The organism is Frigoribacterium sp. UYMn621 (genome assembly GCF_040549525.1).
In the GTDB taxonomy this organism is placed as follows: Bacteria; Actinomycetota; Actinomycetes; order Actinomycetales; family Microbacteriaceae; genus Lacisediminihabitans.
Map to the genome: position 1 here is coordinate 1 of NZ_JBEPTM010000005.1, position 56,946 is coordinate 56,946.

The window sequence follows — 56,946 nt, forward strand, 5'->3', positions numbered from 1 at the left end:
TAGTCGTTACTCACTGACCATCCCACGGTGGCTCTTCACGTCGACCATCCAACGCTCGAAACCCCGAAAACCACACCACTCCCGGGGACGCAACCCCCAGTCTCAGGTCTGTGTTCTGGGTGAGCGGTGGATCGACCTGCTTATCGGGGATCGGCTCGCGATCGAGATCGACGGCGCCGCAAAGTACACGCAGGACATGAGTCCCGGTGAAGTGGCCCGCCGAGTGGACGCAGATCGCGTGCGCGACGCGTTCCTCGAAGCCCTCGGATATCACGTCATCCGGCTCAGCTATCGGATGATCGTCTTCGACTGGCCCGCGACCCTCGCGATGATCCAGGCTGTCATCGAGCGCGGGGACCACTTGTCCCGTCGCTGATCGCTCCGTCTTCGTGAGGGCGCTGGCGAGGCGCGCCCGCATCTCTCAGCGAGGGGCAGCAGCATCCGTGTCAGAAATCCATGCCATCCGGGAGAGGGGCGGCGCGTTGCGCGCGACACACCGCATCGATTCCGAATGGCATGGATTTCGCGCAGGGGGAGGCACGGTCGGGTCGGCGGATGCGACGTGACGGATTCTGCGCGGCCGCCGACGATCACAGGCCCGCCGTGTACCGACGGGCCTGTGATCGTGCTTCGCGACGGACTACGAGACTCCGCGCAACACCGGGTGATGGAAGGTGTCGTTGAAGACCCGCTCCGAGGCGCCGACCCGGTCGAGGTAGGGAGTGACGCCCCCCATCTGGAACGGATAGCCCGCGCCGAGGATCAGGCAGAGATCGATGTCTTCCGCAGCCTCGACGACGTGGCTCTCGAGCATGCGGTGTACCTCGTCCGCCAGACCGTCCTCGAGGCGGGTGCGAAGTTCCTCGGCCGTCGTCGGCGTCGTGCCCCCGGCAACGATGGCGCGAGCCTTCTTGTCGATTCCGGTGACCTTCCCCTTGGAATCGCGTTCGAAGATGTGACCGAGTTCGGCGAGTTTGTGCAGGTTCTCGCTCTCGAAGAACCGCTCGGGGAAGGCCGCGTGGTGGGTGTCGAGCACGTGTGCCCCCACCTTGAGGCCGACGAGCTCGAGCAGCTCGAACGGGGTCATCGGAAGGCCGAACGGTTTGGTCGACTCCTCGACGACCTCGAACGGAGTCCCGGTGTCGACCGCGTGCATCGCCTCGCCGAGCACCTTCGCGAGAATGCGGTTGACCACGAAGCCGGGAGTGTCCGTCGTGATCACCGCGTTCTTGAAGAGCTTTGCGGCGGTCACCATCGCAGTTGACAGCGTCGCATCATCTGTCTGCGGGGTCTTGACGACCTCCACGAGCGGCATCACGGCCACGGGGTTGAAGAAGTGGAAGCCCACGAGGCGTTCCGGATGCTTCAGGTCGGCACCGATCTGCTCGACAGAGAGCGAGGAGGTGTTGGTCGCGAGCACGGCTGTCTCGGAGATGTACTGCTCCACATCGGCGAAGACGGCCTGCTTGACTCCGAGCTCCTCGAAAACGGCCTCGATCACCCAGTCGCAGGCGGCGAAGTCGGCCTTGTCGGTGGTACCGGTGACGAGCGCCTTGAGGCGGTTCGCCTCATCCGGTGAGATGCGCTTCTTGCCCAGGAGGGCGTCGATCTCGTCATGGATGTAGGCCACACCCTTGTCGACCCGTGCCTGGTCGAGGTCGGTGATCACCACGGGCACCTTGAGGCGGCGCACGAAGAGCAGCGCGAACTGGCTGGCCATGAGGCCAGCGCCGATCACGCCGACCTGGGTCACCGGCTTCGCCAGAGCCTTGTCCGGAGCTCCCGCCGGACGCTTGGTGCGCTTCTGCACCAGGTTGAATGCGTAGATGCTCGCCTTGAACTGGTCGCCGGAGATGAGTTCGGCGAGAGCCTCATCCTCTGCGGCGAAACCGGTGGCCCGGTCGGTGTTCTTCGCCGCCTTGAGCAGCTCGAGAGCCTTGTACGGAGACTTCGCGACCCGGCCGATGCGGCTCTCGAGCATCTTGGTGGCTACCCCGATGGCGATGTCCCATTTCACGGCGCGTTCGATCTTGCCGGGGGTATTCGCGCGCTTCACGGTGGTGGTTCCGGAGATCACGCCGTCGGCCCACGCTATGGAGTTCTCGAGGAACGACACAGAGTCGAAGATGGCATCCGCGATCCCGAGGTCGAAGACCTCCTGTCCCTTGAGCATGCGGTTGTTCTTCAGGGGGTTCTCGATGACCACCTTGAGCGCGTTCTCGATGCCGATGAGGTTCGGAAGCAGCCAGGCCCCGCCCCAGCCGGGGATGATGCCGAGGAAGACCTCGGGAAGGGCAACACCGGGAGTGTTGCGGTCGACGGTGCGATAGTCCGCGTTGAGTCCGATTTCGAGGCCACCACCGAGCGCGAGCCCGTTGATGAATACGAAGCTCGGCACAGCGATACCGTTCAGCTTGCCGAGGGCGTAGTGGCCCAGCTCGGCCATCTGCTTTCCGACCGCCCGGCTCGTGATCGCGCCCACCTTCGAGAGGTCGGCGCCGGCGGCGAGGAAGAAGGGCTTTCCGGTGACGGCGACACCGGCGATCTCCCCGCGGGAGGCTCGCTCTCTCAGCGTGTCGAGAGTCGACGCGAACTCGATCAGCGTGACGGGGCCCAGCGTGGTGGGACGGGTGTGGTCACGCCCGTTGTCCAGGGTGACGAGGGCGAGAGTGCGGCCGCCCGAGATCGGGATGTCCCGAACGTAAGAGTGGGTGACCACCTCATCGTCGGATGCCGCGATCAGTTCAGCGAAACGGCTCTGCGTTGCGACGTCGGTCATTTCTTCTTCTTCTTTCCGTCGAAGTACGGGTTCTCCCAGATGACGGATCCGCCCTGGCCGAGGCCGACGCACATCGCGGTCAGGCCGTAGCGCACGTCCGGGCGTTCCTTGAACTGTGCGGCGAGCTGGATCATCAGGCGCACGCCGGAGGAGGCGAGCGGATGGCCCATGGCGATCGCGCCACCCCACTGGTTGACCCGGGGGTCGTCATCGGCGATGCCGAAGTGATCGAGAAAGGACAGCACCTGCACGGCGAATGCCTCGTTCAGCTCGAAGAGGCCGATGTCGGTGATCGACAGTCCCGCCTTCTTCAGGGCCTTCTCGGTGGATGGCACCGGTCCGATGCCCATGATCTCCGGCTCGACGCCGGCGAAGGCGAAGCTCACGAGCTTCATCTTCGCGGTGAGTCCGAGTTCCCGAGCGGCGGACTCGCTCGCCAGAAGGCTGATGGTGGCACCGTCGTTGAGACCGGACGCATTGCCGGCCGTGACCCGTCCGTGCGGGCGGAACGGAGTCTTCAGTCCGGCGAGTCCCTCGAGGGTCGTCTCCGGACGCAGCGCCTCGTCGCGGGTGGCGAGACCCCAGCCGGACTCGGAGCGCACCGACACGGGGATCAGGTCGGGCTGCAGCTTGCCGTTGTCGTAGGCCGCGGCCGCCTTCTGCTGGCTCGCCAGGGCGAAGCGGTCGGAGCGCTCCTTGGTGAGCTGGGGAAAACGGTCGTGGATGCGCTCGGCGGTGGAACCCATGTTGAGGGCCTCTCCGCTCACGAGCTTCTCCGAGAGGAAGCGTGGGTTGGGATCCGCCCCGAAACCCATCGGATGACGGCCCATGTGCTCGACGCCGCCCGCGAGGGCGAGGTCGTAGGCCCCGAACGCGATGCCTCCGGCCAGCGTGGTGACCGAGGTCATCGCCCCGGCGCACATGCGGTCGATGGCGAAACCGGGGACCGACTTCGGCAGGCCCGCCAGGAGCGCGGCCGTGCGGCCGAGGGTCAGGCCCTGGTCGCCCTGCTGCGTGGTCGCGGCGATGGCGACCTCGTCGATCCGGTCGTGGGGAACATCGGGGTTGCGCTCGAGCAGGCCGACCATGGCCTTGACGACCAGGTCGTCCGCTCGGGTGTTCCAGTACATTCCCTTTTCGCCCGCGCGTCCGAACGGGGTGCGAACCCCATCGACGAACACGACTTCATGTCTCTCGGCCACAGTGCCTCTTTTCGCTCATAGGTAACGGGAAAAAGCCTAAACCGGCGAAAATCGCGTCGAGAATCGTTTGACTGTTCCTACGAAGCGGTCTCGACGCCCGGTTCGATCGTTTGGCTGGCATCGACAAAGGCATCGAGGATCACCTGTGCGATAGCGTCAACCTGCCAGGCGCGCGCGCCCAAGCCGGCCAGGGCCGAAGTGACGCTCTCGAGCTCGAGTGGCTCGGGGGGAGTCCAGGCGAGACGGCGGAGCAGCTCCGGAGTCAGCAGATTCTCGACGGGGATGTCGACCTCGGCCGAGACCACGGCGATCGCGGCGCGAGCCGACTTCAAGCGTTTGTCGGCTACGGGGTTCCGATCGCTCCACACTCGTGGCGGCGGTATCGTCTCGCTCGCGACCCGGAGCGCGGGCAGATCTTCGGTGGCGCGTCCCGCCTCGATCGCGGCCCACCAGCGCGGAAGCTCCGAGCGGCTCGCGCGACCGTTGAATTCGCGCAGGGATGCGAGACCGTGGCGGGACTCCGGCATCGCCTTCGCTGCGGCGATGAGCGACGCATCCGGGACGAGTCGTCCCGGGGCGGTGTCGATCTCGCGGGCGAAGGCGTCGCGGGCCTCCCAGAGTTCGCGAGCGACGGCGAGATTTCGGGCGCCGCGCACGCTGTGCAGTCCAGAGAGGCGTCGCCAGGCGTCTCCGGTGACGACCTTGGCCTCGCGGGCGAGCACTGCGGCGAATTCTTGCTCGGCGATGTGGGACTTGCCGGCGGTCTCGAGGAGGGCGGCCATCGCGTCCCTGAGGTCGGGGAGCAACTCGACATCGAGCGCCGCATAGACGAGCCAGGACTGGGGCAGTGGTCGGGTCGACCAGTCCGCCGCCGAGTGTTCTTTGGCCAGGTGGATGCCGAGGAGGTCTTCGACGACGGTGCCGAGTCCGACCCGGGGGAGGCCGGCGAGGCGCGCGCCGAGCTCTGTGTCGAAGATGCGGGAAGGATCGAGCCCCACCTCGCGCAGGCACGCGAGGTCCTGGCTCGCGGCGTGCAGGATCCATTCCTCGTCACGGATGGCCGCGTCGAGTTCCGCGAAGGACCCGATGGCCGGCGGATCGAAGAGGAAAACGCCGGAACCGCGGCGGAAGATCTGGATGAGGTACGCGCGCTGGGAATAGCGGAAGCCCGAAGCGCGCTCGGCATCGATGGCGATCGGACCGTGGCCAGCCACAATGGCCGCGACAGCCTCGAGATATTCCTCACGGGACTCGATGACGTGCACTTCGACGTGGGGCGCCTGTTCCGGTTCGACCCGGGCTTCGGTGTCGGATTCGACGGGAGGCGCGACCTCTGGCACGCTCACCGGCGCATCGGCGCGGGCCTGGTACTCCGTACCGTCGAGAAACACCGGTTCTCTTCCGGTGTCGCTCACGTCCGATCTCTGCGGGCCGCTAGCACACTCACTCCTTCGACAGCCGGCGGCAGTCCCGCCAGCATGCACAGCAATTCACCCCAGCCTTCCACATGTGAGCCGATGTCGTGGGCATCGAGGGGAGTCCAGGACGCGCGAAGCTCGATTTGCGCCCCGTCCCCCTGCGCGGCGAGTTCGCCGAAGCCGGTGGAAATGATGCGGGTGGCCGTGCCCGATTCCGCCGTGTATTGGGCGCCGCGCGCTTCGAGCGCATCGACGAGCCAGGACCACGTGACATCCGCAAGGAAGGGGTCGAGGCCGATATCGCTCTCGAGCGGAGCCTGCGCGTAACAGACGACCCGGAACACACCGCCCCACGCTTCCGGGGCCGAGGGGTCGTAGAGGAGGATGAATCGGCCGGTGCCGAGATCGGAGTCCGAGTTGTGCCTGGCCGGGGTGACATCCGCGGCGAGCGCGACGCTGTACGGTGCGAGATCCCCACCGGGAGAGGGAATCTCGGTGAGCACGAGCTCCGAACGGAGCGAAGCCCGGCGGACTGCATCGAGCGCGGCGCGGAACGCGGCCGGCTCCGGTTGACCTGCGGCGGTTTCGGGCACGAGTGAAGACTAAAGTTCCCCTGTGGCAGATTCCCGAAGGCACGCCGTCAAAGCATTTCCGTGGATTGCTGTCGCCGCCGCTTCACTTGGTGCCATTGCGTCAATCGCGACCCTCACCGTGGCCGGCGTGACACTGGTGGTCGCGCGCACGGTCGTCACGCCTCCGAAGCGCCGACCGGAGGACACCCGCATCCTCTCGGTGGATGGTGCCGGAGACCTCATCACGCTGTCGTCGACCGCGGATTCCCGCCTTCCGGGCGAGTACAGCCTGTTCTTCGCCGACGGGGGAGGCCACGCGCGGGTCGGGGACATCGTCGCGGAGACACCGGAGACCGTCATCCGCCGACTGCTCGCGGTGGATCGGGGGGATCTGGCTCACGCACGTCGTGGCCGGTTCAGCGGGTGGTTCTACATCGGCCCCGCCGACCTCGGCTTCCCGTTCCAGAATGTGGACATCCCCACGGAGCTCGGGCCCGCTCCCGCCTGGCTCGTGCCGGCCGAGGGACCGAGCACGCGCTGGGTGATCGAGGTTCACGGCCGGGCGGTGCGTCGCGAGGAGACCCTGAGGGCGGTCCCCGTGTTCCGGGCAGCCGGGTACACCTCGCTTCTGGTCTCCTACCGCAACGACGAGGATGCCCCGCCGAGCCCGGATGGGCGTTATGGCCTCGGCGACACGGAGTGGCACGACGTGGAGGCTGCCCTCCGGTACGCCATCGATCACGGCGCAACGGATGTCGTGCTCATGGGCTGGTCGATGGGAGGGGCGACGGTACTGCAGACCCTCACCCGTTCCGAGCTCGCGGGGGTCGTGCGGGGCATCGTGCTGGACTCGCCGGTGATCGACTGGGTCACCGCGCTGCGCTTCCAGGGCGAGCTGCTCGGACTGCCGAACCCGATTCGCACGGGAGTGATCATGCTGCTTGGCATGAAGGGGGCGGGGCGGCTCACCGGTCAGCACGTGCCCATCGACCTGCCCCGGCTCGATTTCGTCCGTCGCTCCGCCGACCTGCACGTGCCCATCCTGCTCATGCACAGCGACGACGACGGATTCATCCCCTCGACAGCCTCGCTCGCCCTTGCGGCGGCCCGCCCGGACATCGTCAGTTACGAGCGATTCACCGTCGCCGGTCACACGAAGCTGTGGAACTTCGATCGCGCACGCTGGAACGACGCGATCGCCCACTGGCTGCGCACGGCGCCGTTGTAGAGCGAGTCCTCAGTCCAGCACCCGCCAGCGCGCGTAGAGGGTGCTGGTGTCATCCACGAGCAGCTGCGTGAGCTCCAGCCGATGGGCGGCGATGGGGGCGGTACCGAGCAGGGGGAGCGACACCCCACCGATGGCGGGGCTTGTAGACAGGCAGAGCTCGTCGACGAGACCGGCCTCGAGCATCTGCGCCGCGAGCGAAGGCCCACCCTCGCAGACGATCCGGTGCAGTCCGCGCGCACGGAGGGCAGACACGATGTCGACGGCGGACATGCGCCCCGCGGCATCCGGAACGACGACGATTTCCGCCGCGGGAAGTGCGGCCCTGGCGGTCTCGGCGACTTCGGCCGGACACAGCACGAGGGGAGTGAACCGGTCGGGGGCGACGGCGAGTCGATGCCCACCGAAATCCCCCGTGCTCGTGACGATGGCGAGGGGCGCCGTGCGGGGCAGTTGGTAGCCCTCGGCTCGAACGCTTGCGGCCCCCACCAGCACCACATCGCTGTCGCGCCGGATGACACCGAGGATCTTGCGATCCGCCCGATTGGTCAGCGTCTCCGAGGTGTCGTCTCCGCCGGCGGCGCTCCCGCCGACGCTCGCGACGAGGTTGATGCGCAGGGTGTCGGCTCCCGCGATCGCATAGAGTTCGCCGAGCCTGGCCCGCGCATCCGGCGATTCGATTTCTATCTCAGGGCCGGCCTCCGGGAACAGCCGCCTCACGATCACGCGGCGAGCCTCTCGCGCACCTGGCGCTTGGTGCGGGCGAGCATCGCTGTCATCCCGCGGATACGCAACAGGCTGACGGCCTCGGTGAGTCCGATGGTGTGGGGAAAGTCGTCGGGCACATCGAGCACCTGCTGGGCGGTGAGTCCCGAGAGACCCTGGGCGAGGATGGATGCGAAGCCCCGGGTCGTCGGAGCCTCTTTCGGCGCGGTCGCGTGCAGGTGCACGATCCCGTCGTCCGAGACCTCGACGAAGATGAACACGGGCGACTGGCATTCTACGACCCGCTCCAGCAGGTCGGGGTGGTCGGCGTAGCGCGGCGGCAGCTCCGGCAGTTCATTGGCGAATTCGAGCAACAGGATGAGCCGATCGGCCTGGTCGAGCTCGAGGAAGTCCTCGCGGATCTGGGCGAGGGACTCGGGGAGTGCGCTGGTGGTCATAAGACTCCAGTATTCCATCCGCCGGAGCGGAGCCCGCCGTCAGCGGATCGGCACGGCTCCGGGCTCTGAGCCCCTGACGATCGGTACCCGAACCGCCGATCCCCATTCCGTCCACGATCCGTCGTAGTTGCGCACTCCCTCGAAGCCGAGGAGGTGGGTGAGCACGAACCAGGTGTGGGCGGAGCGTTCGCCGATGCGGCAGTATGCGATCACATCGTCGCCTTCGGACAGACCGGCGCCGGTGCGATAGATCGCGTCGAGCTCTGGCAGGGCGCGGAATGTACCGTCTTCCGCGACGGCCTTGCCCCACGGCACATTCTGGGCGCTCGGGATGTGGCCGGCGCGAAGAGCGCCCTCCTCGGGGTAGGCGGGGGCGGTGGTGCGCTCGCCGCTGAATTCCTCGGGGGAACGCACGTCGATGAGCGGCTTGCCGAAGTGCGCGAGGACATCGTCCCTATAGGCGCGGATCACCGAGTCATCCCGTTCCACGACCGGATAGTCGACCGCGGCCGGTGTCGAGGTCTCTGTGACGTACTCTCCGCCCTCCGCCTCCCATTTGGCCCGGCCGCCGTCGAGCAGCCGCACGTCTTCATGGCCGAACAGGGAGAACACCCAGAGGGCGTAGGCCGCCCACCAGTTGTTCTTGTCGCCATAGATGACGACGGTGCTGTCACGTGCGATGCCCTTCGAACCGACGAGAGCGGCAAACCGTGCCCCGTCGATGTAGTCGCGTTCGACCGGGTCGTTGAGGTCGGTATGCCAGTCGATCTTCACCGAGCCGGGAATGTGACCGGTCTCGTACAACAGCACGTCCTCATCCGATTCGACGACGACGAGGCCCGGCGTGCCGAGGTTGGCGCGAAGCCAGTCGGTGCTGACGAGCCGACCGGGATGAGCGAACTCCGTGAACGTGGGTGATGGGTCGACCGCGACGGTCATCTGGTACCTCCGGTTTGCGCCCTCTGGGGCGGCGATTTGCCTGTGGACAGGGAGCTAGGCTCGTAACTGACCGTTATCGAATCTACGCACTCGACCTGAACGACATGTCGTTTCCGTAAGACTTCGACACATCTCCTCCGCAAGCGTAAGGGCCTTTCGACACGTGACCGCCGAACAGGTGATATCCCGAGGCAGCCTCGTGGACCGCGACTCCTCGATCACTGCCGCGGAGATGGTTCAGCATCTGGTTCCTCCACGCCAGTTCGAGACGGCGACGCTCGATTCCTACCGGCCCGACCGCGATTATCCCTCGCAGGGGGGTGCGGTGGCGGCGATCAGGAACTTCGCGCACGGATTCTCATCCAAGGGTGGCAGCGGTCTCTTCTCCCGGCGCAAGGCTCCGGTCGAATTGCCCGGGGTGTACCTCGACGGCGGATTCGGGGTCGGCAAGACCCACCTTCTCGCGGCACTCTGGCACCTCGCGCCCGGTCGCAAGTACTTCGGCACCTTCATCGAGTACACCGCCCTGGTGGGAGCCCTCGGCTACGCCGGCGCGGTCGCGCAGCTGAAGGGCGCGACCCTCGTCTGCATCGACGAGTTCGAACTCGACGACCCGGGGGATACCCGGTTGATGTCGCGGCTGCTCTCTGAGCTCGTCGCCTCCGGATCCCGCATCGCCGCGACCTCGAACACCCCTCCGAACGCGCTCGGCGAGGGCCGGTTCGCCGCCCAGGATTTCCTTCGTGAGATCGATGCGCTGGCCGCGCGTTTCACCACCCTCCGCATAGACGGGCTCGACTATCGTCGCCGTGACATGGAGGGCCATGCCACCACGACCGCCGACTCCGACTTCGGGGCCGCGCTCCACGCACTGTCCGGGGTGGTGACAGTCGACGGTTTCGACACCGTGATCCGGCTGCTCTCCACGGTGCATCCGTCCCGGTACGTGCGCATGGTCGACGGGGTGGACGCGATCGCGCTGACCGACGTGCATCCGCTCTCCAACCAGACGGATGCCCTGCGCCTGGTCGCCTTCGTCGACCGTCTCTACGACGCCCAGGTTCGCATTCTCGCGACGGGCACCCCGATCGACCAGGTCTTCGACGAGGACATGCTCGCCGGTGGGTACCGCAAGAAGTATCTCCGGGCAGCATCGCGCCTCATCGCCTTGACCGCCGGGCAGGTCTGAGCCGGCGGTTTTCCCCGTCCGCTGTCGAAGAGCCGGTCAGGCCGCGTCGACCGAGCGGTAGTGGCGCGCGCGGATCGCGGTGAGGATGACGCCGAGGACGGCCGCGAAGACGGAAGCGATGAGCACCGCGAGGGTGCCCTCCACCACGACATCCGGCTGCTTCGCATAGGCGAGCTCGTTCATGAGCAGCGACACCGTGAAGCCGATGCCACCGAGGCCGGCCACCGCGGTGATGTCGCCGAAGGGCACACGGTGACGCGCGGAGGCGAGCCGGTTGGCCACGAGGGCCCCGGCGGTGATGCCGACGAGCTTGCCGATCGGCAGAGCGACGAGGATGGCCCAGAACACCGGGCTGAGTTCGCCGATGCCCACCGTGGGAAGCACGACGAGCGAGGCGACGAAGGCGAACACCGGAAGGATGATCCCGTTGCTCCACGGCTCGAGCGCGTGCCGGGTGCGCGCGGCGCTCGTGCCAGCCATGACGAGTCCGAGAGCGACTCCGGCGATGGTGGCGTGGATGCCCGAGAGGTACACCAGCACCCAGGCGGTGATTCCGAGCACGATGAGTATGGCGACGATCGGTGCCGATCGCACTCGCCTGCTCAGCCACCCGAAGACCAGGATCACCGGCACGGCGGCGATCAGCGGCAGCGGCAAGAGGTCGTCAGTGAAGAAGAACGCGATGATCAGGATCGCGATCAGGTCGTCGATCACGGCGAGAGCCAGCAGCAGGGCGCGGATGCGGGAGGGGAGCGCTCGACCGACAAGGGCGAGTGCTCCGAGCGCGAACGCGATGTCCGTTGCCGTGGGGATCGGCCAGCCCTTGGAGAGTTCGCGGTCCGGAACCATGACGAGGAAGATCGCCGCCGGCACGATGACGCCTCCGACCGCGGCGATGGTGGGGACCAGGGCCTTCCCCGCGCTGTCGAGCTCCCCATGGGCGAGTTCGTGCTTGAGTTCGATGGCCGCGAGGAAGAAGAAGACGGCGAGAAGACCGTCCGTGACCCAGTGACCGACGGAGAGATCCAGGCCGAGCCAGGGCACGGGCAGATGCTGGTCGCGCAGGCCCTGCAAGCCGGGACCGAGCGCGGAATTGGCGAGGATGACACCGAGAATCGCGGCACCGAGCAGCAGAAAGGCGGCGTAGCGTTCGCTCCGGAGAAATGTCATCGTGCCTCCGATCGGATTCTCAGAAGTCTACGAGAGCGGGTCGCACGGGTGCCTGTCACCGTTCCATCCCGGCGCAAAGACTTCGGAAACACGATGTTTACATTGACGCTCGGTGCGTAACAACGGAGAAACACGGGGACACGCTCGTGGAAATATCGGCCCACCAAACTTGCCCCATCCCCGGGGCGGATCCCGAATCGCAGCCTGATTCCAGGCACCGAGCGAAATGCCACGCGGGAGTCCTTCGGTTATAGAGAGAGGCAACCCCACCCATGGTCGCATTGTCGGTCCTTACAAATGCCACGACTGACGGCATAACATCCAACCTGAACTCGCTCTGGCTTCTCGTAGCAGCGGCTCTCGTGCTCATCATGACCCCCGGGGTCGCCTTCTTCTACGGGGGAATGGTGCGTGCGAAGAGCGTCATCAGCATGATGATGATGAGCTTCGGCGCCATGGGCCTCATCGGCGTGCTGTGGGTGCTCTACGGCTACGGCCTCTCCTTCGGGCCGCCGCTCATCAGCGGCTGGCTCGGTAACCCCTCTGGCCTCTTCGGCCTCGGCAAGCTGGTGGGCATCGGCAAAGACGGCGCGATGACGGGAGACCTTCCGGGGCTCGCCTTCGCCGGCTTCCAGGCCACCTTCGCCATCATCACCGTCGCCCTCATCTCCGGAGCGATCGCCGACCGCGCGAAGTTCGGCCCATGGATGGTCTTCGCGGGTGTCTGGGCCACGCTGGTCTACTTCCCCGTCGCCTACTGGGTGTTCAATCTCACCGACGGCTGGGCCCCGCACGTGCTCGGCGTGAACGACTTCGCCGGTGGTACCGCGGTGCACATCAACGCCGGTGCTGCCGGCCTCGCTCTCGCACTCGTGCTCGGCAAGCGGGTCGGCTTCCAGAAGGGCATGTCCAAGCCTCACAACGTGCCGCTGACCCTGCTCGGTGCCGCCCTGCTGTGGTTCGGCTGGTTCGGATTCAACGCCGGCTCCGAGGCCGCCGTCGACGGTGTCGCCGCGATCGCCTGGATCAACACCCTCGCCGCTCCCGCGGCCGCAATCCTCGGCTGGCTGATCGTCGAACGCGTCAAGGACGGTAAGCCCACCTCGATCGGTGCCGCCTCCGGTGCGGTGGCCGGACTCGTCGCGATCACCCCGGCCTGCAACATCCTGACCCCCGGATGGGCGATCGTGCTCGGTATCCTCGCCGGTGCCGTCTGTGCCCTCGCGATCGACCTGAAGTTCAAGCTCGGCTTCGACGACTCTCTCGATGTCGTGGGCATCCACCTCGTCGGCGGGCTGCTCGGCACGCTCTACATCGGAATCTTCGGCAGCGGCATCGGGCTCATCGACACCGGCAGCTTCAAGCAGCTCGGCGTTCAGGCTCTCGCCGGCTTCGGAATCGGGATCTACTCCTTCGGGCTCGCCTGGGTCATTGGCACGGTCATCCAGAAGACCATGGGCTTCCGCATCACCAACGAAGATGAGGTCGCCGGCGTCGACACCATCGTCCACGGTGAAGAGGGCTACGCCCTCGAGACGGTCTAACCCGCTCGCAGTAACAGGGCGTCGTCCTTCGGGACGGCGCCCTGTTCTGTGTGCCCGTGGTTCTGTGTGCCCGCGGTTCTGGGCGCCCCTGGTCTTGGCTGGCCCTAGTCTTGGCTGCGACGACGCCACCGGGGCGCCCGATGAGAAAGGCGCCGAATGGATGCTGTGAGCCTGGGCTTCAGCGCGCTGGCCATCGTGTCGATCCTCGCCGTGACCGCACTTCTCGCCGTCTTCGAGAACCGCTTCGCTTCGGTGGATTGGGCCCGCACCGTGCTCATCGCCGGGGTCGGAGGCGCAATCGTCGCCGTGGCCTGCTTCCTGCAGCTGCTGGTGCTCCCGCTCCTCCTGATCGGGCCACTCGCCGCACTGGGCGCGCTCTTCGCCACGCTGTCGACCTCGCTGCTACGGTCGCGCTCCACGCCCCGCCGGCTTGCTCTGGCCGCTCTCTCCACCGCGCTCGTCTTCCTGCCCCTGGCGTGGACGGTGTTCGCCACGAGCTTCGACCCCTTCGGAACCCAGCTGGGAGTGATCGACCTGGGGGGAGGAGTGCCGACCCTGGTCGGTGGCGGCGCCGTCGCTCTCGGCACGGCGCTGGTTCGCGGGCGTGCACGGGTCGATGCTGCACCGGAAGGGGTCGCTACGCCCGCCCGGATGAGCGGATGGAGCGTGCTCATCCCCGCGGTCCTGGTCTGGATCGCCGGGGTGGGCTGGGTGGTCGGGCTCGAGCTCGCGGCCGACGACATGGTGCCGGTGATTGCGGTGAGCGCGCTCGTGATGCCCGCGCTGGCTGCCGTTTCGGCATCCCTCGTCGAGCGGCTGCGATCCGGCCGCACGACGTCTTCGGGGATCGTCGTCGGCCTCCTGGCCGGGGTGGCTGCAGCGGTTCCCGCCTGTGCGTTCGTCACGGCACCACTGGCCGCCGTGATCGGGGTGATCGTCGGAGCCGCCATCGGGCTCCTGCCGCAGCGAGTGCGCGCGTGGCCCGCCACGGCACTCGCCCTCGGTGCCGCGATCAGCGCGGTGCTGCTCGGCGCGTTCGGCACCCATATCGGCTACATCTACACGGGCCAGCCCGAGCTCGCCTTCGGGCAGCTGACGATCGTGCTGTTAGCAGTGACGGGTGGGGGAGCGGTGGGCGCCGTGCTGGGCTGGCTCTCCCGCCGGTGGCCGTCCCCGAACCTCGCCGACTCCTCGCCGGAGGTGTAGGGCTCCCTAGTCGAGAATCGACCGGGCGACGACCGCCCGGGCGGCGGTGCCTTCGGGGATCGGCAGGATCGGGAACACGTGGATCATCCCCGGCACCTCGTGGTAATCGACGGCGAGTCCGGCGGCAGCCGCGAGGGACAGGAATCTCGTGGCATCCGCATTGAGGATGTCCCGGGTGCCGCTGAACATCGTGAGAGAGCCGAGCCCGCTGAGCTCGCCATAGATCGGGCTGACCAGGGGATCCGTCTCGGAAAGTGGCCCGCGATAGACGCCTCCGGCGAAATGCGAACCGGGCACCGCGAGCCACGGGTCATGGGGCGCGATGACGGCGAGCTGTGGATCGGTGCCGGTGATGTCGAGCCAGGGCGAGATCAGCACCGTGCTGTGCGGGGCCTCGATGCCTCGATCGCGCAGTTGCATCGCCACCGCGAGGGCCATTCCGCCCCCGGCCGAGTCGCCGAGAATGCTCGTGTTTCGCGCGCCGACCTCGTCGATGAGGGAGCTCGCGAGAGCCGTGGCCTTCGGCACGATGGTGTCGGCGGTCTCCGCGGGTGCCAGGGGATAGATGGGCACCAGGAATCGGGTGTCGGTCTCCACGGCGAGCCTTGCCACGAACAGCCAGTGCTGAAGGGCGATCTCGAACACGTAGCATCCGCCGTGGAGGTACAGCGCGCGGCGCGGAGGCGTCTTTCCCTTCGGGCTGATCTCGTAGACCGTCCAGCCGTCGATGCTGAGCTCACGGATGTCGACGGTCTTCGCGAGTCGAGCCGGGGGGCGCGAATTCGGCGCACGCCCGGCGGACTGACGGGCCAGTTTGCGCTTCATGGCATCGGCGGAGGAGAACACCCGCTTCGATCCCCGGAGAGTCATGACGGCGGGCATGAGGCGACTGGCAAGACTCGACATGGGGCAAGCATAAGCTGGCACTCGTGGAGTCGATCTCTCAGACAGCGCCGAGTCTTCCGGGGCGCCCGGTGCTCCAGCAGTTCTGGGCCGACCTCACGTTCCTGCACTGGAGAGTGGATGCCGCAGTCGTTGCGCCGCTCCTGCCGCCCGGCATCGTTCCCGACATTTTCGACGGCAGCTCCTGGGTCGGGCTCATTCCGTTTCGGATGGTCGGCTCGGCATTCTTCGGGGGGCCGGCCGTCCCGTACTTCGGTACCTTCACCGAGGTCAACGTGCGCCTCTACGGGGTGGACGAGTTCGGTCGCCGCGGCGTCGTCTTCGCCTCCCTCGAAGCGTCTCGGCTTGCCGCCGTCGTCGCCGCACGTGCGGTCTTCGGACTCCCGTATTTCTGGGCATCCGCTGACTTTGGAAGCGAGGGGCAGGAGTACCGCTACGCGAGCAAGCGGATCGGCGGCGGCGGTCCGAGCACGAGGATCGTGAGCCGGGCATCCGGAGTCCGAGTGGTGGATGACCCGCTCGCCGACTTTCTGACCGCGCGCTGGCGACTGTTCGTCGGGCGGGGTGGAAAGACCGCGGTACAGGCGAATCGGCACGGTGCGTGGCCGCTCGTCAGGGCGGAGCTCGTCGAACTCGACGACGCCCTGCTTGCCGCAGCGGGACTGCCGGGGATCGCGGACCGGGCGCCGGATTCCGTGCTGTTCTCGCCGGGCGTGCTCACCCAGTTCAGCGGAGCACGTCCGATCACTGCACCCGAGCGCGGCAGGTTCTGGCTGCCAGGCGCTGTTGCACGGCCAGGAAATATTGTGGGCGATACCGGACTCGAACCGATGACCTCTTCGGTGTGAACGAAGCGCGCTACCAACTGCGCCAATCGCCCTGACTCGCCAATCCTGCCATATCCGGAGACCGTTCACGACGCCACGCCGTTGCGTCACACGGTTTGGCGAGACACCGGGCATCGGCTAGAGTCATGGACGCACGCAGAAATGCGAGCAGTGCGGATGTGGCGCAGTGGTAGCGCATCACCTTGCCAAGGTGAGGGTCGCGAGTTCGAATCTCGTCATCCGCTCGAGTGGAGTAGTTTTCACTGTATGTGACTCGAAAAAGTCATGCACGGTGGCGTGGCCGAGAGGCGAGGCAGCGGCCTGCAAAGCCGTCCACACGGGTTCAAATCCCGTCGCCACCTCGAAGGGCAAGAAAAACTTCACACATGTTTGAGCGATTGGCGCAGCGGTAGCGCGCTTCCCTGACACGGAAGAGGTCGCTGGTTCGATCCCAGTATCGCTCACAGAAAAACCCCCGGAATCATTGAGATCCCGGGGGTTTTGTTTTAGCCCTACGCGGCATGGGCACACTTTTCACAGTCCTCAGTTTTTCCCACTGCGGAAGTGAGTCAAACGCTGAAACTACTTATTTCCTTTGTTCCAATTTGCGCCGGCGCTGTGCGGCGGGGCGTCAGCTCGGTCTGCCGACGAAAGGCCGAATAAACGGAACAAATCGACAAGGACACGATTCGCGTTGCCGAGCTCGATTACGTAAGCGTGGAACACGGGCTTGGCGATTCAACTCGGTGGAGGCAAATCCTGAATTCACCTTGAACCGCTGGGTCTCAGGCCCTGTCCAATGGGCCGAGGTCACGTTTCATCACTCGCTCATTGCGAGCTACGCACAACACGACGATGACGACCAAGGGGAGTACTGCGAGGCCCCAGAGGGAGAATCCACTCTTTGCGAAGGCCAGCACGCTCCCGCCAACAGCGGTGATCACGTAGACCACCGCATCAATGTGATGGCCCTTAATGCCGCGTGCGCGATATTGAAAACCCGACGGCGAAAGGGTGGTGAACCTGAGATGTTGCTCCATGCCCAGAAGGAGTTCGATCTCGTGCAAACGCCGGAGCTTCAGCAAATACAGTTGGCGGTAGTGACTAGCAAAAAAGAGCCAGCACGACATCAGCGCTGCGACAAGAAGGGATGATGTGCCCATAACCCATTCCGACACTGATGTCTGGATGAGAAACCCCCAATAAACGAATACGCCCGCGATGAGGAACGAGCCTGCCTGCCAGCGGTAGCCGTCGTAGGTCAAGTAGACCTGATTTGCTGCGGAATATTCGGCAAGCAGTACTTCCGATGAACGGCCCTCATTCTTATGGCTTGTCTTCGTCACCGAACCGTTTTCCAATCTCTTTTCTTGTCCGCCCTGATCTCGCAAATACGAGATAAGCCGTCTGCTGAGAGAATTGCTCACCTGATCGCGGCTTACTGAGGATACAAGCGCAGGGGCTATTTCTGACTGATCAGGCTGATGAAGGCCGAGAACGCTTGAGGTCCAATCGCGATCAGGTCTCACGACGCCTGTGCAGGGTGGGAACGCGGGCGCAAGAATTCGCTATGTGGAGGTTCCCTGCAACAATGACGGAATGTCGTGGGTCTTCAGCGTTCTATCAGTTCTAATCTCGCTTGCCGCGTTCGGTTTCTCCCTACTGACTTACCTTCAGCAGCGAAAAAAGGATCAACGAGACCTGTTCCTCCAACTCGACCAGAGATTGAGTGCGCCCGAAGTTTCAGACGGAAGGCGCCTTCTTCTCTCACATCAGCGGACGCCGGATGACTTTGTGACGATGAGAGCGGACACTCCGGAAGATTTCACCGCGATCAACAGCGCGATCGCCCTCTTCGACGTGCTCTCGATGTACGTGGAGCGGAAGTACATCAATCGCGATCTCGTGTTCGAAGAGTGGGGTCAGACAATGGCGATCACATGGGAACGCGCGCAGCCATTTATCGCCGCTCGGAGGGATGGCGGCGGCGTTGTCCCCTGGCCGAATCTATTCAAGTGGGGTCCGATCGCCACTGAATGGGTCGCGGCGCATCCTCGGGCGCGCTAACTATTCGCGCTCAGGTCTCCAGCCCCGCATGTTCTTCACCCTTTCGACGGACTCGCGACTTGGATTCGTCCGTCACTCTTCGAAGAATTTGGCGACGAATGCCGTCGTGTTCGAGACGAGGCCAAGCCCAGAAAGACACGACATTAGTTTCAGCTCGCGCTTCAATGAACAAACCTCAATAATGCTGTGGGGGAACGAAGGCCGGCCGGCGGTCACCTCCTATCGAGGAACGTGTGCGCTCGCACCTGTCGAATTGACTCAACGCAGAAACTGCGTCAGTTGGCCGTCTAGGGGCATTGTGCTGGTAATCCCTCACAACTAGCCTCGGGTATTGATCGATGAACAAATGTCACCTCCCAAAATGCGGGAGCCTGGCGTAATGTCGGCTAGCTTCCCGACCCGAGTGACAAGTTCGCTTCTATCAACTTTCAGAAGAACACGTCCGGGCGATTCGGCATTGACGGAGTCAAATACAGGAAGAGGTCGCTGGTTCGATCCCAGTATCGCTCACACCGGTAGGGCCCTGAATTTCGATTCGGGGCCTTACGCATTTAACGCCCCAACACCGTGACAGGTCGTTCTGTCCCACCTAGTGGGGAATGGTGATCGGGTATAGGTTTCGCGAGACTGGTGTACATGAACCCGGAAAGCGATGACTCCTCTGCCGAGCGCACCGCTTTCGCCGATCTTCTCGTGGCCTCCGGCCTGGTTTCGGCGAAGCAACTCGCCCGGGCCTCGGTCGACAGCGCGCTCACCGGAACCGCGGTCGACGCGGTACTCGTCTCGCAGGGAGCCCTGGATCCCGTGGCGCTGCGCTCGGTGCTCGCGCGCGCCTGGAACCTCCCGGTGCTCAATCTCGCCCGCACCCACGTGGACCACGACCTCGTGGACCAGTGGCCCGACGAGACCTATCTCGCCGAGAGTTGGTTTCCGGTGAGAGACCAGTCGAACGGCACGGTTCTCGTGGCCACCTCTCGGATTCCGGATGCCGCTAGAGCGGAACGCATCGCCGCCGTCATCGCCTCCCCGGTGGAGTTCGCCGCCGTCGCTTCGGCGGACATCGCCGCGGCGATAGCCCGGGCCGTCAAGCGCCGCAGCCGGGGACGACGCCTCTTCCTGAGCTGACCGGGCCCCGCCACCGCACGACGCTAAAGTTGAGACACCCCTGTCGCGCCCCTCGGCGCAGACTCTGTCCAACGCAAGGAGACATCCGTCGTGTCAGATTCGCCCGCCGGCAACGAGCCCATCCTCGAGTCGATCACGGCGGCGGAGGCGACCACCGGGTTCGATCTCTTCACCGATCGCCAGGTCGTTGCGATGCGGGTCGGAGGGGAACTGCGTGATCTCGCGGCATCGGTCAGCGAGGGCGAGATCGTCGAACCGGTGCTGCTCTCGTCCCCGGACGGGCTGAGCATCCTGCGCCATTCTGCAGCCCACGTGGCCGCACAGGCGCTGCAGTCGATCAACCCGGAGGCCAAGCTCGGCATCGGGCCGCCCATCACCGACGGCTTCTATTACGACTTCGATGTCGAGACCCCGCTGACCCCGGAAGACCTGAAGGCCATCGACAAGGCCATGGAACGCATCATCAAGGCGGGCCAGCGGTTCGTTCGACGGGTGGTCACCGAGGACGAGGCGCGTGCGGAGCTCGCGAACGAGCCGTACAAGCTCGAACTCATCGCGCTCAAGGGGCATCCGACGGAGGGCTCCGGCGGCACCGACGACAACGAGTCCGTCGAGGTCGGCGGCGCGGAACTCACCATCTACGACAACGTCGATCCCCGCACCGGCGAGACGGTCTGGAAAGACCTCTGCCGCGGTCCGCACCTGCCGAACACCCGCATGATCGGCAACGGCTACGCGCTCACTCGCAGCGCCGCGGCGTACTGGCGAGGCTCCGAGAAGAACAAGCAACTCCAGCGCGTCTACGGCACTGCCTGGGCCACGAAGGACGACCTGCGCGCGTACATCACCCGGCAGGAGGAGGCGGCCAAGCGCGATCATCGCAAGCTCGGTGCCGAACTCGACCTGTTCTCCTTCCCCGAGGAGATCGGATCCGGCCTTGCCGTGTTCCACCCCAAGGGCGGAATCATCCGGGCCGAGATCGAGAACTACATGCGCGACCGGCTCATCGCGAACGGCTACGAGCAGGTCTATTCACCGCACATCACCAAGGGCAGCCTGTTCGAGACCAGCGGGCACCTGCAGTGGTACAAGGACGGCATGTTCCCGGCGATGCATCTCGACGAGGAGGTGGATGACGAGGGTCACGTCACCCGCCAGGGCCAGGATTACTACCTCAAGCCGATGAACTGCCCGTTCCACAACCTGATCTTCCGCGCTCGGGGACGCAGCTACCGCGAGCTTCCGCTGCGCCTCGCGGAGTTCGGCACCGTCTACCGCTACGAGAAGAGCGGCACACTGTCCGGCCTCACTCGCGTGCGCGGACTCACCCAGGACGACGCGCACATCTACGTCACGCCGGAGCAGGTGAAGGGCGAAATCTCCAGCCAGCTCGACTTCGTCTTCGAGACCCTGCGCGGTTACGGTCTCGACGACTTCTACCTCGAGCTGTCCACCCGCGACCCCGAGAAGTCCGTCGGCACCGATCAGGCGTGGGACGATGCGACGGAGACCCTCCGCCAGGTGGCCACCGAGTCCGGACTCGAATTCGTGATCGACCACGGCGGCGCGGCCTTCTACGGCCCCAAGATCTCTGTGCAGGCTCGGGACGCGATCGGGCGCACCTGGCAGCTCTCCACAGTGCAGCTCGACTTCAACCAGCCGGAACGCTTCGGGCTGGAGTACACGGCGGCCGATGGCACCCGCCAGCAGCCGGTGATGATCCACCGTGCCCTCCTCGGATCGATCGAACGCTTCTTCGCCATCCTGCTCGAACACTATGCCGGCGCCTTCCCGGTCTGGCTGTCGCCGGTGCAGGTGGTCGGCATCCCGGTGGCGGAGCAGTACGAGGAGTATCTCGGTGACGTCATCCGGCAGTTGCGCGAGGCCGGAGTGCGAGCAGAGCTCGACGACTCGAATGACCGGATGCCGAAGAAGATCCGCACCCACACCAAGTTGAAGGTGCCATTCCAGCTCATCGCCGGTGAAGAGGATCGCGCTGCCGGCGCCGTCAGCTTTCGCTATCGTGACGGCCATCAGGACAACGGCGTGCCGATCGCGGAAGCGATCGAGAGGATCACCACGGCGATAGCGACCCGGGCACAGGTCTGAGGTGCCCGGCACCTACGGGCCCGAGGAGTTCGAGGGCATCGAGATCGAGTCAGCGGAGGATTTCGCCGCGGTCCCCGACGCCTTCCAACGCCTGTGGACGCCACACCGTCTCGTCTACATCAAGGCCGGACCGCAACCGCACAAGGACGAGTGCCCGTTCTGTGTCGCGCCCTCGATGACCGACGAGAAGGCCCTCATCGTGGCCCGTGGGAAGACCTGCTTCGTGCTTCTCAATCTCTTCCCGTACAACGCCGGTCACCTCTTGGTGTGCCCGTACCGCCACGTCGCGAGCTATGCCGATGCGTCCGAGGAGGAGGTCACCGAGATGGCGGCACTTACGCAGATCGCGATGCGGGTGTTGCGCGCCACCGCCAACTGCGATGGATTCAACATCGGCATGAACCAGGGCGGCATCGCCGGTGCCGGGATCGCCGAACACCTGCACCAGCACATCGTGCCCCGGTGGGCGCAGGATTCGAACTTCTTCCCGATCATCGCGGGTACCAAAGCCATGCCCCGACTCCTCGGCGATGTACGCACCGAGGTCGCCGCGGCCTGGCCGCGTCCGTAACCCACGGCAACGCTCAGTATCCCCGGCTTAGAATGGGGTCGCTTCGCGGCACCTGCGAAGTATCAGAGAGGCGAGAAGTGACCGACATCACCACCAGCAGCAGCACCGAAAACCTTGGCTCGAGCCGCGTGAAGCGCGGGCTCGCCGAGATGCTCAAGGGGGGCGTCATCATGGATGTCGTCACCGCTGAGCAGGCCCGTATCGCAGAGGACGCCGGGGCCGTCGCGGTCATGGCGCTCGAGCGCGTTCCCGCGGACATCCGCTCCCAGGGTGGGGTCGCCCGCATGAGCGATCCCGACCTCATCGACTCGATCATCGCCGAGGTCTCGATCCCCGTCATGGCGAAGGCGCGCATCGGCCACTTCGTCGAGGCGCAGATCCTGCAGACCCTCAACGTGGATTACATCGACGAGTCCGAGGTGCTTTCGCCGGCGGACTACGTGAACCACATCGACAAGTGGCCGTTCACCGTTCCCTTCGTCTGTGGAGCGACGAACCTCGGAGAGGCGCTTCGCCGCATCAACGAGGGCGCTGCGATGATCCGCTCGAAGGGCGAGGCCGGCACGGGCGACGTCTCAGAGGCCACGAAGCACATCCGCACCATCACCGCTGAGATTCGCGCCCTCGCGGCGAAGACCCACGACGAGCTCTACGTCGCGGCCAAGGAGCTGCAGGCGCCCTACGAGCTCGTTCTGGAGATCGCCCGCACCGGCAAGCTGCCGGTCGTGCTGTTCACCGCCGGTGGCGTCGCCACCCCCGCGGATGCCGCGATGATGATGCAGCTGGGCGCCGACGGCGTCTTCGTCGGCTCCGGCGTCTTCAAGTCGGGCAACCCCGAAGCCCGTGCCGCCGCCATCGTGAAGGCGACCACCTTCTTCGATGACCCCTCGGTGGTGGCAGCCGCATCGCGCGGTCTCGGCGAAGCGATGGTGGGAATCAACGTGTCAGACCTTCCCGCTCCGCACCGCCTCGCCGAACGTGGCTGGTAGCCAGGCCCCGATAGTCGGAGTCCTCGCGCTCCAGGGCGATTTCCGCGAACACATCGCGGTGCTCCAATCGCTCGGAGCGGATGCGCGTGCGATCCGCCGCCCGGAAGAGCTCGCCCAGGTGGGCGGCCTCGTGATCCCGGGCGGCGAGTCGAGCGTGATGGACAAGCTGTCGCGCATGTTCGGACTCGCGGATCCCCTCAAGGACGCCATCCGTGCGGGCCTGCCGGTCTACGGCACCTGTGCGGGGCTGATCATGCTCGCCGACCGGGTGCTCGACGCGATTGCCGGACAGCAGAGCCTCGGCGGCTTCGACATCTCGGTGCGTCGCAACGCCTTCGGATCGCAGCGTGACTCCTTCGAAACCGACCTGTCGATCCCCGTCCTCGGAGATCCCCCGGTGCACGCGGTGTTCATTCGCGCCCCGGTCGTCGAGCGGGTGGGGGAGTCGGTCGTGTCGCTGGCGACTCTCGAGGACGGCCGTGTGGTGGCTGTCGAGCAGGGCAACCTGCTCGGAACCTCATTCCACCCCGAGATGACCGGCGATACCCGTTTCCACGAATACTTCCTCGATCGGGTGCGCGGGGTCCGTTAGGGCGGTTTGCCGGCAATCCGGGCGGTTTCGGACAGACCGGGTCGGCACGCCGGCCCCGTTTGTCCGCGAAGGCCCGGTCTGACGGTTGCAGCCGCGCACGAGCCCCGGCTCAGGCGGTCGCGAACCTCTTCGCGTTGCGCTCGCGAGCCTTCGCGGCCTCGACCTCCCGATCCTTCGGGGGAGTCGTGGCAACCAGGTCCTCGAGCAGGTGCTGGGTGATGTGGGCGATCTCGTGTACCGCCCGATCGAACGCGTCCTGGTTGACCTTCGCCGGCTTGGTCGAGCCGCTGATCTTGCGCACGTATTGCAGCGCCGCTGCCCGAACCTCGTCGTCATTGGCGGCGGGCTCGAAATTGTGGAGAGTGTGGATGTTTCGGCACATGCAGCGAGGCTAAGCGCGCGGGGCATCCGGATCAAGAGTGTCCCGGTCCTCATCCCGGCGCTGGATAGAATGTTGACCATGTCAGGCCACTCCAAATGGGCAACCACCAAGCACCAGAAGGCGATCAAAGACTCTCGCCGTGCCAAGTCGTTCGCCAAACTCATCAAAAACATCGAAGTCGCCGCCAAGCTCGGGGGTGCAGACCTCGCCGGCAATCCGACTCTGGTCGACGCCATCCAAAAGGCGAAGAAGACATCTGTGCCGAACTCGAACATCGACTCGGCGGTCAAGCGCGGATCGGGCCAGCTCGGCGAAGCCGTCGACTACCAGACCATCATGTACGAGGGCTACGCGGCGGGCGGCGTCGCCTTGCTGATCGAGTGTCTCACCGACAACAAGAACCGCGCAGCGGCCGATGTGCGCACCGTGATGACCCGCAACGGAGGCACCATGGGTGATCCGGGCAGCGTCGCCTACAACTTCAGTCGCAAGGGTGTGGTCTCCGTGACCAAGACCGACGGCGTCACCGAGGATGACATCCTCGCCGCCGTGCTCGATGCCGGCGCAGAAGAGGTCAACGACCGCGGGGCAGGCTTCGAGATCATCACCGAGCCCCACGACATGGTCGCGGCGCGCACCGCGCTGCAGGATGCCGGCATCGAGTACGACTCCGCCGACGTCGAGTTCGTGCCCGGGCTGACGATCGAGGTCGACGCGGAGACGGCGCGCAAGATCTATCGCCTCATCGACGCCCTGGACGACAACGACGACGTACAGAACGTCTACGGCAACTTCGACGTGCCGGCCGACGTGCAGGCCGAGCTCGACGACGAGGAGTAGCTCCCCGGTGGTCGCTCCGAATGGCGCCACCATCCGTGTGCTCGGCATCGACCCGGGGCTCACCCGGTGCGGTGTCGGCATCGTCGATGTCACCCCGACCCGGCGGGCGACCCTCGTCGACGTCGTCGTGATCCGAAGCGGCACGGAGTTGCCTCTCGAACAGCGCCTTCTGCTGGTCGGAGACGAGATCGAGCGCCTGCTCGACCTGCACCGGCCGCAGGCTGTGGCGATCGAACGGGTCTTCGCGCAGCAGAACCTCAGCACCGTGATGGGCGTCGCTCAGATCAGCGGGGTGGCCCTGCATCTCGCTGCCAAGCGCGGACTCGCGGTCGGGCTCCACACACCGTCGGAGGTGAAGTCAGCCATCACGGGCTACGGCTCGGCCGACAAGAAGCAGGTCGCCACCATGGTGGCGAAGGTGCTGGGGCTGGATGAGCTGCCGAAGCCCGCCGATGCCTCGGATGCCCTCGCCATCGCGATCTGCCATGCCTGGAAGCGTGGCGCGACCGTCGCCGTTCCCGGCGGATCGCTCACCAAGGCGCAGGAGACATGGCTCGCCGCGGAGCGCTCCGCCGCGAAGTCGGCCCTCAAACGTAGGCTGGGATCATGATCTCCTCGGTGCGCGGCACAGTGCTCGGCGTCACCGGAACGACCGTGGTCATCGAGGTCGGAGGGGTCGGTCTCGCCGTCACCGTGACCCCCCAGCACGCCCTCAGCCTGCGGGTCGGCGCCGAGGCGATCGTGCGCACCGCTCTCATCGTGCGCGAGGACGATTTGTCGCTGTTCGGATTCGTCGACTCGGACGAACTCGCGGTCTTCGATCTCCTGCGCGGCGTCACGGGCGTGGGACCGAAGTCTGCCATGGGGGTGCTCGCCGTCCTCACCCCCGGCCAGGTGGCCTCCGCCGTCGCGACCGAGGACGACTCCGCGTTCCGCAAGGTCTCCGGGATCGGCCCGAAGACGGCCAAGCTCATCGTGCTCTCCCTCGCCGGCAAGATGCAGATCGCCCCGTCCCCGGCCGCGAGAACAGCCCCGTCGGCGACATCCGTCGGGGACAGCGTGCTCGTTGCGCTCGTGGGCCTCGGCTGGTCGGAGAAGATCGCCGCACAAGCGGTCGATGACGCGCTTGCCGAAGCATCCGCCGCCGAATCGTCATCGGTCGCGACGCTCCTGAGACTCGCGCTCACCCAGCTGGGCCCGCAGAAGGTGGGCACCCGATGACGGATGATCCCTCCGTCGCCATCGTGAGGCCGACCCTCGAGTCGGATGCCGAGCTCGCCTTCGAGGGAGCCCTGCGCCCCCGTACCCTCGCCGAGTTCGTCGGCCAGGCCAAGGTGCGGGCGCAACTGCAGCTGCTGTTGCAGGCGGCGACCCTGCAGAATCGCACCCCGGACCACATCCTTCTCGCCGGCCCACCCGGCCTCGGCAAGACGACCCTCGCGATGATCGTGGCCGAGGAGAGCGGTCGCCCCCTGCGCATGTCCAGCGGACCGGCCATCCAGCACGCCGGAGACCTCGCCGCCGTGCTTTCCTCGCTCGTGCCGGGGGAGATCCTCTTCATCGATGAGATCCATCGGATGGCGCGCTCCGCGGAGGAGATGCTCTACCTCGCGATGGAGGACTTCCGCATCGACATCATGGTGGGCAAGGGAGCGGGAGCGACCTCCATCCCGCTCGATCTGGCTCCATTCACGCTGGTCGGCGCGACGACACGCTCGGGAATGCTGCCCAACCCGTTGCGAGACCGGTTCGGATTCACCGCGCATCTCGAGTTCTACTCCGAGCGGGAGCTGGAGCAGGTGCTCACCCGCGCGGCGTCCCTCCTCGACCTGCGGATGGAGCGGGAGGCCCTCGCCGAGATCGCCGGCCGTTGTCGAGGCACGCCCCGGATCGCGAATCGGCTGTTGCGCCGGGTGCGGGACTACTCGCTCGTGCGTGGCACGGCGGGCATCGAGGCCGTGCACGCTGCCCTCGAGCTCTACGACGTCGACGCTCTTGGCCTCGATCGGCTCGACCGGGCGGTGATGGAGATCATCCTCACCCGATTCGACGGCGGACCGGTGGGTCTCAACACCCTCGCCGTGTCGGTGGGGGAGGAGGCGGAGACGATCGAATCGGTGGTCGAACCCTTCCTCGTGCGCATCGGACTGATCACCCGCACCCCCCGCGGGCGGGTGGCGACGAAGCAGGCCTGGGCGCACTTCGGCATCCCTCGAGTCGAGTCTGCGCTGTTCGGCGATGACCTATAATCGGAAGCTGGTCACAGTGCGCAGGGTTAGACTCCCCGTGTTCTCAACACGCCCCTGAAAGGCTCTTTCCCCATGGATCCCACACTCATTCTCATCGCTGTCGCGCTCGCGGTGTTCGTCTTCTTCCAGTTCCGCTCCTCTCGTAAGCGTGCGAAGGAGACCGCCGCCCGCCAGGCGGCGATCGCGCCCGGCGTCGAGATCATGACGAACTACGGCCTCTACGGCACGATCCTCTCGATCGATGAAGACACCAACATGGCCCTCATCGAGACGACCCCGGGCACCGTGCTGAAGATCCACCGTCAGACGATCCTCAAGGCCGTCGAGGACGAGACGCCGGATGCATCGGAGGGCGACGACGCCACGGATTCGGTACAGCTGAACGAAGACAGCGCCATCGTCATGGGAGACCCCGAATTCGGTGAGCGTGTCGAGCCGGAGGCGGCGGAGCCCGCACGCAAGGCAACGCCCAAGAAGACCGACGACTAACCACTAACCTGATGTGTGCTCGCGCATGACCTGTGCGCGAGCCTCCTGTGTGCCCGGTCGTTGATCCGGGTCGCGCGCGTAGAAAGCTGAGTCTCCCGTGGCAAGAACGACCCCGGTCAAGAAGGCCCTGAGGTCGCTGACCTGGCTGCTGATCATCGTTGCGGGGCTCGCGGGCCTCAACGGGTACGCCGCCATCTTCGCGGGAGGCTCCTGGCTTCCGAAGCTGGCCCTCGACCTCGAGGGCGGCACGCAGATCATCCTCACGCCGCAGGTGGCCAATGGCGCGGCCAATCCCACGACCGAGCAGCTCGACCAGGCCGTGGCGATCATCCGTCAGCGCATCGACGCGAGCGGCGTGTCAGAGGCAGAGATCAACACGCAGGGTTCGTCGAACGTGGTGGTGTCCCTTCCGGGCACCCCTGACCAGGCCACCATCAATCGAATCGAATCCTCAGCGAAGCTCGAGTTCCGGGCCGTTCTGGTGTCGAATGCCGCGGCCACGAGTGCGGTCGGCACCCCGACGCCCACTCCCACCCCCGGTGCCTCGGAAGCCCCGCTTCAGTCGACGCCGACCGCGAGCCCGACCAACGGCAGCGATCTGTCCTATGTGACGCCCGCCCTGCAGAAGCAGTTCGACGACTTCACCTGCGACAAGGTCGAGGCGGCCAAGACCAACGTCGCCCCCGCCGACAAACCGCTCATCACGTGTGATGTCGTGCAGGCGGGACGCCAGCAGTCCAAGTACATCCTCGGTCCCGTCGAGGTCGCGGGGGAGACGATCTCCGACGCCACCAACGGTCTCAATTCGAACAGCCAGGGGATCAGCACCGGCCAGTGGGCGGTCAACATCGTCTTCAACAGCAAGGGCACCGAGGAGTTCGCAAAGGTGACGACACGGTTGAACGCGCTCACCGGCGTTCGCAACCAGTTCGCCATCGTGCTCGACGGGCGCGTCATCTCGGCGCCGACGACGAACGCGGTGATCAGCAACGGTAAGCCGCAGATCACCGGATCATTCACCCAGGAGTCGTCCAAGACCCTTGCTGACCAGCTCAAGTTCGGCGCCCTCCCCATCGGCTTCAAGGTGCAGAGCAACGACAGCATCTCCGCCACCCTCGGGGCCAGCCAGCTGCGGAGCGGACTGCTCGCCGGGCTCATCGGACTCGTGCTCGTCGTGCTCTACTCGCTGCTGCAGTACCGCACCCTCGGCCTCGTGACCGTCGCCTCGCTCGTCGTCGCCGCGACCATCACCTTCCTCATCGTCGACCTGCTCTCGTGGCGACAGGGCTACCGTCTGTCGCTGGCCGGTGTCGCCGGTCTCATCGTGGCGATCGGTATCACCGCCGACTCCTTCATCGTGTACTTCGAGCGAATACGCGACGAGTTGCGAGACGGCCGTGCGCTCGAGTCGGCGGTGGAAGCGGGCTGGAAGCGCGCCATCCGCACGATCATCGCCTCGGACACCGTCAACTTCCTCGCCGCCGCGATCCTCTTCATCCTCGCGGTCGGAAACGTGAAGGGTTTCGCGTTGACACTCGGCCTCACGACCCTCGTCGACCTCGTGGTCGTCGCCCTCTTCACCCACCCGATGCTGCAGTTGATCTCCCGGCGCAAGTACTTCAGCGAGGGCCACCGATTCAGCGGACTCGACCCGCGCGCGCTCGGCGCCGTCTACCGCGGACGCGCGACCTTCCGCGAGCCGACCGCGGTGTCTGCCGCAAAGAAGGCTTCGGTCAGCAAAGAGGCACAGAAGCGCCAGACCATCGCCGAACGCAAAGCCGCGGAGCTCGAGGCGACCAAGCCCGGTACCAAGAAGCCCGCTGCCACAGCGAAGAAGCCCGGCTCCAGCACTTCCTCTACGAAAACCGACGGGAAGGATTCCTGATGGCCAGCTTCTCGCAGTTCGGAAACGACCTCTACACGGGCAAGCGCTCGTACGACATCATCGGCAAGCGCAAGATCTGGTACGGCATCTCCGCCGTCCTGATTCTGATCGTGATCGTCGTGCCGATATTCCGGGGCGGATTCCTCTTCGGTATCGAGTTCCTCGGTGGTTCTCAGTTCCAGATCTCCAGCTCGGCGGGCCTCGACTCGACCAAGGCTCAGACCCTCGCCCAGGACACCGTGCTCGCCGTCGAACCGGGCTCCAACCCCCGGGTGACGCTCGTGGGCTCTGCCTCGTCGGTGCGCGTACAGACCGACCAGCTCACGAGTTCGCAGAGTGTCGCCATCCAGCAGGCCCTCGCGAAGGCCTACAACATCAAGGATTCCGAGGTGACGACCTCCTTCATCGGCGCCACCTGGGGGCAGGACATCACGAGACAGGCCCTCACGGGACTGATCGTCTTCGTCATCCTGGCGGCGATCGTGATGGCCCTCTACTTCCGCACGTGGAAGATGTCGGTCGCGGCGATCACCGCGCTCCTGCATGACCTGGTGATCGTCGCCGGGGTGTACGGGGTGTTCCATATCGAAGTCACCCCCGCGGCGGTGATCGGCTTCCTGACCATCCTCGGCTATTCGCTCTACGACACCGTCGTGGTCTTCGACAAGATCCGGGAGAACACGGGCGAGGATGGCGCGGAGTCGCGCCGCACCTTCGCAGAGTCCGTCAACCTCGCGGTGAACCAGACCCTCGTCCGCTCGATCAACACCTCGGTGGTCGCGATCCTGCCCGTCGGCTCGATCCTCTTCATCGGCGCGTTCGTGCTCGGCGCCGGCACGCTGAAGGACATCTCGCTCGCCCTCTTTATCGGCATCATCGTCGGAACCTACTCGACGATCTTCATCGCCGCACCGCTGTACGCCCAGCTGCGCAGCGGTGAGGAAGCCATCAAGAAGCGCGACAAGCGCACCCTCACGGTGCGCGAAGCCAGCATCGCGCCCGTCAAGTAGCAACAATCGTCGAAAGGGCAGACCATGGCCGTACCGTCAGTCACCGCGAGCGAAGCGATCACTCTGAGCGAGGGCGGCACCTGGTTGCTCGACGTGCGGGAGAAGGACGAGTGGGACCGCGGCCACGCGCCATCCGCCCACCTGGTGCCCCTGTCGGAGCTCGGAGCGCGCCTGGCCGAGGTGCCAACAGACCGGCAGGTGCTCGTCGTGTGCCTCTCGGGTGGGCGTTCGCTTCGAGCGGCAACCGCGCTGGCGGAGTCCGGAGTGGATGCGGTGAACGTTTCGGGCGGCATGCTCGCGTGGTCGGCCGACGATGGACCCCTGGCCTCAGACGGAACGGACACGGCTCGCGTCGAGTGAGCCCGTCGCGCAGCCGGAGCATCGTGCCGTGAGCGAACCTGCGAAGTGCAGCATCCGCGCGGTGATAGTTTTGCTGCAGGAGGAACGCTGATGGTTGATACGACGACGTCCGGACCCTCTGCGCCTCCCACCCCGGGTTCGAACGGCCCCACCACCGGTTCGCTTCGCACGCTTCTGCCGCGCATCTTCTCCAAGGCCCAGCCCACCGGGGCGGTCGACCGTCTGATCAAGACGGCACGGATGCATCATCCGAAGGCCGACGTGAGCATCATCGAGCGCGCCTACGTCGCCGCCGAGCGCGCCCACCGCGGCCAGAAGCGTCGCAGCGGCGAGCCGTACATCACACATCCGGTTGCGGTCGCCCAGATTCTGGCCGACCTCGGCATCGGCCCGAAGACCCTTGCGGCCGCCCTGTTGCACGACACCGTCGAAGACACCGACTATTCGCTCGACCTGCTTCGACGGGATTTCGGCGACGAGATCGCGATGCTGGTGGACGGCGTCACCAAGCTCGACAAGCTCAAGTACGGCGACAGCGCGCAGGCGGAGACCGTGCGCAAGATGGTCGTGGCGATGTCGAAAGACATCCGCGTCCTCGTCATCAAGCTCGCCGACCGGCTGCACAACGCTCGCACCTGGGGTTTCGTGCCGGCGGAGTCCGCCACCCGCAAGGCCCAGGAGACTCTGGAGATCTACGCCCCGCTCGCGCACCGGCTCGGCATCCAGACCATCAAGTGGGAGCTGGAGGATCTCTCCTTCGCGGTGCTCTACCCGAAGCTGTACATCGAGATCGAGAACCTGGTCAAGCAGCGCACTCCGCAGCGTGAAGAGTTCGTGCAACAGGTCATCGACTCGGTCAAAGACGATCTCAAGGCCTCGAAGATCAAGGGCAAGGTCGTCGGTCGGCCCAAGCAGTACTACTCGATTTACCAGAAGATGATCGTGCGCGGCCGTGAGTTCGACGAGATCTACGATCTGGTCGGCATCCGTGTGCTCGTGGGATCCGTTCGCGACTGTTACGCGGTGCTCGGGTCCATCCACGCACGGTGGAACCCCATTCCCGGTCGCTTCAAGGACTACATCGCGACCCCCAAGTTCAACCTGTACCAATCGCTTCACACCACGGTGATCGGGCCGAAGGGCCGTGCGGTGGAGATCCAGATCCGCACCGATGAGATGCATCAGCGCGCGGAGTTCGGTGTCGCGGCGCACTGGAAGTACAAGGAGCGCGTCAACGGCAAGGGCTCGTCGAGCGAGACGAGCGACGACGGAGACATGGCGTGGCTGGCGCACATCACCGACTGGCAGGCCGAGACCGCCGACCCCAACGAATTCCTCGACTCACTGCGCTTCGAGATCGGCGCGAAGGAGGTCTACGTCTTCACCCCGCAGGGGAAGGTCATCGGCCTGCCCGCGGGTGCGACCCCGGTCGACTTCGCCTATGCCGTGCACACCGAAGTCGGTCACCGCACCATGGGCTCAAAGGTCAATGGCCGGCTGGTGCCCCTTGAGAGCACGCTCAACTCCGGTGATGTCGTCGAGATCTTCACCTCGAAGAGCCCGGATGCCGGACCGAGCCAGGGCTGGCTCAACTTCGTCAAGAGTCCCCGCGCGCGGAACAAGATCAAGCAGTGGTTCACCAAGGAGCGACGCGACGAGGCGATCGAGCAGGGCAAGGATGCGATCGCGCGCGCCATGCGTAAGCAGAATCTGCCGCTCCAGAAGCTGATGAACCAGGACTCGTTCAACGAGGTCGCGGCCCAGATGCGTTACGAGGACATCTCGGCGCTCTACGCCGCCGTGGGGGAGGGACACGTCTCCACCCAGTCGGTGATCGAGAAGGTGCTCGGCACTCTGCACACCGAGGCGGAGACCGAAGACGCCGAGATCCCGTTCCCCACCAAGGGGCGCAGCAAGCAGTTACGCAACAGCGACTCCGGCGTGCTCGTGCGCGGAGCCCCCGACATCCTCGTGAAGCTCGCCAAGTGCTGCACGCCGGTACCGGGCGACGACATCGTCGGATTCGTCACCCGGGGATCCGGTGTCTCGGTGCACAAGACCGACTGCCACAATGTCGCCTCACTCCTCACCGAGCCAGAGCGCATGGTGGACGTGGAATGGGCGCCGACGTCGTCGAGCATCTTCCTTGTGCAGATCCAGGTCGAGGCGCTCGACCGCGCCGGACTCCTCTCGGATGTGACCCGCGTGCTGTCCGAGAGCCATGTCAACATTCTGTCGGCTTCGGTGTCGACCTCCAGTGATCGTCTGGCCCTCAGCCGCTTCGTCTTCGAGATGGGTGACACGACGCATCTGGATGCCGTGCTCAATGCCGTTCGGCGCATCGACGCGGTCTACGACGTCTACCGGGTCAACGGGGGCTAAGCCCCTCAGGGGCCGCTGAATACCGGGGTCACTGGATCCGGCGGCGGCTGGACCGACTGGATCCGTCGCAGCGCCTCGCTTATCCTCTCGACGGCGAGGGTCTTATGGGGCAGGTTGCGGCGGCGGTCGAGAACGGCGCGGCATTCATCGAGCCCGAACCGCTCGATCCGCATCAACGAGCCGATCACATCCAGTTCCACGTCGTCGAAGCTGAGGCTGTTTCGGGCGAGGTCGACGACGGTGCGCACCGGGGTTGTCACCGCCAGTCCCGCGATGTGCTCGAGGTCCTCCTCGTCGATCACCACCTCCCGAACGCTCAGCGCAACCAGGGTCGCCGGTCGCACCCGGGCGGTGATGTCCGCGCAGAATTGGTGCCGGGTCGGCAGTCGGGCCGCGCCGTAGACCCAGGCCGCACTGCGCTGCTCCACGATGAGTCGTGGTGGGATGGTCAGGAACAGGGCGCGCGCCCGCAGAAGGCGTGACTCGATCTCGTCGATGGGGCTGAAGCACTGGTCGACACGATAGAGCTCACCGTCCAGCTTGGCCGCGTGGAGCTCCGCCTGGGGGAGATCCGAGTGGAAGAGCACGGACGGCAAGCGGGACATGCCAGCCATCGTTGCTGATGCCATCGGACCGCATCGGGTGCGCAGCCCGATCTGTGGACAGTCGCTGCCCGAGCGTGGAGCGGGGGAGGGGCGTTAGCCGATCGCCTTCAGCCAGGCCTTGCGAGCCGCAAGGGCCTCCTCGGCAGCCGCGACCTTCTTGGCGTCGCCGCCGGCTTTCGCGTCGGCGAGCTCGGATTCGAGCTTGGCGATGGCATCCTGCAACTGGCCGGCGAGCCCCTCGGCTCGCGCGATCCGCTCGGGATTGCTCTTCTGCCAGTGGTCCTCGTCGAGCTTGCGCACCGCGGTCTCGACCTTGCGTAAGCGATCCTCGATCGGCTTCACCCTGTCGCGCGGCACCTTGCCGATGGCGTCCCAGCGGCGCTGGATGGACAGGAGCGCGTCTTTCGCCTTCACCCGATCGGTCTCGGTCACGAGCGGCTCGGCCTCGGTGAGAAGAGCGAGCTTCAGCTCGAGATTGGCGCTGAATTCCTCGTTGTCCTTGGCGTCGATCTCGGACTTCGCCGAATACAGTGCGTCTCCGGCCGCCTTGAAGCGCAGCCAGAGGGCATCATCGAACTTCTTACCGGCACGGCCGGCGGCCTTCCAGTCGTCGAGAAGGGTGCGGTAGACCGGAATGCCATCGAGGCCCTTGGGGATGAGGGCCTCTGCCTTCTCGGCGAGCTCCTGCTTCTTGTTGCGCGCGTCCTTGTGCACGGAATCGAGTTCCGCGAAGAAGGCCTTGCGGTGCGTCTCGATGATGGTTCGAGCCGCCCGGAATCGCTTCCACAGCTCGTTGCTCTCGTTCTTGGGCAGACGGGGGCCGTCTGCCTGGTGCTTCTGCCAGCGTGCGAAGATCTCGTCGAGGGTGGCGCTGACCTGCTTCCACTGGGCCTTGGCCGGGTCCTGCGCGGCGAGCTTCTCGGCTTCGACGACGAGGGCCTCCCGTTCGGCGAGAGCCGCCTCGGTTGCCGCCTTCGTCTCGGCGGTCTGCTTCTCGGTGAGTTCGCTGACGGCGCCGTCGAGCGCATCGAGTCGCTTCGTGAGAGAGGGCAGGTCGCCCACGGCATTGGCCGAGGCCACCGTGGTCTTGAGCGCAGAGATCGTCTTCGCGACATCCGATGCCGCCGTGCCGCGCTTGATGCGCTGTTCGAGCAGCGTCACCTGGCCGGCCAACTCGACGAATTTGCGCTGGAAGTAGCCGAGAGCCTCTTCCGCCGTGCCGTCGGGATACTGCCCCACCGCGCGTTCGCCCTCGCCGTCCCGCACGAATACGGTGCCGGTCTCGTCAACGCGGCCCCATGGAGCCTGTTCGTCTGTCGCCAAAAGTCTCACCTTTGCTTGTCGGCCATGCTGTGGAATGGCCGACCACCAGCCTATTGCACGGTCAGTTGCGTGATCTTCGTCGGAACGACGGGAGCGCCATCGGATGGGCCGCTCGCGGAGGGGGTGACGCCGGCATCGGCGATCCGGCTCACAAAGTCGGGAAGGCCGCTCGTGACCTTCCCAAAAATGGTGTATCCCCCGGTCGTGGTGGGCAGATTCGTGTCGGCATAGGTGATGAAGAACTGGCTGCTCTGCGAGTAGGCGGAGTCCCCGCGGGCCATCGCGATGGTCCCGGCGGGATACACGCCGTCGGCGGGCACATTCTCGAGCGGTCCGAAGCTGAAGCCCACATCGCCGGCGCCCTTACCATCGACCGAACCGCACTGGATGAGTTTGAACGAATCACCGTTCGTGAGGCGGTGGCAGGTCGCCCCGGTCGTCGTATAGAAGCTCTTCTTCGCGAGGTCGATGAAGACCGACGTCGCCTGCGGGGCCTTCGCCCCGTCGAGCGAGATTCCCAGCTTCACATCATTGAGGCTGATGTCACCGGTCCAGGTGCGATCCTCAGCGATCGTCTTGGCCGGAACATCGCCCACGTTCTTTCCCGCGGCCGGGCTGGCCGAGGGCGATGCCGAGGCGGCCGGGCTGGCCGAGGCGCTCGGCGCGGGCATCCCGGGCCCGGCCGTGAAGTAGAAGACCTGCGTGAGGGTGGCGAGGGCTGCGATCACGACGACGCCGACGATGGCGACGACGTTGTCGCGCCGGCGCCGGGAGACCTGGAGACTGTGAACGGACTGCCGGGCGTTGTAGCGGCGGAGACGTTCGCGGGCCTCGCGCGCGTCCCGCTCGGCGTTCTTGCTTGCTGCCACGGCTGGTCCTTCGAGCTCGGTGCCGCAGTCGCGGCAGGGAATGTCCTCCTGCACTGTAGCTGACGCGTGCCCGGCCGCGACCGATGATGGTCGGCGGCGCGAACTACCATTGCCTTCATGGTGGATGCCCGGATCGGACTGCGCGCCGGCGCGACCCCACTCGCGGTGCGGATGCGTCCGCGCAGCCTCGACGAAGTCGCCGGCCAGCGCCATCTGCTCACGCCAGGCTCGCCTCTCGTCAGCCTCGCCTCGGACAAGACGGGGGAGCAGGGCGCGACCTCGGTCATCCTCTGGGGACCACCCGGAACGGGGAAGACGACCCTCGCCCAGGCCATCGCGCACTCCTCCGGCCGCAAGTTCGTGGAGCTCTCCGCCGTCAACGCCGGCGTGAAGGACGTGCGAGAGGTCATGGAGCAGGCCATGTCGTCACGAGACCTCTACGGCGTGTCCACCGTGCTCTTCCTTGATGAGATCCACCGTTTCACCAAGGCGCAACAGGATGCGCTGCTCCCGGGGGTGGAAAACGGGTGGGTCATCCTGGTGGCGGCCACGACAGAGAATCCCTCCTTCTCGGTGATCTCGCCGCTCCTGTCGCGTTCGCTGCTGCTGACCCTCGAGGTGCTGAGCGATGAAGACCTCGCTACGCTCGTGGACCGCGCCGTGGTGGATCCGCGCGGGCTCGCCGACAGGGTCGTGCTCGAGGACGAGGCGCGAGCGCTCATCATCCGCCTCGCGTCCGGAGATGCCCGGCGCGCCCTCACGGCTCTCGAAGCCGCGGCGCTGTCGGCATCGTCGACCAGCGAGGACGACGAGAAACCGGTCGTGACCGCAGACATCGTGGCGATGGCCGTCGACCGGGCGCTGCTGCGGTACGACCGCAACGGCGACGAGCACTACGACGTGATCAGCGCGTTCATCAAGTCGATCCGGGGCTCTGACGTGGATGCGGCGCTGCACTATCTCGCCCGGATGATCGAGGCGGGGGAGGATCCGCGGTTCATCTCCCGGCGGGTCATGATCAGCGCCGCGGAAGACATCGGGATCGCCGACCCGCAGGCCCTGCTCATCGCGGTGGCGGCCGCCGACGCTGTGCAGTACGTCGGAATGCCCGAGGGGCGCATCCCGCTCGCCGAGGCCGTTGTCTACCTCGCGACGGCGCCCAAGTCCAACGCCGCCTACATGGCACTGGATGCCGCGATCGCCGATGTGCGCGCCGGCAAGATCGGTCGCGTGCCCAAACACCTGAGGGACGCGCACTACGCCGGGGCCAAGAAGCTCGGCCACGGCAAGGGCTACAAGTACTCCCACGACTCCGAGTTGGGGGTCGTGCAGCAGCAGTACCTCCCGGACGAATTGCGTGACACCCGTTACTACACTCCCACCGAGCACGGCAACGAGAGGGAAGTGAAGGCGCGCCTCGAGAAGTTGCGCCGCATCATCCGCGGGGAGTGACGGCCGGGGTCTCGACACGGGCGCTGCGCGCCCTACTCGACCAGCATCCGGCCTTCTGTTAGGATGCTCTGTGGCCCTGGGGAGTAATCCCGGGCCGAACCCCTCTTCCCAACCTGTCCGCGCTCACGCACGGGCCTCCACGGTGCACATCCGTTTCGTGGGGGCGAAGAGAATCGAAAGGAATCCGTGTCTACCCAGTCACGTACCCGTAGCAAGACGCGCCTGTCGCGTGCGTTGGGCATCCCGCTCACGCCGAAGGCCGCCAAGTACCTCGAGAAGCGCCCGTACCCTCCGGGGGAGCACGGCCGCACCAAGCGCAAGACCGACAGCGACTACGCCGTTCGTCTTCGCGAGAAGCAGCGCCTGCGTGCCCAGTACGGCATCCGTGAGGCTCAGCTCAAGATCCAGTTCGAAGAAGCTCGTCGCGCCGCAGGCCTGACCGGTGAGAACCTGGTCGAGCAGCTCGAGATGCGTCTCGACGCCCTCATCGTGCGTGCCGCCATCGCGCGCACCACTGCCCAGGCCCGCCAGATGATCGTTCACCGCCACATCCTGGTCGACGGCCAGCGTGTCGACCGTCCGTCGTTCCGCGTCAAGCCGGGACAGCTCATCCACGTGCACGCCAAGAGCGAGGGCATGGAGCCGTTCCAGGTCGCCGCTGCCGGCGGTCACGTCGACGTGCTTCCGAAGACGCCGCCGTACCTCGAGGTCGAGATCGACAAGCTGCAGGCCCGCCTCGTGCGTCGCCCGAAGCGTGCCGAGGTTCCCGTGACCTGTGAAGTCCAGCTCGTCGTGGAGTACTACGCGGCTCGCTAGTCTCGATACGGGCGCTGAGCGTCCTACTCGACCACCGGTATTGTGGGAGCGGATCATCCTCGGATGGTCCGCTCCTCCTTCGTTAAACAACTGATTGGTGCACCCCATGAGTGGTGGCGATATCGCCGGACTGATAGCCGCGGGAGTCTTCGCGGTGCTCGTCGGCATCATGGCAATTCCGCTGGTGAAGCTCGGACGCGTCTTCGACGAGGCCGGAACGGCCATCCGCGACCTCGGAACCCATGTCACCCCTATTCTCGAGGAGGCCACCACGACGATCTCCGAGACCAATAAGCAACTCGCCAGGGTCGACACCATCACCAAGGGGGTCGCGGAGGCCACCGGCAACATCACCTCGCTCATCGCGCTGACAGCGGCGACGGTCGGCGGACCGCTCATCAAGCTCGCGGGATTCTCGGCAGCGGTGAAAGTCGCACTCGGTGCACTGAAGCCCAAATCGCGCGCGAAGTAAACTCGAGCTGATCCATCCGCAGCGCCCGAAGCATCCGCAATTCATCTAGGGAGCACCCATGAAGAACATCCTCTGGCTCATCGTCGGCGTCGGGCTGGGATTCGTCGCCGCCCACCAGATCAACAGGACCCCCGAGGGAAAGCGGTTCTTCGAAGACGTCGACAGTCGCGCTCACGAATTCTCGAACGCCGTCGTTGACGGCTACAAGGAACGCGAAGCCGAGCTTCGTGCGGCCGTCGGCGACGCCGGCGATGCGCTCTCCGAGTTCACCGCACGCTGAACCAGACCTCTCTCTCCACCCTCGGCGGCCCGGACGGGCCCGCCCTGACTTCAGGACACCATGCAGACCGCTGACATCCGGGGCCGTTGGCTCGACTTCTTCGCCGAGCGCGGCCACACCGTTGTCCCCTCCGCCTCTCTCGTCAGTGACGACCCCACACTGCTGTTCACGGTGGCTGGCATGGTGCCGTTCGTGCCGTACCTCACCGGGCTGGTGCCCGCGCCGTATCCCCGCGCCACGAGTGTGCAGAAGTGCATTCGCACCCTCGACATCGAGGAAGTGGGCAAGACGCCACGGCACGGCACCTTCTTCCAGATGAATGGCAACTTTTCCTTCGGCGATTACTTCAAGGAGCAGGCGATCACCTACGCCTGGGACCTGCTGACGAGCTCGGAAGCGGATGGCGGCTACGGCTTCCAGGAGAAGGACCTCTGGGTCACGGTCTACAAGGACGACGACGAGGCATTCGGCCTCTGGAAGAAGATCGCCGGACTGCCGGAGGAGCGCATCCAGCGGCTCGACATGGACACGAACTACTGGTCGACGGGTCAGCCCGGCCCGGCAGGGCCGTGCTCCGAAATCTTCTTCGACCGTGGGCCCGCATACGGCATCGACGGCGGGCCAGCGACGGATGACGACCGTTACGTCGAGATCTGGAACCTGGTCTTCATGCAGTACCTGCGCGGACCGGGATCCGGAAAGAACTTCGAGATCCTCGGCGACCTGCCCAAGAAGAACATCGACACCGGCATGGGTCTCGAGCGGGTCGCCTTCCTCAAGCAGGGCGTCGAGAACATGTACGAGATCGACCAGGTGCGCCCGGTCCTCGACCTCGCCGCGACCCTCTCGGGGCGTCGCTACGGTGCGGTGCACGACGACGACGTGCGCATGCGCATCGTCGCCGACCATGTACGGTCCGCGCTCATGCTCATGTCCGACGGCATCACGCCGTCGAACGAGGGGCGCGGGTACATCTTGCGCCGTCTCCTTCGCCGCACCGTGCGGTCGATGCGTCTGCTCGGCGTGGATGCGCCGACCTTCACCGAGCTCTTCTCTGCCTCGAAGGATGCGATGAAGGCGGCGTACCCGGAGGTCGAGACCGACTACGACCGCATCCGCAACCTCGCGACGGCCGAGGAGGAGACCTTCCTTCGCACGCTGGCCAGCGGCACGAGCATCCTCGACCTCGCGGTGACGAAGACGCAGGGGGCCGGATCGAAGCAGCTCGCCGGTGACACCGCGTTCCTGTTGCACGACACCTTCGGATTCCCCATCGATCTCACCCTCGAGATGGCGGAGGAGGCGGGCCTCAGCGTCGACCGCGACGCCTTCGACGCCCTGATGCTCGAGCAGCGCACCATGGCGAAGGCGGATGCCAAGGCCAAAAAGACACTGCTTGCCGACCTCTCGGTGTACAGCGCGTTCCGCGCGGAGGGCGAGACCATCTTCACCGGCTACGACCACCTCGACACGGACAGCACCATCCTCGGCCTCATCGTCGACGGGGTGTCGGTGTCGAAAGCTGTCGCCGGGGATATCGCCGAGGTGATCCTCGCGGAGACCTCGCTCTACCCGGAGTCCGGTGGCCAGGAAGCTGATGCCGGAAGCATCGTCGGCACCGGTTTCGACCTCGAAGTGCTCGACGTGCAACGGCCGGTCAAGGGGCTCGTCAGTCACCGGGTGCAGGTGCGCAGCGGTGAGGTCGGCGTGGGGGAGGCGGCGACGAGCGTCGTCGATCGCGACTATCGACGCGGCGCGACCCAGGCGCACTCCGCGACCCATCTCATCCACGCTGCCCTGCGGGAGGTGCTCGGCCCGGATGCCCACCAGGCCGGGTCCGACAACCGCGCCGGCTACATGCGGCTGGACTTCAACTGGAGCAAGCCGCTGTCGCTCGAGACCCGCACCGAGATCGAAGACATCGCCAACGACGCCGTGCGACAGAACCTCGAGGTGACGACCCGCATCCTTCCCCTCGACGAGGCGCGGGCGCTCGGCGCCATGGCCCTGTTCGGCGAGAAGTACGGCGAGGAGGTGCGGGTCGTCGAGATCGGCGGCCCATGGTCGCTCGAGCTGTGCGCCGGTACCCACGTGGCTCGGAGCGCGGAGATCGGCCTGATCAACGTGATCAGCGAAGCCTCCGTCGGGTCGAGCAATCGCCGCATCGAGTCCCTGGTCGGTCGCGAGGCATTCCGAGATCTCGCCACCGAGCGCGCAATTGTCAATGAGCTGACATCAACCCTCAAGACGCCGCGTGACCAGGTGTCGACGCGCATCTCGGAGTTGCTTGCGAGCCTGAAGAGCGCGGAGAAGCGCATCGCCGAGTTCGAGCAGGCGGCCCTCACCGAGCGCGTGCCCGGCCTGCTCGCCACGGCGAGCCGGGTGGGTGCCGTTACCGCCGTGATCACGAACGTCGGTGCCCTGACATCGTCCGACGATCTCCGTCTACTGGTCACCACGGTGCGCAGTCGACTCGGGAGCGACGCAGCGGTCGTGGCACTCGCGGCAGATGTCGCGGGCAAGCCGGCGGTGATCGTTGCGACCAACGAGGCGGCACGTGCCCTCGGCGCGAAGGCCGGCGCTCTCGCGAAGACAGCCGCGGGCATCCTCGGTGGTGGCGGCGGCGGCAAGGACGATCTGGCCCAGGGCGGCGGCTCGAACCTCGCCGAGATCGGGACCGCCCTCGACGCCATCGCGGCCGGACTTCCGAGGTAGCGGTGCGAACGGGCGTTCGTCTCGGCATCGACGTGGGGAAAGTGCGCATCGGTGTCGCATCGAGCGATCCGCACGGCATGATCGCGACCCCGGTGAGCACGGTGCCTCGCGGCGACGGTGATATCGCGGCCATCATGGTCGAGGCGAGCGAACGATCCGTGGTGGAGATCGTGATCGGGTTGCCCCTCGCTCTCTCGGGCGGCGACTCGGCTTCCACCCAGGATGCCCGCGACTTCGCCCAGCGTGTGGCCGAGGCGGGTGACATCCCGGTACGGATGGTCGACGAGCGGCTCTCGACGGTGTCGGCGACGCGCGCTCTGCGGGCGTCCGGGCGCAACTCCCGCACCTCACGGTCCGTGATCGACCAGGTGGCCGCCGTGATAATTTTGCAACATGCCCTCGACGCTGAGCGCACCGGCGGACGTCTGCCGGGTGCGATCGTCGTCCCGCACGAAGGACGGTAACCGTGGCCGATGAGCCAAGCTGGGACGAGATCTTCTCGTCGCAACCCCCGCCGAACGGAGCCGAGGTCCCCGCCGCCGCTCCGCGGAGCCGTCGGGAGGCCCGCGAACAGGCAGCGCCGCGTGGCCGCGCCACTCGGGAACCCGCTGCACGCCGTGACCGCTCCTCGCGAGGCGAGCCGGTCGACGAATACGGGCTCGCACCGCGCAAGAAACCTCGCCGCAGCCTCGCGTGGCTGTGGGTCCTGCTCTCGATCGTGGTCGTGCTCGGGGTCGTGACGACCGCCGTCTGGGTGAACTTCCAGCCGCAGATCCAGAAGGTACTCGGGATCGAACCGCCCATCGACTACACCGGTGGAGGCACCGGGAAGGTCGTCGTGACGATCGAGAACGGGCAGATCGGCGGGGATGTCGCGAAGACTCTGGCCGCGAAGGGGGTCACGAAGACCTCGGCCGCGTTCTACAAACTGTTGCTCGTGCAGCAGCCTCCGGTGACCTTCGTCCCCGGCAGCTACCAGCTGAAGAGCCACATGAGCGCCAAGGCTGCACTCGCGGCGCTCGTGGATCCGGCCAATAAGGTCTCCACCCGTGTCTCCTTCCCCGAGGGCATCACCGTGAAGGGCGTCATCGCACGACTCGCGAACCTCAGCGAGAGCACCGGAGTCACCCAGGCCCAGCTGGAGGCCGCTGCCGCGGACTACACATCCTTCGGTCTGCCCGCTGCGGCTCCGAGCCTCGAGGGCTACCTCTTTCCGGCGACCTACGTCCTGGAGCCCGGACAGACGGCGCACCAGATCCTGCAGGTCTTCGTCACGGAGATGTTCAAGCGATTGGATGCCGCCGGAGTGGCCCCGGCGGACCGACACCGCGTGCTCACCCTCGCGGCCCTCACCCAGAAGGAGGGTGGCCCCGTCGCCGACTTCCCGAAGGTGGCGCAGGTGTGGGACAACCGCATCGCCAAGGGGATGAACCTGCAGTCGGACGCCACCGTGGCCTACGGGGCTGGGTCATCGAGCATCGAGACAACTGCCGCCCAGCGCGCCGATAAGAGCAACCCCTACAACACCTACGCCAACCCCGGACTGCCGATCGGCCCGATCTCCAACCCCGGCGATCAGGCGATCGATGCGACCCTGCACCCCACACCGGGTAGCTGGTTGTACTTCGTGGTTGTCAACTGCTCCACCGGGGAGACCGCCTTCTCCGACACCTTCGCCCAGCACCAGGCCGCGAACGCGCAGCTCGGTGCCTGGTTGAAGGCGAATCCGGGGGGCTGCAATTGACGAGACTCGCTGTGCTGGGATCCCCGATCTCGCACTCCCAGTCACCGGCCCTGCACCGGGCCGCCTACGCGGTACTCGGGCTCGACTGGGAGTATGAGGCCATCGAGGTGACATCCGCCGGGCTCCCCGCCTTCATCGGAGCCTGCGGGGCCGACTGGCGCGGGCTGTCCCTCACCATGCCGCTCAAACGCGACGTGATGCCCCTGCTCACCGACGCCGACAGTTACGCCGAACTCACCGGGGGAGCGAACACCGTGCTGTTCCGCGAAGGGGCGCACGGCCCGTCCATTCACGGATTCAACACCGACGTCTTCGGAATCCTCGAGGCCTTCCGGGATGCCGGCGTTGCGCGTCTCACCAGCGTGCGGATGCTCGGTGCCGGCGCGACCGCGGCATCCGCCCTCGTCGCCGTTGCCCAGCTCGGCGCCCGACGGGTCGTCGTCTCCACCCGCTCGGCACCGAAGCTCATCGCGCTGTTCGACCTCGGTGAGGAGCTCGGGATCGATGTGCACGCCGCCCATCCCGACGGCATCGATGACGGCATACGGCCGGATGCCGTGATCAGCACACTGCCCGGCGGCGCGGATCACGAATATCGCTTCGAGAGCTCCGTTCGGGCTTCCTCGGTGCTCTTCGACGTGGCTTATGACCCATGGCCCTCGGCTCTCGCGGCGAGCTGGCTCGAGGCGGGCGGACGGGTGATCCCCGGGATCGAGATGCTCGTCAACCAGGCACTTCTTCAGGTGCGAATCTTCGTCGGCGGTGGGCCCGACCGCATCCTGCCCCGAGAGGCAGCGGTCCTTGCGGCGATGCGCGAGGCAGTCGGCGTCTGACCGGAACGCGGCCGAGCCTGTGGGAGGATTCTCCTATGCTTCGATGGTTGACCGCAGGGGAATCGCACGGTCCCGAATTGATCGCGATCCTCGAGGGCCTGCCGGCCGGAGTGCCGGTCTCACTGGCGGCGATCCAGGAGGATCTGCACCGTCGCACGCTCGGCTATGGCCGGGGCGCCCGCCAGAAGTTCGAACAGGATGCGCTCACGATCAGTGGCGGCATCCGCTTCGGACTCTCGATGGGCAGCCCCGTCGCCCTGCGGATCGGCAACACGGAATGGCCACGCTGGGTCGATGTGATGAGCGCAGAGCCGGTGGACCTCGATTCGCTGCCGAAGGGCCGCGGGGCGCCGCTCACCCGTCCGAGGCCGGGACATGCCGACCTGGTCGGCATGCAGAAGTACGGTTTCGACGAGTCGCGGAACGTGCTCGAACGGGCGAGTGCACGCGAGACCGCGGCACGGGTCGCGCTCGGTGCGGTCGCCAGGTCCTTTCTGGGCGAGCTCGGGATCCGACTCGTCTCCCACACCCTCTCGATCGGTGGGACGCGCGTTCCGGAGGGCTCCGCCCTTCCCGGATTCGCGGATGTCGCGGCCCTCGACGCGGATCCGCTGCGCTGCTTCGACCCGGAGACCTCCGTGCGGATGGTGGCTGAGGTCGATGCCGCGCACGAAGACGGCGACACTCTCGGCGGCGTGGTCGAGGTACTGGCCTACGGCCTGCCGCCGGGCCTCGGTTCCTACACGCACTGGGACCGTCGACTCGACTCCCAGCTGGCGGCGGCCCTCATGGGCATCCAGGCGATAAAGGGCGTCGAACTGGGCGATGGCTTCCTCACGGCCGCGCGACGCGGCTCGGAGGCGCATGACGAGCTCTTCCAGACCGCGGACGGCATCAGTCGCTCCACCGACCGCGCCGGTGGCACGGAAGGGGGCATGAGCACGGGAACGGTGTTGCGGGTTCGCGCGGCAATGAAGCCGATCTCGACGGTGCCGCACGCTCTTCGAACCGTCGACATCGCCACCTCCGCCGCGGGGGAGGCACATCACCAGCGTTCGGACGTCTGCGCGGTTCCGGCCGCCGGCGTCGTCGCCGAGGCGATGGTCGCACTGGTGCTCGCCAACGCTGTACTCGAGAAGTTCGGCGGCGACTCCGTGGCCGAGACGAAACGCAACAGGGACGGCTACCTGGCGGCGATCCCGGCCAATCTCTCGACGACTCAGGAGTCGAACCTCCTCCTCGGCTCGTGATCAACCGCACTCCCGAACCGGGCCGACCCTATCTCGTCTTGATCGGGCCACCGGCAGCGGGAAAGACGCGGCTCGGAAAGCGGATCGCACGCATCCTCGGGGCGCCCTTCGTCGACACCGACCGTCGCATCGTGGCGGGTCACGGCCCGATCGCCCAGATTTTCAGCGAACACGGCGAGAAGTACTACCGGGCGCTCGAGCGCGCCGAGGTGACGAAGGCGTTGGGGGAACGCGCGGTCGTCGCGCTCGGCGGCGGGGCGATCATCGACCCGGTGACCCAGCGCGATCTGCTCGCCCACCGCATCGCGCTCATCACGGTGAGTCCCGATGCGGTCGCGGCGCGCATCCTCGGCACGGGTCGTCCGCTGATCAGCGGAATCGACACCTGGTCTGAGCTCGTCGCGTCCCGGCGCGAGATCTACGAACGCCTCGCGACGCGCACCTGGGACACCTCTGACCGCCCGATCGACCACATCGCGGCCGAGATCGCCACCTGGATCTCCGAGGAGACCCCCACCGACGTCGCAGAAGAGAAGGCACCATGAGCTCCACCACCATCACCGTCCCCGGGGTCGACTCCTATGAGGTCACCGTCGGTCGCGACATCCTCTCCACCCTCCCGGCCCTGATCGGTCCGGACGCGCGCAAGGTGCTCATCGTGCATCCGGCCACCCTCGGTGCGCGGGCCGAGCGCCTGCGGGAGACGCTGAGTGCGGACTTCGAGGTTCTCCTCGCCGAGATTCCGGACGCCGAGACGGGAAAGCGCGTGGAGGTCGCCGCATTCTGCTGGCAGGTGATGGGCCAGTCCGACTTCACCCGCACCGACGTCGTGATCGGTTTCGGCGGGGGAGCGGTCACCGACCTCGCCGGTTTCGTGGCCGCCACCTGGCTGCGCGGCATCCGCCTGATCAATGTGCCGACGACACTGCTCGGGATGGTGGATGCCTCGATCGGCGGCAAGACCGGGATCAACACCAACGAGGGGAAGAACCTCGTGGGGGCGTTCCACGCCCCGGCCGGAGTCGTCGTCGACCTCGACACCCTCGAGGGACTCAGCCAGATGGAGATCCTCGCCGGGTTCGGCGAGGTGGTCAAATGCGGTTTCATCGGTGAGCCGGAGATCCTCGACATCATCGAACGAGACGTGGATGTCGCCACGAACTCAGCCTCCGACGAGTTCCGTCGCATGGTGGAGCTGTCGATCGGACTCAAGGCGCGCGTGGTGGGGCATGACTTCAAGGAGAACGGGCTGCGCGAGATCCTCAATTACGGCCACACCCTCGGGCATGCCGTCGAGTACGCGGAACGGTTCCAGTGGCGCCACGGTGCGGCGGTCGCCATCGGCATGGTCTACGCCGCGGAGCTGGCCCGGCTCACCGGACGACTGCCGGATGCCGTCGTCGACCGGCACCGCAGCATCCTCACGTCCCTCCAACTGCCGATCTCGTACCCCGCGGGACGCTGGCAGACGCTGCTCTCGGTGATGAAACGCGACAAAAAGGCTCGTGGATCGCTGTTGCGGTTCATCGTGCTCGATGACGTCGCCAAGCCGACAGTTCTCACCGGTCCCGACGAGAGCCTGCTGTTCGCGGCCTACCAGGAGATCGGCTCGTAGCTCGGCTCGGGCGCGGCGCAGCGTGGTCTCCCGAACGCCGGGTCTCGCCAAAACCGGGCGGTTTCGGACACTCCGGGCCAGCACGCCAGCCCGGAGTGTCCGTGACGGCCCGGAACGGGGAGCGGACGCTCAACCGGCGAGCAACCGCGCGCGGGCCGCGGCATGCTCGTCTGAGGTGATCGTGCCTTTCGCGAGCAGCGCATCCAGTTCGAGCAGGCGGCTCTCGAGCGATTTCGCCGGCGTGAGCGCCTCACTGTCGAGCAGCTTCACGGCCAGGTCGGTCTGCAGGGTAAGCGGATCGTGCCCCGAATTTCGCACGCGAGCCGCATTGCGGATGGTCAGCGCGATGATGACCACGAAACCGACGATCACCACCGCAGTAACGAGCCCGAAGATGACTCCGAAAGAAGTCGAGAATCCGTCTGGTTCAAGTCCCATGGCTCCATTCTGTCGCGTGCGGCAGCGTCTGCCGGCGGATGCCCGGGAAGACGCGCCGTGGACGGCTCCCGACTCGCCGCAGTTCCCGGGGGATCTCCGCTGTGGGGCCCGCCCGGTCTGCGCCACCGCGACCGGCAGCGTGGTCGCCACCGCGGCTGGCACCGCGACCGGCCGCGTGGTCGCCACCGCGACCGGCCGCGCAGCCGCCACCGCGACCGGCCGCGCAGCCGCCACCGCGACCGGCCGCGCAGCCGGCATCGCGACCGAAGCCGCGGTCTGCGGCCCGACCGGATGACGACCGCCGGCCCGATCGCGCGGCCTGCCACGCGCACCAGACCCCGACCGCTAGGCTCGACGCCATGGTCAGCATCCTCGTTCTCAATGGCCCGAACCTCGGCCGGCTCGGAAGCCGCGAACCGGATGTCTACGGCAGCGGGACCCTCGAGGACCTCCGAATCGCGCTCGATCGGGAGGCCCCTCCCGGCCACGCGATCGACCTGCGGCAGACCAACGACGAGGCCGAACTGATCGGCTGGCTCTACGAGGCCGTGGACACCGCGAGCCCGGTCATCCTCAATCCGGCGGCCTTCACGCACTATTCCTACGCGCTGCGGGATGCCGCCGCGCTGGTGACCAAGGCCGGCCTGATCCTCGTGGAGGTGCACCTCTCCAACCCCCATGCCCGTGAGGAATTCCGCCACACCAGCGTGATCTCGGGGGTCGCGACGGGGGTGATCGCCGGATTCGGATTCGACTCCTACCTGCTCGCTCTCGACGCGATCAACCGCAAACTCGGCTAGACGGTAGACTCACTAGCTGGTTTCCCCGCGCGTGAGCGCTGAATATTCTCATCTCCAGATCGAACGGATTTACAGTCATGGCCTCAACCGCTGACATCAGGAACGGCGTCGTTCTCAACATGGACGGCCAGCTCTGGACCGTTATCGACTTCCAGCACGTGAAGCCGGGCAAGGGCGGCGCCTTCGTGCGCACCAAGGTCAAGAACGTCATGAGCGGCAAGGTCGTCGACCGCACGTTCAACGCGGGGGCGAAGATCGAGACCGAGACGGTCGACCGCTCCGAGTTCCAGTACCTGTACGCCGATGGCGAGAACTACGTCTTCATGGATGTCGGCAACTATGACCAGATCACCCTCACCGCCCCGCAGGTGGGGGATGCCGCCAACTTCATGCTCGAGAACCAGAACGTGACCATCGCGCTGCACAACGGCGACCCGCTCTACGTCGAGCTGCCGGCATCCGTCACCCTCGAGATCACCTACACGGAGCCCGGCCTTCAGGGCGACCGCTCCACCGGTGGCACGAAGCCGGCGACCGTCGAGACCGGATACCAGATCCAGGTTCCGCTGTTCCTCGAGCAGGGCACGAAGGTCAAGGTCGACACCCGCGACGGCAGCTACCTCGGTCGCGTCAACTAGTGGGAGCGCGAACCAAGGCGCGAAAGCGCGCGATCGACCTGTTGTACGGCGCCGACCTCCGCGAGATCTCACTGAATGCGGCGATCGCTCTCGAAGCGGACCGGGCGAAGAGCGAACCCGACCGCTGGAACTCCTGGGTCTACGCCCGCACCATCGTCGAGGGGATCGGCGAGCACGGCGACGAGATCGACGAGCTCATCGAGACCTACGCGCAGGGCTGGACCATCAACCGGATGCCCGTCACCGACCGCGCGATCGTGCGCATCGGCATCTGGGAGCTGCTCTTCAACGACGAGATCCCCGACAGCGTGGCGATCTCCGAGGCCGTCGAGGCGGCGAAGTCCCTCAGCACCGAGGACTCCGCCGGCTTTGTGAACGGACTGCTGGGTCGCATCGCCCAAACCCGCGCCTGACCCGTGCCCGGCGCGACCCCACGGTTTCGCCGGCGATCGCGGCGCGCGGTATAGTCGTCACCAATAGCCATCCTTAAATTCCGTCCAGAGAGGCGGGGAAGGAGGTCAGATTGCCTGCACGCACTGTGCTGCAGCACGCTGACATCACCCGGGCGTTGACTCGGATCTCGCACGAGATCCTCGAGTCCAACCGGGGGCCGGACAACCTCGTCATCCTGGGCATCCCGACGCGTGGAGTGGTGCTCGCCACCCGCATCGGCCGGCTCCTCGCCGAGATCTCCGGCACGCCGGTGCCGACCGGGGCGCTCGATGTCACCATGTTCCGCGACGATCTCGGTCGGAACCCCACCCGCGTTCCGTCGCCCACCCAGGTGCCCGCCGGCGGGATCGACGGAACGACGGTGGTGCTCATCGACGATGTGCTCTACTCCGGCCGCACGATCCGTGCCGCACTCGACGCCCTCGGCGGCATCGGAAGGCCGGCGATCGTGAGGCTCGCCACGCTCATCGACCGCGGTCATCGGGAGCTGCCGATCCGCCCCGACTTCGTGGGCAAGAACCTGCCGTCCTCCCAGAATGAGCGCATCAACGTGCATCTGCAGGAGATCGACGGTGACGAGTTCGTCTCCATTGAAGAGGCCACAGCGTGAAGCATCTGCTGAGCACGCGCGACCTGTCCCGCGAGGAGGCGATCACCATCCTCGACGTTGCAGAGGACATGGCGGAGGTCGCGGACCGTGAGGTTCGCAAGTTGCCTGCCCTTCGCGGCAGGACTGTGGTGAACCTGTTCTTCGAGGACTCTACGCGCACCAGGATCTCGTTCGAGGCGGCGGCCAAGCGACTCTCCGCCGACGTGATCAACTTCAGCGCAAAGGGATCGAGCGTGTCGAAGGGGGAGAGCCTCAAGGACACGGCGCAGACTCTCGCCGCGATCGGAGCGGATGCCGTCGTCATCCGCCACGGGTCTTCCGGGGCCCCGCGGGTGCTCGCCGACTCCGGCTGGATCGACGCCCCGGTGATCAACGCCGGCGACGGCACCCACGAGCATCCGACCCAGGCGCTGCTCGATGCATTCACGATGCGCCGCCGACTCCACGGCGCCGGATCACGGGGGCGCGACCTCGACGGGGTCACCGTGACGATCGTCGGCGACATCCTCCACTCGCGGGTCGCACGCTCTAACGCCTGGCTGTTGACCGCCCTCGGGGCGAGCGTCACCTTCGTCGCGCCAGCCACCCTGCTGCCGATCGGGATCGAGAACTGGCCGGTCACGGTGCTCTACGACCTCGACCGGGCTCTGGCGCAACGCCCCGACGTGGTCATGATGCTGCGCATCCAGGGCGAGCGGATGCACGCCGCCTACTTCCCGAGCGCGCGGGAGTATTCGCGCCTCTGGGGCCTCGACGACGCGCGGCTCGCCATGCTGGCCGCCGATACGATGGTGATGCATCCCGGACCGATGAATCGAGGGCTGGAGATCTCGGCGGGCGCCGCCGACTCGCCGCGCTCCACCGTGCTCGAGCAGGTCGCCAACGGGGTGTCGATCCGGATGGCCGTGCTCTATCTCACGCTCTCCGGCGAGGGAGGAAAGCAATGACCGAGACCATCCTGGTGAGAGCGGCGACTCTCGTGGACGGCACGAGCACCGACATCCTGGTTCGCGACGGACACATCGCCGAGCTCGGCCGCGCGATCTTCGCCTCCGCGGATCGTCTCATCGACGGAGCCGGCCTGATCGCGCTCCCCGGCCTCGTCGACCTGCACACCCACTTGCGCGAGCCCGGGTTCGAGCAGAGCGAGACCGTGCTGAGCGGCTCCCGCGCCGCCGCGATCGGCGGATTCACGGCAGTCCACGCGATGGCGAACACCTCACCGGTCGCCGATACCGCCGGTGTCGTCGAGCAGGTGATGTCCCTCGGCGACCGCCACGGCTACGTGACGGTGCGCCCGATCGGTGCCGTCACTCGCGGCCTCGAGGGCCAACAGCTCAGCGAGATCGGGGCGATGGCGAACAGCCGCGCTCGCGTGCGGGTGTTCTCCGACGACGGCAAGTGCGTCTCCGACCCGCTGCTGATGCGGCGCGCGCTCGAATACGTGAAGACCTTCGGGGGAGTGATCGCCCAGCACGCCCAGGAGCCTCGCCTCACCGAGGGCGCCCAGATGAACGAGGGAACGCTCTCCGGCGAACTGGGCCTGGCCGGCTGGCCGGCCGTGGCCGAGGAAGCGATCATCGCCCGAGACGTACTCCTCGCCCAGCACGTGGGTGCCCGTCTGCACGTGTGCCACCTGTCCACCGCGGGATCGGTCGAGGTGGTGCGCTGGGCGAAGGCGCGGGGCATCGACGTGACAGCCGAGGTCACACCGCATCACCTGCTGCTCACCGAACAGCTGGTGGCGAGCTACGACTCGCGCTACAAGGTGAACCCGCCGCTGCGCCGGGACGAGGATGTGCGCGCCGTGCGCGAGGGGCTCGCCGACGGCACCATCGACATCGTTGCGACCGATCACGCGCCGCACCCGGTCGAGGCGAAGGACTGCGAGTGGGAGGCAGCCGCCTTCGGGATGGTGGGACTCGAGTCCGCCCTCAGCGTGGTGCAGGCCTCCGTGGTCGACACCGGGCTGCTGGACTGGGCCGATGTCGCCCGCGTGCTCTCCCGCACGCCGGCCGCGATCGGGCAGCTCGAGGGCTACGAGAGGGGAATCGCCGTCGGCGCCCCGGCATCCTTCACCCTCTACGATCCGAGCGTGAGCCGGATCTTCGAGACCACGCAGCTCCGGGGCAAGGGGCTCAACTCGCCCTACCTCTCGACGAGCCTTCCCGGACGGGTCGTGACCACGGTTCACCATGGCTACGCCACAGTGCTCGACGGCGAACTGGTCGAGGCAGAGGCGGTCGCGGCGGCGGCCCGCGCGTTCGACCAGGCGGGAGCCCGCAATGGATAGGACGAGCTCCACGGCCATCGTGATCGCCGTCATCGTGTTGGCACTCGCCGGCATGGTGATCGGGTGGAGAGGACGCCAGAAGCGCCAAGCCCACCTGCCCAGACCGGATGCCGTTCCCGCCGATCCCGGAACCGAACTGTTCACCGCCGAGGCGTTCTACGTCGCCACGACCATGGCCGACGACGAACTCAACCGGATCGCCGTGGCTGGCCTCGGATTCCGCGCGCGTGCCACGGTGACGGTGACCGATTCGGGAATCATCCTCTCCCGCACCGGCGCAGCCGAGACCTTCCTGGCCAAGGCCGCCCTTCGCGGCATCGACCGCGCCACCTACACGATCGACCGTGTCGTCGAGAAGGGCGGACTCGTGCGACTCGCCTGGACGCTCGGCGCGACACCGGTGGACAGCTACCTCAGACTCACCGATCCGGCGGATGCCGCCGCGCTCATCGACATCGTCACCCCCCTGCTCCCCACTCCCGTTCCCCTGGAAGGCGACGCCACGTGAAGCGTTTCGACCCCGCAGTACTCGTTCTCGAAGATGGCACCCGCTACGGCGGGCATGCCTATGGCGCCCACGGCACCACCCTGGGCGAAGCGGTCTTCGCCACGGGCATGACCGGCTATCAGGAGACGATCACCGATCCCTCCTACGCCGGGCAGATCGTGCTCATGACGGCCCCCCACATCGGCAACACCGGGGTGAATGACGAGGATCCGGAATCGCGTCGCATCTGGGTGGCCGGGTTCGCCGTGCGGGACCCCTCCCGCATCGTCTCCAACTACCGCGCCGACGGAAGCCTCGACGACCAGCTCGTCTCCGAGGGGATCGTCGGCATCAGCGGAATCGATACCCGCGCCGCGACCCTGCACCTGCGCGACTCCGGAGCCATGCGGTCCGGCATCTTCTCGGGAGCGGATGCCGCCCTCGATCCCGCCGAGCAGCTGGCGATCGTGCGCGGGGGAGCCGAGATGTCCGGCCTCAACCTCTCCGCCCAGGTCTCGGTGACCGAGCGGGTCACGATCCCCGCCGAGGGGGAGCGGATCGGGTCCGTCGCGGTGCTCGACCTCGGAGTGAAGAACGCGACTCTGGGATACCTCTCCGCCCGCGGTCTCGAGGTGCACGTGCTTCCCCAGGACGTGACGATCGACGAGCTCCTCGCCCTCGAACCCAACGCCGTGTTCTATTCCAACGGACCGGGCGACCCCGCCGCATCCGAGACCCATGTCGCGCTGCTGCGGGCCGTGCTGCGCGAGGGACTGCCGTTCTTCGGCATCTGCTTCGGCAACCAGCTGCTCGGTCGTGCCCTCGGGCTCGGCACCTACAAGCTGCCCTTCGGTCACCGCGGCATCAACCAACCGGTGGTCGACCGTGCCACTGGAAGGGTGGAGATCACCTCGCACAATCACGGATTCGCGGTCGAGGCGCCCCTCGACGGGCCGTTCGAGTCGCCGGCGGGCTTCGGCCGGGTCGAGGTGAGTCACGTCAACCTCAACGACAACGTGGTGGAGGGGCTCAATGCCCTCGACATCCCCGCGTTCTCGGTGCAGTACCACCCGGAGGCCGCGGCCGGTCCGCACGACGCCAACTACCTCTTCGACCGGTTCCGCGATCTCGTGGTCGACCACCTGCACGAGACCTCCAGCACCGCCACCGACCAGACGGAGAGCAACTAATGCCCAAGCGCGACGACATCAATTCGGTGCTCGTGATCGGTTCCGGCCCGATCGTGATCGGCCAGGCCTGCGAGTTCGACTACTCCGGCACGCAGGCCTGCCGCGTGCTGCGCGAGGAGGGGGTGCGGGTCATCCTGATCAACTCCAACCCCGCCACGATCATGACCGATCCCGACTTCGCCGATGCGACCTACGTTGAGCCCATCACCTGGCAGGTCATCGAGACGATCATCGCCAAGGAGCGTCCGGATGCGATACTGCCGACCCTGGGCGGCCAGACCGCGCTCAATGCGGCCATCGACCTGCACCATCACGGCATCCTCGAGAAATACGACGTCGAGTTGATCGGCGCGAACTTCGAGGCCATCAACAAGGGCGAGGACCGCCAGATCTTCAAGCAGCTGGTGCTGGAGTGCGGTGCCGACGTCGCGCGCTCGCACATCGCGCACACGGTCGACGAGGCCATCGAGTTCGCGAAGGACCTCGGCTACCCGCTCGTCGTTCGGCCGTCCTTCACGATGGGCGGCCTCGGCTCCGGCTTCGCCTACACAGAGGCCGAACTCGTGCGCATCGTCGGCGACGGCCTGCACCAGAGCCCGACGACCGAGGTGCTGCTCGAGGAGTCGATCCTCGGCTGGAAGGAATACGAGCTCGAACTGATGCGGGACACCGCCGACAACACGGTGGTGGTCTGTTCTATCGAGAACGTCGACCCGGTCGGCGTGCACACCGGCGACTCGATCACTGTGGCTCCGGCTCTCACCCTCACCGACCGCGAGTACCAGAACATGCGAGACATCGGCATCGACATCATCCGGGCCGTCGGCGTCGACACGGGTGGCTGCAACATCCAGTTCGCCATCGACCCGGCCAACGGGCGAGTCATCGTGATCGAGATGAACCCCCGGGTCTCCCGTTCGAGTGCGCTCGCCTCGAAGGCCACCGGATTCCCGATCGCGAAGATCGCGGCAAAGCTCGCCATCGGCTACCGCCTCGACGAGATCCCCAACGACATCACGAAGGTGACCCCCGCCTCCTTCGAGCCGACCCTCGACTACGTGGTCGTCAAGGTGCCGCGGTTCGCGTTCGAGAAGTTCCCGGCCGCGGATGCGACTCTCACCACCACCATGAAGTCCGTCGGTGAAGCCATGGCCATCGGGCGCAACTATTCCACAGCGTTGCAGAAGGCCCTCCGCTCGCTCGAGAAGCGCGGGAGCAGCTTCCACTGGGACGGCGAGCCCGGCGACAAGGGTGCCCTCCTGGCGATCGCGGCAGTGCCGACCGACGGTCGGATCGTCACGGTTCAGCAGGCTCTGCGGGCCGGAGCGACGATCGAGGAGGTCTTCGAATCTACCAAGATCGACCCCTGGTTCATCGACCAGATCGTGCTCATCAACGAGGTCGCCGATGAGATCGGCTCTTTGCGCGCACTGGATGCGAGCCTCTTTCGCCTCGCGAAGGACCACGGTTTCAGCGACATCCAGATCGCGGCCCTCCGCGGCATGACCGAGGACGAGGTGCGCACCATCCGCCACGCCTTCGGGGTCCGCCCCGTCTTCAAGACTGTGGACACCTGCGCCGGCGAATTCCCGGCCCTCACCCCGTACCACTACTCGAGCTATGACCAGGAGACGGAGGTTCGGCCGAGCGGACGCCGCAAGGTCGTCATCCTCGGATCGGGCCCCAACCGAATCGGCCAGGGCGTCGAGTTCGACTACTCCTGCGTGCACGCCTCTTTCGCGCTGTCGGATGCCGGCTACGAGACGATCATGATCAACTGCAACCCGGAGACGGTCTCGACCGACTACGACACCAGCGACCGGCTCTACTTCGAGCCGCTCACCCTCGAGGACGTGCTCGAAGTGATTCACGCGGAGAGCCAGAGCGGCGAACTCGTCGGGGTCGTCGTACAGCTCGGCGGGCAGACCGCACTCGGCCTCGCCAAGGGCCTCAAGGCCAACGGAGTGACGATCCTCGGAACCACCCCGGAAGCCATCGACCTCGCAGAGGAACGCGGACTGTTCCAGGGCATCCTGGATGCCGCGGGGCTCGTCTCACCCCGGAACGGCACGGCCTACGACTACCGCGGCGCAGTGGCTGTCGCGGAGGAGATCGGTTATCCGGTGCTCGTGCGGCCCTCCTACGTGCTCGGCGGTCGCGGCATGGAGATCGTTTACGACAGCCCATCGCTCGCCGACTACTTCGACCGGGTCGCCGGACAGGGCATCGTCGGCCCGGACCATCCGCTGCTGGTGGACAGGTTCCTCGACGACGCCGTGGAGATCGACATCGATGCCCTCTACGACGGTGAGGAACTCTACGTCGGCGGCGTGATGGAGCACATCGAGGAGGCGGGTATCCACTCGGGGGACTCGAGTTGCACGCTGCCGCCGGTCACCCTCGGACGCGACCAGATCGAGCGGGTCGTCGAGGCGACCCATGCCATCGCCCGTGGCATCGGGGTGCGAGGGCTCATCAACGTGCAGTTCGCGATCGGTGCCGGAGTGCTCTACGTGCTCGAGGCGAACCCGCGCGCCAGCCGCACAGTCCCCTTCGTCGCCAAGGCGCTTGGCCTGCCGATCGCGAAGGCGGCCTCGCTCATCATGGTGGGGCAGAGCATCCGTTCCCTGGTCGAATCGGGCATGCTTCCCGCGGCCGACGGCTCGGTCGTGCCGATGGACTCCCCCGTGGCGGTGAAGGAGGCCGTGCTGCCGTTCAAGCGGTTCCGCACCAAGGAGGGGCTCATCGTCGACTCGGTGCTCGGCCCGGAGATGCGCTCGACCGGCGAGGTGATGGGCATCGACTCCAACTTCCCGAAGGCCTTCGCCAAGAGTCAGGAGGCCGCCTACGGCGGGCTTCCGACCAGCGGGAGCGTC

At 66.4% G+C, this 56,946-nt stretch carries 57 protein-coding genes and 4 tRNA genes (1 of these 61 only partly in view); 45 read left to right on the forward strand and 16 right to left on the reverse strand.

The features are described 5' to 3' along the window. The coding region (locus tag ABIB54_RS09885; protein WP_354575364.1) for an endonuclease domain-containing protein at positions 1-376 on the forward strand (376 nt) is incomplete at its 5' end. 264 nt (positions 377-640) lie between these two features. On the opposite strand, the gene ABIB54_RS09890 is transcribed toward ABIB54_RS09885, so the two are convergent. From ABIB54_RS09890 to ABIB54_RS09905, 4 genes are all read right to left on the reverse strand, one after another. After that, on the reverse strand, positions 641-2,779 hold the full coding sequence (locus ABIB54_RS09890) for a 3-hydroxyacyl-CoA dehydrogenase NAD-binding domain-containing protein (protein WP_354575365.1): 2,139 nt from the start codon (positions 2,777-2,779) through the stop codon (positions 641-643). Then, complete coding sequence (locus ABIB54_RS09895; protein WP_354575366.1) at positions 2,776-3,981, reverse strand: thiolase family protein; 1,206 nt, start codon at positions 3,979-3,981, stop codon at positions 2,776-2,778. Before ABIB54_RS09895 ends, ABIB54_RS09890 begins: the two co-directional genes overlap by 4 nt. Positions 3,982-4,058: 77 nt before the next feature. Next, a complete protein-coding gene (locus ABIB54_RS09900; RefSeq protein WP_354575586.1) occupies positions 4,059-5,246 on the reverse strand; it encodes an HRDC domain-containing protein in 1,188 nt (395 codons plus the stop codon). Between the two features lie 146 nt (positions 5,247-5,392). Beyond that, the gene (locus ABIB54_RS09905) at positions 5,393-5,992 is read right to left on the reverse strand and encodes a DUF3000 domain-containing protein (RefSeq protein WP_354575367.1); all 600 of its coding nucleotides are present in this window, start codon (positions 5,990-5,992) and stop codon (positions 5,393-5,395) included. Positions 5,993-6,014: 22 nt separating this feature from the next. Between ABIB54_RS09905 and ABIB54_RS09910 the strand changes: the two genes are divergently transcribed. Beyond that, complete coding sequence (locus ABIB54_RS09910; protein WP_354575368.1) at positions 6,015-7,199, forward strand: alpha/beta hydrolase family protein; 1,185 nt, start codon at positions 6,015-6,017, stop codon at positions 7,197-7,199. Between the two features lie 9 nt (positions 7,200-7,208). Here ABIB54_RS09910 and ABIB54_RS09915 read toward each other — a convergent pair whose 3' ends face one another. The 3 genes from ABIB54_RS09915 to ABIB54_RS09925 are packed head-to-tail and all read right to left on the reverse strand — an operon-like array spanning position 7,209 to position 9,298. Next, complete coding sequence (locus ABIB54_RS09915; protein WP_354575369.1) at positions 7,209-7,922, reverse strand: dihydrofolate reductase family protein; 714 nt, start codon at positions 7,920-7,922, stop codon at positions 7,209-7,211. Continuing rightward, positions 7,919-8,359, reverse strand: coding sequence for a SufE family protein (locus tag ABIB54_RS09920; RefSeq protein ID WP_354575370.1), 441 nt, complete (start codon positions 8,357-8,359; stop codon positions 7,919-7,921). Before ABIB54_RS09920 ends, ABIB54_RS09915 begins: the two co-directional genes overlap by 4 nt. Positions 8,360-8,398: 39 nt before the next feature. Then, a complete protein-coding gene (locus ABIB54_RS09925) occupies positions 8,399-9,298 on the reverse strand; it encodes a sulfurtransferase (protein WP_354575371.1) in 900 nt (299 codons plus the stop codon). Positions 9,299-9,461: 163 nt separating this feature from the next. Between ABIB54_RS09925 and zapE the strand changes: the two genes are divergently transcribed. Then, on the forward strand, positions 9,462-10,487 hold the full coding sequence (zapE, locus tag ABIB54_RS09930) for a cell division protein ZapE (protein WP_354575372.1): 1,026 nt from the start codon (positions 9,462-9,464) through the stop codon (positions 10,485-10,487). Between the two features lie 36 nt (positions 10,488-10,523). Here the strand turns inward: zapE and ABIB54_RS09935 are convergent, their stop codons facing one another. Then, positions 10,524-11,657, reverse strand: coding sequence for a Na+/H+ antiporter NhaA (locus tag ABIB54_RS09935; RefSeq protein ID WP_354575373.1), 1,134 nt, complete (start codon positions 11,655-11,657; stop codon positions 10,524-10,526). A gap of 272 nt (positions 11,658-11,929) precedes the next feature. Between ABIB54_RS09935 and ABIB54_RS09940 the strand changes: the two genes are divergently transcribed. Together ABIB54_RS09940 and ABIB54_RS09945 are read left to right on the forward strand one after the other, a co-directional pair. Then, a complete protein-coding gene (locus ABIB54_RS09940) occupies positions 11,930-13,201 on the forward strand; it encodes an ammonium transporter (protein WP_354575374.1) in 1,272 nt (423 codons plus the stop codon). A 156-nt stretch (positions 13,202-13,357) separates the two neighbouring features. Next, positions 13,358-14,407: a hypothetical protein gene (locus tag ABIB54_RS09945; RefSeq protein WP_354575375.1), complete on the forward strand. Its 1,050-nt coding sequence runs from the start codon at positions 13,358-13,360 to the stop codon at positions 14,405-14,407. Positions 14,408-14,413: 6 nt separating this feature from the next. On the opposite strand, the gene ABIB54_RS09950 is transcribed toward ABIB54_RS09945, so the two are convergent. After that, the gene (locus ABIB54_RS09950) at positions 14,414-15,313 is read right to left on the reverse strand and encodes an alpha/beta hydrolase fold domain-containing protein (protein ID WP_354575376.1); all 900 of its coding nucleotides are present in this window, start codon (positions 15,311-15,313) and stop codon (positions 14,414-14,416) included. Positions 15,314-15,381: 68 nt separating this feature from the next. Between ABIB54_RS09950 and ABIB54_RS09955 the strand changes: the two genes are divergently transcribed. After that, positions 15,382-16,158 carry a YqjF family protein gene (locus tag ABIB54_RS09955; RefSeq protein ID WP_354575587.1) on the forward strand — a complete coding sequence of 259 codons (777 nt, stop codon included), beginning with the start codon at positions 15,382-15,384 and terminating at the stop codon, positions 16,156-16,158. Here ABIB54_RS09955 and ABIB54_RS09960 read toward each other — a convergent pair. Beyond that, positions 16,118-16,190 (reverse strand) — tRNA-Val (locus ABIB54_RS09960). The two genes, ABIB54_RS09955 and ABIB54_RS09960, sit on opposite strands and share 41 nt — an antisense overlap. A 120-nt stretch (positions 16,191-16,310) precedes the next feature. Here ABIB54_RS09960 and ABIB54_RS09965 point away from each other — a divergent pair. The 3 genes from ABIB54_RS09965 to ABIB54_RS09975 all read left to right on the forward strand — a co-directional run bounded on the left by ABIB54_RS09965 (position 16,311) and on the right by ABIB54_RS09975 (position 16,601). Further along, positions 16,311-16,382: transfer RNA gene (locus tag ABIB54_RS09965), tRNA-Gly, on the forward strand. Positions 16,383-16,428: 46 nt separating this feature from the next. Beyond that, positions 16,429-16,499 (forward strand) — tRNA-Cys (locus ABIB54_RS09970). 30 nt (positions 16,500-16,529) lie between these two features. Beyond that, a tRNA-Val gene (locus tag ABIB54_RS09975) sits at positions 16,530-16,601 on the forward strand. A 321-nt stretch (positions 16,602-16,922) separates the two neighbouring features. On the opposite strand, the gene ABIB54_RS09980 is transcribed toward ABIB54_RS09975, so the two are convergent. Beyond that, the gene (locus ABIB54_RS09980; protein WP_354575377.1) at positions 16,923-17,564 is read right to left on the reverse strand and encodes a hypothetical protein; all 642 of its coding nucleotides are present in this window, start codon (positions 17,562-17,564) and stop codon (positions 16,923-16,925) included. Positions 17,565-17,736: 172 nt separating this feature from the next. On the opposite strand from ABIB54_RS09980, the gene ABIB54_RS09985 reads away from it, so the two are divergent. The 6 genes from ABIB54_RS09985 (at position 17,737) to pdxT (ending at position 23,590) form a co-directional block, all read left to right on the forward strand. After that, on the forward strand, positions 17,737-18,204 hold the full coding sequence (locus ABIB54_RS09985; protein ID WP_354575378.1) for a DUF4760 domain-containing protein: 468 nt from the start codon (positions 17,737-17,739) through the stop codon (positions 18,202-18,204). 636 nt (positions 18,205-18,840) lie between these two features. Further along, positions 18,841-19,329 carry a GspE/PulE/PilB domain-containing protein gene (locus ABIB54_RS09990; protein ID WP_354575379.1) on the forward strand — a complete coding sequence of 163 codons (489 nt, stop codon included), beginning with the start codon at positions 18,841-18,843 and terminating at the stop codon, positions 19,327-19,329. 192 nt (positions 19,330-19,521) lie between these two features. Further along, a complete protein-coding gene (gene thrS, locus ABIB54_RS09995; RefSeq protein ID WP_354575588.1) occupies positions 19,522-21,438 on the forward strand; it encodes a threonine--tRNA ligase in 1,917 nt (638 codons plus the stop codon). Positions 21,439-21,475: 37 nt separating this feature from the next. Continuing rightward, on the forward strand, positions 21,476-22,009 hold the full coding sequence (locus tag ABIB54_RS10000; RefSeq protein WP_354575589.1) for an HIT family protein: 534 nt from the start codon (positions 21,476-21,478) through the stop codon (positions 22,007-22,009). A gap of 86 nt (positions 22,010-22,095) precedes the next feature. Beyond that, a complete protein-coding gene (gene pdxS / locus ABIB54_RS10005) occupies positions 22,096-22,998 on the forward strand; it encodes a pyridoxal 5'-phosphate synthase lyase subunit PdxS (RefSeq protein ID WP_354575590.1) in 903 nt (300 codons plus the stop codon). Continuing rightward, on the forward strand, positions 22,988-23,590 hold the full coding sequence (gene pdxT, locus ABIB54_RS10010; RefSeq protein WP_354575380.1) for a pyridoxal 5'-phosphate synthase glutaminase subunit PdxT: 603 nt from the start codon (positions 22,988-22,990) through the stop codon (positions 23,588-23,590). The genes pdxS and pdxT overlap by 11 nt, the downstream gene beginning before the upstream one ends. Positions 23,591-23,699: 109 nt before the next feature. Here pdxT and ABIB54_RS10015 read toward each other — a convergent pair whose 3' ends face one another. Then, positions 23,700-23,972 (reverse strand): DUF2277 domain-containing protein, encoded by a 273-nt coding sequence (locus ABIB54_RS10015; RefSeq protein ID WP_354575381.1) that lies wholly within the window; start codon positions 23,970-23,972, stop codon positions 23,700-23,702. A gap of 78 nt (positions 23,973-24,050) precedes the next feature. Here ABIB54_RS10015 and ABIB54_RS10020 point away from each other — a divergent pair, with 78 nt between their 5' ends. The 9 genes from ABIB54_RS10020 (at position 24,051) to ABIB54_RS10060 (ending at position 33,187) form a co-directional block, all read left to right on the forward strand. Beyond that, complete coding sequence (locus ABIB54_RS10020; RefSeq protein ID WP_354575382.1) at positions 24,051-24,812, forward strand: YebC/PmpR family DNA-binding transcriptional regulator; 762 nt, start codon at positions 24,051-24,053, stop codon at positions 24,810-24,812. Between the two features lie 31 nt (positions 24,813-24,843). Continuing rightward, the gene (gene ruvC / locus ABIB54_RS10025) at positions 24,844-25,422 is read left to right on the forward strand and encodes a crossover junction endodeoxyribonuclease RuvC (protein ID WP_354575591.1); all 579 of its coding nucleotides are present in this window, start codon (positions 24,844-24,846) and stop codon (positions 25,420-25,422) included. Continuing rightward, positions 25,419-26,033, forward strand: a complete 615-nt coding sequence (gene ruvA / locus ABIB54_RS10030; RefSeq protein WP_354575383.1) for a Holliday junction branch migration protein RuvA — start codon at positions 25,419-25,421, stop codon at positions 26,031-26,033. Before ruvC ends, ruvA begins: the two co-directional genes overlap by 4 nt. Next, entirely contained in the window at positions 26,030-27,061 is a 1,032-nt protein-coding gene (gene ruvB / locus ABIB54_RS10035) for a Holliday junction branch migration DNA helicase RuvB (RefSeq protein WP_354575384.1), read from the forward strand. Before ruvA ends, ruvB begins: the two co-directional genes overlap by 4 nt. Before the next feature lie 72 nt (positions 27,062-27,133). After that, positions 27,134-27,550, forward strand: coding sequence for a preprotein translocase subunit YajC (yajC, locus tag ABIB54_RS10040; protein ID WP_354575385.1), 417 nt, complete (start codon positions 27,134-27,136; stop codon positions 27,548-27,550). Positions 27,551-27,647: 97 nt separating this feature from the next. Next, positions 27,648-29,435, forward strand: coding sequence for a protein translocase subunit SecD (secD, locus tag ABIB54_RS10045; protein ID WP_354575386.1), 1,788 nt, complete (start codon positions 27,648-27,650; stop codon positions 29,433-29,435). Further along, on the forward strand, positions 29,435-30,445 hold the full coding sequence (gene secF, locus ABIB54_RS10050; RefSeq protein WP_354575387.1) for a protein translocase subunit SecF: 1,011 nt from the start codon (positions 29,435-29,437) through the stop codon (positions 30,443-30,445). Before secD ends, secF begins: the two co-directional genes overlap by 1 nt. Positions 30,446-30,469: 24 nt before the next feature. Further along, complete coding sequence (locus ABIB54_RS10055) at positions 30,470-30,805, forward strand: rhodanese-like domain-containing protein (RefSeq protein WP_354575388.1); 336 nt, start codon at positions 30,470-30,472, stop codon at positions 30,803-30,805. Between the two features lie 90 nt (positions 30,806-30,895). Beyond that, the gene (locus tag ABIB54_RS10060; protein ID WP_354575389.1) at positions 30,896-33,187 is read left to right on the forward strand and encodes a RelA/SpoT family protein; all 2,292 of its coding nucleotides are present in this window, start codon (positions 30,896-30,898) and stop codon (positions 33,185-33,187) included. A 5-nt stretch (positions 33,188-33,192) separates the two neighbouring features. Here ABIB54_RS10060 and ABIB54_RS10065 read toward each other — a convergent pair whose 3' ends face one another. From ABIB54_RS10065 to ABIB54_RS10075, 3 genes are all read right to left on the reverse strand, one after another. Then, entirely contained in the window at positions 33,193-33,792 is a 600-nt protein-coding gene (locus ABIB54_RS10065) for a type IV toxin-antitoxin system AbiEi family antitoxin (RefSeq protein ID WP_354575390.1), read from the reverse strand. A 93-nt stretch (positions 33,793-33,885) separates the two neighbouring features. Continuing rightward, entirely contained in the window at positions 33,886-35,115 is a 1,230-nt protein-coding gene (locus ABIB54_RS10070; protein ID WP_354575391.1) for a DUF349 domain-containing protein, read from the reverse strand. A gap of 50 nt (positions 35,116-35,165) precedes the next feature. Then, positions 35,166-35,984, reverse strand: a complete 819-nt coding sequence (locus ABIB54_RS10075; RefSeq protein ID WP_354575392.1) for a peptidylprolyl isomerase — start codon at positions 35,982-35,984, stop codon at positions 35,166-35,168. 117 nt (positions 35,985-36,101) lie between these two features. Here ABIB54_RS10075 and ABIB54_RS10080 point away from each other — a divergent pair, with 117 nt between their 5' ends. The 11 genes from ABIB54_RS10080 to aroB all read left to right on the forward strand — a co-directional run bounded on the left by ABIB54_RS10080 (position 36,102) and on the right by aroB (position 47,161). After that, positions 36,102-37,436: a replication-associated recombination protein A gene (locus ABIB54_RS10080; RefSeq protein WP_354575393.1), complete on the forward strand. Its 1,335-nt coding sequence runs from the start codon at positions 36,102-36,104 to the stop codon at positions 37,434-37,436. Between the two features lie 186 nt (positions 37,437-37,622). Continuing rightward, positions 37,623-38,252: a 30S ribosomal protein S4 gene (gene rpsD, locus ABIB54_RS10085; RefSeq protein ID WP_185200678.1), complete on the forward strand. Its 630-nt coding sequence runs from the start codon at positions 37,623-37,625 to the stop codon at positions 38,250-38,252. Between the two features lie 106 nt (positions 38,253-38,358). Next, positions 38,359-38,724, forward strand: a complete 366-nt coding sequence (locus ABIB54_RS10090; protein WP_354575394.1) for a DUF948 domain-containing protein — start codon at positions 38,359-38,361, stop codon at positions 38,722-38,724. 58 nt (positions 38,725-38,782) lie between these two features. Continuing rightward, entirely contained in the window at positions 38,783-39,004 is a 222-nt protein-coding gene (locus tag ABIB54_RS10095; RefSeq protein WP_354575395.1) for a hypothetical protein, read from the forward strand. Positions 39,005-39,064: 60 nt separating this feature from the next. After that, on the forward strand, positions 39,065-41,719 hold the full coding sequence (alaS, locus tag ABIB54_RS10100) for an alanine--tRNA ligase (protein WP_354575396.1): 2,655 nt from the start codon (positions 39,065-39,067) through the stop codon (positions 41,717-41,719). A 2-nt stretch (positions 41,720-41,721) separates the two neighbouring features. Next, positions 41,722-42,183, forward strand: coding sequence for a Holliday junction resolvase RuvX (gene ruvX, locus ABIB54_RS10105; protein WP_354575397.1), 462 nt, complete (start codon positions 41,722-41,724; stop codon positions 42,181-42,183). Between the two features lie 2 nt (positions 42,184-42,185). Then, positions 42,186-43,463: an endolytic transglycosylase MltG gene (gene mltG / locus ABIB54_RS10110; RefSeq protein ID WP_354575398.1), complete on the forward strand. Its 1,278-nt coding sequence runs from the start codon at positions 42,186-42,188 to the stop codon at positions 43,461-43,463. After that, positions 43,460-44,296, forward strand: coding sequence for a shikimate dehydrogenase (locus tag ABIB54_RS10115; protein ID WP_354575399.1), 837 nt, complete (start codon positions 43,460-43,462; stop codon positions 44,294-44,296). The genes mltG and ABIB54_RS10115 overlap by 4 nt, the downstream gene beginning before the upstream one ends. 35 nt (positions 44,297-44,331) lie before the next feature. Next, entirely contained in the window at positions 44,332-45,546 is a 1,215-nt protein-coding gene (gene aroC / locus ABIB54_RS10120) for a chorismate synthase (protein WP_354575400.1), read from the forward strand. A gap of 38 nt (positions 45,547-45,584) precedes the next feature. After that, entirely contained in the window at positions 45,585-46,091 is a 507-nt protein-coding gene (locus ABIB54_RS10125; protein WP_354575401.1) for a shikimate kinase, read from the forward strand. Then, positions 46,088-47,161, forward strand: a complete 1,074-nt coding sequence (aroB, locus tag ABIB54_RS10130) for a 3-dehydroquinate synthase (protein WP_354575402.1) — start codon at positions 46,088-46,090, stop codon at positions 47,159-47,161. The genes ABIB54_RS10125 and aroB overlap by 4 nt, the downstream gene beginning before the upstream one ends. Positions 47,162-47,290: 129 nt before the next feature. Here aroB and ABIB54_RS10135 read toward each other — a convergent pair whose 3' ends face one another. Next, on the reverse strand, positions 47,291-47,599 hold the full coding sequence (locus tag ABIB54_RS10135; protein WP_354575403.1) for a hypothetical protein: 309 nt from the start codon (positions 47,597-47,599) through the stop codon (positions 47,291-47,293). Between the two features lie 16 nt (positions 47,600-47,615). On the opposite strand from ABIB54_RS10135, the gene ABIB54_RS10140 reads away from it, so the two are divergent. The 10 genes from ABIB54_RS10140 to carB all read left to right on the forward strand — a co-directional run. Further along, positions 47,616-47,894 (forward strand): hypothetical protein, encoded by a 279-nt coding sequence (locus tag ABIB54_RS10140; protein WP_354575404.1) that lies wholly within the window; start codon positions 47,616-47,618, stop codon positions 47,892-47,894. Between the two features lie 64 nt (positions 47,895-47,958). Next, the gene (locus ABIB54_RS10145; protein ID WP_354575405.1) at positions 47,959-48,399 is read left to right on the forward strand and encodes a type II 3-dehydroquinate dehydratase; all 441 of its coding nucleotides are present in this window, start codon (positions 47,959-47,961) and stop codon (positions 48,397-48,399) included. Positions 48,400-48,476: 77 nt separating this feature from the next. Continuing rightward, positions 48,477-49,037: an elongation factor P gene (efp, locus tag ABIB54_RS10150; RefSeq protein WP_185200668.1), complete on the forward strand. Its 561-nt coding sequence runs from the start codon at positions 48,477-48,479 to the stop codon at positions 49,035-49,037. Beyond that, positions 49,037-49,450, forward strand: a complete 414-nt coding sequence (gene nusB, locus ABIB54_RS10155; protein ID WP_185200667.1) for a transcription antitermination factor NusB — start codon at positions 49,037-49,039, stop codon at positions 49,448-49,450. The genes efp and nusB overlap by 1 nt, the downstream gene beginning before the upstream one ends. A gap of 110 nt (positions 49,451-49,560) precedes the next feature. Then, complete coding sequence (gene pyrR / locus ABIB54_RS10160; protein WP_354575406.1) at positions 49,561-50,100, forward strand: bifunctional pyr operon transcriptional regulator/uracil phosphoribosyltransferase PyrR; 540 nt, start codon at positions 49,561-49,563, stop codon at positions 50,098-50,100. After that, positions 50,097-51,047 carry an aspartate carbamoyltransferase catalytic subunit gene (locus tag ABIB54_RS10165; protein ID WP_354575407.1) on the forward strand — a complete coding sequence of 317 codons (951 nt, stop codon included), beginning with the start codon at positions 50,097-50,099 and terminating at the stop codon, positions 51,045-51,047. Before pyrR ends, ABIB54_RS10165 begins: the two co-directional genes overlap by 4 nt. Further along, positions 51,044-52,393: a dihydroorotase gene (locus ABIB54_RS10170; RefSeq protein WP_354575408.1), complete on the forward strand. Its 1,350-nt coding sequence runs from the start codon at positions 51,044-51,046 to the stop codon at positions 52,391-52,393. The genes ABIB54_RS10165 and ABIB54_RS10170 overlap by 4 nt, the downstream gene beginning before the upstream one ends. Continuing rightward, positions 52,386-52,901 (forward strand): PH-like domain-containing protein, encoded by a 516-nt coding sequence (locus tag ABIB54_RS10175; RefSeq protein ID WP_354575409.1) that lies wholly within the window; start codon positions 52,386-52,388, stop codon positions 52,899-52,901. Before ABIB54_RS10170 ends, ABIB54_RS10175 begins: the two co-directional genes overlap by 8 nt. After that, positions 52,898-54,070, forward strand: a complete 1,173-nt coding sequence (gene carA / locus ABIB54_RS10180; protein ID WP_354575410.1) for a glutamine-hydrolyzing carbamoyl-phosphate synthase small subunit — start codon at positions 52,898-52,900, stop codon at positions 54,068-54,070. The genes ABIB54_RS10175 and carA overlap by 4 nt, the downstream gene beginning before the upstream one ends. Further along, positions 54,070-56,946: the 5' portion of a carbamoyl-phosphate synthase large subunit gene (gene carB, locus ABIB54_RS10185; protein WP_354575411.1), read on the forward strand. It continues 429 nt past the right edge of the window; the window shows 2,877 of its 3,306 coding nt (coding positions 1-2,877); the start codon lies at positions 54,070-54,072; its stop codon lies beyond the right edge, outside the window. The genes carA and carB overlap by 1 nt, the downstream gene beginning before the upstream one ends.

Excerpts from the sequence above, each read along its gene's own strand:
- ABIB54_RS09890 (WP_354575365.1), bottom strand. The coding sequence starts at position 2,779 with ATGACCGACGTCGCAACGCAGAGCCGTTTCGCTGAACTGATCGCGGCA.
- ABIB54_RS09920 (WP_354575370.1), bottom strand. The coding sequence starts at position 8,359 with ATGACCACCAGCGCACTCCCCGAGTCCCTCGCCCAGATCCGCGAGGAC.
- ABIB54_RS09925 (WP_354575371.1), bottom strand. The coding sequence starts at position 9,298 with ATGACCGTCGCGGTCGACCCATCACCCACGTTCACGGAGTTCGCTCAT.
- ABIB54_RS09935 (WP_354575373.1), bottom strand. The coding sequence starts at position 11,657 with ATGACATTTCTCCGGAGCGAACGCTACGCCGCCTTTCTGCTGCTCGGT.
- ABIB54_RS09940 (WP_354575374.1), top strand. The coding sequence starts at position 11,930 with ATGGTCGCATTGTCGGTCCTTACAAATGCCACGACTGACGGCATAACA.
- ABIB54_RS09945 (WP_354575375.1), top strand. The coding sequence starts at position 13,358 with ATGGATGCTGTGAGCCTGGGCTTCAGCGCGCTGGCCATCGTGTCGATC.
- ABIB54_RS09950 (WP_354575376.1), bottom strand. The coding sequence starts at position 15,313 with ATGTCGAGTCTTGCCAGTCGCCTCATGCCCGCCGTCATGACTCTCCGG.
- ABIB54_RS09985 (WP_354575378.1), top strand. The coding sequence starts at position 17,737 with ATGTCGTGGGTCTTCAGCGTTCTATCAGTTCTAATCTCGCTTGCCGCG.
- ABIB54_RS09990 (WP_354575379.1), top strand. The coding sequence starts at position 18,841 with ATGAACCCGGAAAGCGATGACTCCTCTGCCGAGCGCACCGCTTTCGCC.
- thrS (WP_354575588.1), top strand. The coding sequence starts at position 19,522 with ATGCGGGTCGGAGGGGAACTGCGTGATCTCGCGGCATCGGTCAGCGAG.
- ABIB54_RS10015 (WP_354575381.1), bottom strand. The coding sequence starts at position 23,972 with ATGTGCCGAAACATCCACACTCTCCACAATTTCGAGCCCGCCGCCAAT.
- ABIB54_RS10020 (WP_354575382.1), top strand. The coding sequence starts at position 24,051 with ATGTCAGGCCACTCCAAATGGGCAACCACCAAGCACCAGAAGGCGATC.
- ruvA (WP_354575383.1), top strand. The coding sequence starts at position 25,419 with ATGATCTCCTCGGTGCGCGGCACAGTGCTCGGCGTCACCGGAACGACC.
- ruvB (WP_354575384.1), top strand. The coding sequence starts at position 26,030 with ATGACGGATGATCCCTCCGTCGCCATCGTGAGGCCGACCCTCGAGTCG.
- yajC (WP_354575385.1), top strand. The coding sequence starts at position 27,134 with ATGGATCCCACACTCATTCTCATCGCTGTCGCGCTCGCGGTGTTCGTC.
- secF (WP_354575387.1), top strand. The coding sequence starts at position 29,435 with ATGGCCAGCTTCTCGCAGTTCGGAAACGACCTCTACACGGGCAAGCGC.
- ABIB54_RS10055 (WP_354575388.1), top strand. The coding sequence starts at position 30,470 with ATGGCCGTACCGTCAGTCACCGCGAGCGAAGCGATCACTCTGAGCGAG.
- ABIB54_RS10060 (WP_354575389.1), top strand. The coding sequence starts at position 30,896 with ATGGTTGATACGACGACGTCCGGACCCTCTGCGCCTCCCACCCCGGGT.
- ABIB54_RS10065 (WP_354575390.1), bottom strand. The coding sequence starts at position 33,792 with ATGTCCCGCTTGCCGTCCGTGCTCTTCCACTCGGATCTCCCCCAGGCG.
- ABIB54_RS10080 (WP_354575393.1), top strand. The coding sequence starts at position 36,102 with ATGGTGGATGCCCGGATCGGACTGCGCGCCGGCGCGACCCCACTCGCG.
- ABIB54_RS10090 (WP_354575394.1), top strand. The coding sequence starts at position 38,359 with ATGAGTGGTGGCGATATCGCCGGACTGATAGCCGCGGGAGTCTTCGCG.
- ABIB54_RS10095 (WP_354575395.1), top strand. The coding sequence starts at position 38,783 with ATGAAGAACATCCTCTGGCTCATCGTCGGCGTCGGGCTGGGATTCGTC.
- alaS (WP_354575396.1), top strand. The coding sequence starts at position 39,065 with ATGCAGACCGCTGACATCCGGGGCCGTTGGCTCGACTTCTTCGCCGAG.
- aroC (WP_354575400.1), top strand. The coding sequence starts at position 44,332 with ATGCTTCGATGGTTGACCGCAGGGGAATCGCACGGTCCCGAATTGATC.
- aroB (WP_354575402.1), top strand. The coding sequence starts at position 46,088 with ATGAGCTCCACCACCATCACCGTCCCCGGGGTCGACTCCTATGAGGTC.
- ABIB54_RS10135 (WP_354575403.1), bottom strand. The coding sequence starts at position 47,599 with ATGGGACTTGAACCAGACGGATTCTCGACTTCTTTCGGAGTCATCTTC.
- ABIB54_RS10145 (WP_354575405.1), top strand. The coding sequence starts at position 47,959 with ATGGTCAGCATCCTCGTTCTCAATGGCCCGAACCTCGGCCGGCTCGGA.
- efp (WP_185200668.1), top strand. The coding sequence starts at position 48,477 with ATGGCCTCAACCGCTGACATCAGGAACGGCGTCGTTCTCAACATGGAC.
- ABIB54_RS10170 (WP_354575408.1), top strand. The coding sequence starts at position 51,044 with ATGACCGAGACCATCCTGGTGAGAGCGGCGACTCTCGTGGACGGCACG.
- ABIB54_RS10175 (WP_354575409.1), top strand. The coding sequence starts at position 52,386 with ATGGATAGGACGAGCTCCACGGCCATCGTGATCGCCGTCATCGTGTTG.